The organism is Caloramator sp. Dgby_cultured_2 (assembly GCF_028872215.1).
Taxonomy (GTDB): Bacteria; Bacillota; Clostridia; order Clostridiales; family Caloramatoraceae; genus Caloramator; species Caloramator australicus.
Window position 1 is genome coordinate 2387430 of the sequence record NZ_CP118396.1, and the last position, 56483, is coordinate 2443912.

At 35.6% G+C, this 56483-nt stretch carries 58 protein-coding genes, 3 tRNA genes, 1 other RNA gene, 23 pseudogenes, 1 CRISPR repeat array and 2 riboswitches (1 of these 88 only partly in view); of the genes and pseudogenes, 68 read left to right on the plus strand and 17 right to left on the minus strand.

All coding sequences use genetic code 11. From position 1 onward, the window contains the following. The 8 genes and pseudogenes from PWK10_RS16715 to PWK10_RS16750 form a co-directional block, all read left to right on the plus strand. Positions 1–451, plus strand: the final stretch of a protein-coding gene (locus tag PWK10_RS16715) for an ABC transporter permease (RefSeq protein WP_274766828.1). It extends 455 nt beyond the left edge of the window; 451 of the gene's 906 nt are visible here — the last part of the coding sequence; the start codon falls outside the window, past its left edge; it ends in the stop codon at positions 449–451. A gap of 141 nt (positions 452–592) precedes the next feature. Beyond that, a complete protein-coding gene (gene trmB / locus PWK10_RS16720; RefSeq protein ID WP_274766829.1) occupies positions 593–1243 on the plus strand; it encodes a tRNA (guanosine(46)-N7)-methyltransferase TrmB in 651 nt (216 codons plus the stop codon). Between the two features lie 137 nt (positions 1244–1380). Further along, positions 1381–2369, plus strand: a pseudogene (locus tag PWK10_RS16725) (2-hydroxyacyl-CoA dehydratase family protein). A gap of 1 nt (position 2370) precedes the next feature. Then, entirely contained in the window at positions 2371–3129 is a 759-nt protein-coding gene (locus PWK10_RS16730) for an acyl-CoA dehydratase activase (RefSeq protein WP_274766830.1), read from the plus strand. Between the two features lie 12 nt (positions 3130–3141). Continuing rightward, positions 3142–3833, plus strand: a pseudogene (gene queC / locus PWK10_RS16735) (7-cyano-7-deazaguanine synthase QueC). A gap of 5 nt (positions 3834–3838) precedes the next feature. Next, complete coding sequence (queD, locus tag PWK10_RS16740) at positions 3839–4285, plus strand: 6-carboxytetrahydropterin synthase QueD (protein ID WP_274766831.1); 447 nt, start codon at positions 3839–3841, stop codon at positions 4283–4285. Further along, a complete protein-coding gene (locus PWK10_RS16745) occupies positions 4278–4571 on the plus strand; it encodes a 7-carboxy-7-deazaguanine synthase QueE (RefSeq protein ID WP_274766832.1) in 294 nt (97 codons plus the stop codon). The genes queD and PWK10_RS16745 overlap by 8 nt, the downstream gene beginning before the upstream one ends. Beyond that, the gene (locus PWK10_RS16750; RefSeq protein WP_274766833.1) at positions 4537–4857 is read left to right on the plus strand and encodes a hypothetical protein; all 321 of its coding nucleotides are present in this window, start codon (positions 4537–4539) and stop codon (positions 4855–4857) included. The genes PWK10_RS16745 and PWK10_RS16750 overlap by 35 nt, the downstream gene beginning before the upstream one ends. Before the next feature lie 6 nt (positions 4858–4863). Here the strand turns inward: PWK10_RS16750 and PWK10_RS16755 are convergent, their stop codons facing one another. Together PWK10_RS16755 and PWK10_RS16760 are read right to left on the minus strand one after the other, a co-directional pair. Further along, the gene (locus PWK10_RS16755) at positions 4864–5898 is read right to left on the minus strand and encodes an ATP-binding protein (protein ID WP_274766834.1); all 1035 of its coding nucleotides are present in this window, start codon (positions 5896–5898) and stop codon (positions 4864–4866) included. A 124-nt stretch (positions 5899–6022) separates the two neighbouring features. Further along, positions 6023–6253 (minus strand): ATP-binding protein, encoded by a 231-nt coding sequence (locus PWK10_RS16760; RefSeq protein ID WP_274766835.1) that lies wholly within the window; start codon positions 6251–6253, stop codon positions 6023–6025. Positions 6254–6425: 172 nt separating this feature from the next. Here PWK10_RS16760 and sigZ point away from each other — a divergent pair, with 172 nt between their 5' ends. Together sigZ and PWK10_RS16770 are read left to right on the plus strand one after the other, a co-directional pair. Continuing rightward, the gene (gene sigZ, locus PWK10_RS16765) at positions 6426–6956 is read left to right on the plus strand and encodes an RNA polymerase sigma factor SigZ (protein WP_274768345.1); all 531 of its coding nucleotides are present in this window, start codon (positions 6426–6428) and stop codon (positions 6954–6956) included. 77 nt (positions 6957–7033) lie between these two features. Then, complete coding sequence (locus PWK10_RS16770) at positions 7034–7549, plus strand: DUF2703 domain-containing protein (protein WP_274766837.1); 516 nt, start codon at positions 7034–7036, stop codon at positions 7547–7549. Between the two features lie 103 nt (positions 7550–7652). On the opposite strand, the gene PWK10_RS16775 is transcribed toward PWK10_RS16770, so the two are convergent. The 8 genes from PWK10_RS16775 to PWK10_RS16805 are packed head-to-tail and all read right to left on the minus strand — an operon-like array spanning position 7653 to position 11262. Further along, complete coding sequence (locus tag PWK10_RS16775) at positions 7653–8297, minus strand: ABC transporter ATP-binding protein (RefSeq protein ID WP_342455820.1); 645 nt, start codon at positions 8295–8297, stop codon at positions 7653–7655. After that, positions 8294–8860 carry an ABC transporter transmembrane domain-containing protein gene (locus PWK10_RS16780; protein WP_342455821.1) on the minus strand — a complete coding sequence of 189 codons (567 nt, stop codon included), beginning with the start codon at positions 8858–8860 and terminating at the stop codon, positions 8294–8296. Before PWK10_RS16780 ends, PWK10_RS16775 begins: the two co-directional genes overlap by 4 nt. Further along, positions 8839–9036: an ABC transporter transmembrane domain-containing protein gene (locus tag PWK10_RS19050; protein ID WP_446715268.1), complete on the minus strand. Its 198-nt coding sequence runs from the start codon at positions 9034–9036 to the stop codon at positions 8839–8841. Before PWK10_RS19050 ends, PWK10_RS16780 begins: the two co-directional genes overlap by 22 nt. Positions 9037–9055: 19 nt before the next feature. Continuing rightward, the gene (locus PWK10_RS16785) at positions 9056–9424 is read right to left on the minus strand and encodes an ABC transporter transmembrane domain-containing protein (RefSeq protein WP_274766838.1); all 369 of its coding nucleotides are present in this window, start codon (positions 9422–9424) and stop codon (positions 9056–9058) included. A gap of 12 nt (positions 9425–9436) precedes the next feature. Then, positions 9437–9976, minus strand: a complete 540-nt coding sequence (locus tag PWK10_RS16790) for an ATP-binding cassette domain-containing protein (RefSeq protein WP_342455822.1) — start codon at positions 9974–9976, stop codon at positions 9437–9439. Positions 9977–10004: 28 nt separating this feature from the next. Then, complete coding sequence (locus PWK10_RS16795; RefSeq protein ID WP_274766839.1) at positions 10005–10652, minus strand: ABC transporter transmembrane domain-containing protein; 648 nt, start codon at positions 10650–10652, stop codon at positions 10005–10007. Then, positions 10583–10858 (minus strand): ABC transporter transmembrane domain-containing protein, encoded by a 276-nt coding sequence (locus PWK10_RS16800; protein ID WP_342455823.1) that lies wholly within the window; start codon positions 10856–10858, stop codon positions 10583–10585. The genes PWK10_RS16795 and PWK10_RS16800 overlap by 70 nt, the downstream gene beginning before the upstream one ends. Then, complete coding sequence (locus PWK10_RS16805; RefSeq protein ID WP_274766840.1) at positions 10828–11262, minus strand: ABC transporter transmembrane domain-containing protein; 435 nt, start codon at positions 11260–11262, stop codon at positions 10828–10830. The genes PWK10_RS16800 and PWK10_RS16805 overlap by 31 nt, the downstream gene beginning before the upstream one ends. Before the next feature lie 326 nt (positions 11263–11588). Next, a riboswitch (TPP riboswitch) is annotated at positions 11589–11702 on the plus strand. A 76-nt stretch (positions 11703–11778) separates the two neighbouring features. On the opposite strand from PWK10_RS16805, the gene thiS reads away from it, so the two are divergent. The 29 genes and pseudogenes from thiS to PWK10_RS16925 all read left to right on the plus strand — a co-directional run bounded on the left by thiS (position 11779) and on the right by PWK10_RS16925 (position 32008). Further along, complete coding sequence (gene thiS, locus PWK10_RS16810; RefSeq protein WP_274766841.1) at positions 11779–11970, plus strand: sulfur carrier protein ThiS; 192 nt, start codon at positions 11779–11781, stop codon at positions 11968–11970. 1 nt (position 11971) lies between these two features. Continuing rightward, positions 11972–12739: a HisA/HisF-related TIM barrel protein gene (locus PWK10_RS16815; RefSeq protein ID WP_446715269.1), complete on the plus strand. Its 768-nt coding sequence runs from the start codon at positions 11972–11974 to the stop codon at positions 12737–12739. Between the two features lies 1 nt (position 12740). Beyond that, positions 12741–13238 carry a radical SAM protein gene (locus tag PWK10_RS16820; protein ID WP_274766842.1) on the plus strand — a complete coding sequence of 166 codons (498 nt, stop codon included), beginning with the start codon at positions 12741–12743 and terminating at the stop codon, positions 13236–13238. A 268-nt stretch (positions 13239–13506) separates the two neighbouring features. Then, positions 13507–13833 (plus strand): hypothetical protein, encoded by a 327-nt coding sequence (locus tag PWK10_RS16825; protein WP_274768351.1) that lies wholly within the window; start codon positions 13507–13509, stop codon positions 13831–13833. Positions 13834–13933: 100 nt separating this feature from the next. Further along, on the plus strand, positions 13934–14431 hold the full coding sequence (gene thiF / locus PWK10_RS16830) for a sulfur carrier protein ThiS adenylyltransferase ThiF (protein ID WP_274768353.1): 498 nt from the start codon (positions 13934–13936) through the stop codon (positions 14429–14431). After that, positions 14421–15101, plus strand: coding sequence for a thiamine phosphate synthase (thiE, locus tag PWK10_RS16835; protein ID WP_274766843.1), 681 nt, complete (start codon positions 14421–14423; stop codon positions 15099–15101). Before thiF ends, thiE begins: the two co-directional genes overlap by 11 nt. Next, a pseudogene (gene thiC, locus PWK10_RS16840) lies at positions 15070–16319 on the plus strand (phosphomethylpyrimidine synthase ThiC). Before thiE ends, thiC begins: the two are co-directional and overlap by 32 nt. A gap of 110 nt (positions 16320–16429) precedes the next feature. Beyond that, positions 16430–16531: riboswitch (purine riboswitch) on the plus strand. A 74-nt stretch (positions 16532–16605) separates the two neighbouring features. After that, positions 16606–17316: pseudogene (gene purC / locus PWK10_RS16845) on the plus strand (phosphoribosylaminoimidazolesuccinocarboxamide synthase). Next, positions 17313–17552, plus strand: coding sequence for a phosphoribosylformylglycinamidine synthase subunit PurS (purS, locus tag PWK10_RS16850; RefSeq protein WP_274766844.1), 240 nt, complete (start codon positions 17313–17315; stop codon positions 17550–17552). The pseudogene purC and the gene purS overlap by 4 nt, the downstream one beginning before the upstream one ends. 2 nt (positions 17553–17554) lie before the next feature. Beyond that, the gene (locus PWK10_RS19055) at positions 17555–17719 is read left to right on the plus strand and encodes a hypothetical protein (RefSeq protein ID WP_342455563.1); all 165 of its coding nucleotides are present in this window, start codon (positions 17555–17557) and stop codon (positions 17717–17719) included. Then, the gene (locus PWK10_RS19060; protein WP_342455564.1) at positions 17680–18018 is read left to right on the plus strand and encodes a phosphoribosylformylglycinamidine synthase subunit PurQ; all 339 of its coding nucleotides are present in this window, start codon (positions 17680–17682) and stop codon (positions 18016–18018) included. Before PWK10_RS19055 ends, PWK10_RS19060 begins: the two co-directional genes overlap by 40 nt. A gap of 59 nt (positions 18019–18077) precedes the next feature. Further along, positions 18078–18212 (plus strand): hypothetical protein, encoded by a 135-nt coding sequence (locus tag PWK10_RS19065; RefSeq protein ID WP_342455824.1) that lies wholly within the window; start codon positions 18078–18080, stop codon positions 18210–18212. 73 nt (positions 18213–18285) lie between these two features. Continuing rightward, complete coding sequence (locus tag PWK10_RS16860; RefSeq protein WP_274766845.1) at positions 18286–18624, plus strand: hypothetical protein; 339 nt, start codon at positions 18286–18288, stop codon at positions 18622–18624. Next, a complete protein-coding gene (locus PWK10_RS16865; RefSeq protein ID WP_274768354.1) occupies positions 18561–19385 on the plus strand; it encodes a 5-(carboxyamino)imidazole ribonucleotide synthase in 825 nt (274 codons plus the stop codon). Before PWK10_RS16860 ends, PWK10_RS16865 begins: the two co-directional genes overlap by 64 nt. Next, on the plus strand, positions 19378–19872 hold the full coding sequence (gene purE, locus PWK10_RS16870; protein WP_274766846.1) for a 5-(carboxyamino)imidazole ribonucleotide mutase: 495 nt from the start codon (positions 19378–19380) through the stop codon (positions 19870–19872). The genes PWK10_RS16865 and purE overlap by 8 nt, the downstream gene beginning before the upstream one ends. Before the next feature lie 14 nt (positions 19873–19886). Beyond that, a complete protein-coding gene (locus PWK10_RS19070) occupies positions 19887–20504 on the plus strand; it encodes an AIR synthase related protein (protein ID WP_342455565.1) in 618 nt (205 codons plus the stop codon). Further along, positions 20476–21165, plus strand: a complete 690-nt coding sequence (locus PWK10_RS19075) for an AIR synthase-related protein (RefSeq protein ID WP_342455566.1) — start codon at positions 20476–20478, stop codon at positions 21163–21165. The genes PWK10_RS19070 and PWK10_RS19075 overlap by 29 nt, the downstream gene beginning before the upstream one ends. 61 nt (positions 21166–21226) lie before the next feature. After that, a complete protein-coding gene (locus PWK10_RS19080) occupies positions 21227–21556 on the plus strand; it encodes an AIR synthase related protein (protein WP_342455567.1) in 330 nt (109 codons plus the stop codon). A 53-nt stretch (positions 21557–21609) separates the two neighbouring features. Next, the gene (locus PWK10_RS19085; protein WP_342455825.1) at positions 21610–22074 is read left to right on the plus strand and encodes an AIR synthase-related protein; all 465 of its coding nucleotides are present in this window, start codon (positions 21610–21612) and stop codon (positions 22072–22074) included. Further along, positions 22059–23461, plus strand: a pseudogene (gene purF / locus PWK10_RS16880) (amidophosphoribosyltransferase). Before PWK10_RS19085 ends, purF begins: the two are co-directional and overlap by 16 nt. Position 23462: 1 nt before the next feature. Further along, positions 23463–24453: pseudogene (gene purM, locus PWK10_RS16885) on the plus strand (phosphoribosylformylglycinamidine cyclo-ligase). Continuing rightward, a pseudogene (gene purN / locus PWK10_RS16890) lies at positions 24441–25008 on the plus strand (phosphoribosylglycinamide formyltransferase). Before purM ends, purN begins: the two co-directional pseudogenes overlap by 13 nt. Position 25009: 1 nt before the next feature. Beyond that, positions 25010–26502 (plus strand): annotated as a pseudogene (purH, locus tag PWK10_RS16895) (bifunctional phosphoribosylaminoimidazolecarboxamide formyltransferase/IMP cyclohydrolase). Positions 26503–26544: 42 nt separating this feature from the next. Continuing rightward, positions 26545–27774 (plus strand): annotated as a pseudogene (gene purD, locus PWK10_RS16900) (phosphoribosylamine--glycine ligase). A gap of 212 nt (positions 27775–27986) precedes the next feature. Beyond that, positions 27987–29373, plus strand: a pseudogene (locus PWK10_RS16905) (ISLre2 family transposase). 143 nt (positions 29374–29516) lie between these two features. Further along, positions 29517–29887: direct repeats of the CRISPR family, unit length 30 nt; unit sequence GTTTTTAGCCTACCTATAAGGGATCGAGAC. Positions 29888–30284: 397 nt separating this feature from the next. Then, positions 30285–31343, plus strand: a complete 1059-nt coding sequence (locus tag PWK10_RS16910) for an ADP-ribosylglycohydrolase family protein (protein WP_274766847.1) — start codon at positions 30285–30287, stop codon at positions 31341–31343. Between the two features lie 16 nt (positions 31344–31359). Continuing rightward, positions 31360–31596, plus strand: a complete 237-nt coding sequence (locus tag PWK10_RS16915; RefSeq protein ID WP_008908738.1) for a Sir2 family NAD-dependent protein deacetylase — start codon at positions 31360–31362, stop codon at positions 31594–31596. Then, the gene (locus tag PWK10_RS16920; RefSeq protein WP_274766848.1) at positions 31581–31805 is read left to right on the plus strand and encodes a hypothetical protein; all 225 of its coding nucleotides are present in this window, start codon (positions 31581–31583) and stop codon (positions 31803–31805) included. The genes PWK10_RS16915 and PWK10_RS16920 overlap by 16 nt, the downstream gene beginning before the upstream one ends. Before the next feature lie 26 nt (positions 31806–31831). Beyond that, the gene (locus PWK10_RS16925) at positions 31832–32008 is read left to right on the plus strand and encodes a hypothetical protein (protein WP_274766849.1); all 177 of its coding nucleotides are present in this window, start codon (positions 31832–31834) and stop codon (positions 32006–32008) included. Positions 32009–32389: 381 nt separating this feature from the next. Here the strand turns inward: PWK10_RS16925 and PWK10_RS16930 are convergent, their stop codons facing one another. The 3 genes from PWK10_RS16930 to PWK10_RS16940 form a co-directional block, all read right to left on the minus strand. Continuing rightward, positions 32390–32746, minus strand: a complete 357-nt coding sequence (locus PWK10_RS16930; protein ID WP_274766850.1) for an MFS transporter — start codon at positions 32744–32746, stop codon at positions 32390–32392. Then, a complete protein-coding gene (locus PWK10_RS16935; protein WP_274766851.1) occupies positions 32734–33594 on the minus strand; it encodes an MFS transporter in 861 nt (286 codons plus the stop codon). Before PWK10_RS16935 ends, PWK10_RS16930 begins: the two co-directional genes overlap by 13 nt. Before the next feature lie 112 nt (positions 33595–33706). Continuing rightward, positions 33707–34057, minus strand: a complete 351-nt coding sequence (locus PWK10_RS16940) for a Chromate resistance protein ChrB (protein ID WP_274766852.1) — start codon at positions 34055–34057, stop codon at positions 33707–33709. A gap of 361 nt (positions 34058–34418) precedes the next feature. Between PWK10_RS16940 and pyrB the strand changes: the two are divergent. The 16 genes and pseudogenes from pyrB (at position 34419) to PWK10_RS17020 (ending at position 46099) form a co-directional block, all read left to right on the plus strand. Then, positions 34419–35346: pseudogene (gene pyrB, locus PWK10_RS16945) on the plus strand (aspartate carbamoyltransferase). Continuing rightward, complete coding sequence (locus PWK10_RS16950) at positions 35340–35771, plus strand: aspartate carbamoyltransferase regulatory subunit (RefSeq protein WP_008908745.1); 432 nt, start codon at positions 35340–35342, stop codon at positions 35769–35771. The pseudogene pyrB and the gene PWK10_RS16950 overlap by 7 nt, the downstream one beginning before the upstream one ends. Before the next feature lie 2 nt (positions 35772–35773). Then, positions 35774–36913: a dihydroorotase gene (locus PWK10_RS16955; RefSeq protein WP_274766853.1), complete on the plus strand. Its 1140-nt coding sequence runs from the start codon at positions 35774–35776 to the stop codon at positions 36911–36913. A 45-nt stretch (positions 36914–36958) separates the two neighbouring features. Then, a pseudogene (pyrF, locus tag PWK10_RS16960) lies at positions 36959–37810 on the plus strand (orotidine-5'-phosphate decarboxylase). After that, positions 37791–38513, plus strand: a pseudogene (locus PWK10_RS16965) (dihydroorotate dehydrogenase electron transfer subunit). Before pyrF ends, PWK10_RS16965 begins: the two co-directional pseudogenes overlap by 20 nt. 9 nt (positions 38514–38522) lie before the next feature. Then, positions 38523–39398: pseudogene (locus PWK10_RS16970) on the plus strand (dihydroorotate dehydrogenase). A 13-nt stretch (positions 39399–39411) separates the two neighbouring features. Beyond that, a pseudogene (gene pyrE / locus PWK10_RS16975) lies at positions 39412–39967 on the plus strand (orotate phosphoribosyltransferase). A 41-nt stretch (positions 39968–40008) separates the two neighbouring features. Next, a pseudogene (locus PWK10_RS16980) lies at positions 40009–40486 on the plus strand (MarR family winged helix-turn-helix transcriptional regulator). 215 nt (positions 40487–40701) lie between these two features. After that, positions 40702–41226, plus strand: a pseudogene (locus PWK10_RS16985) (FMN-dependent NADH-azoreductase); the annotation flags it as partial. 109 nt (positions 41227–41335) lie between these two features. Then, positions 41336–41551, plus strand: coding sequence for a hypothetical protein (locus tag PWK10_RS16990; RefSeq protein ID WP_274766855.1), 216 nt, complete (start codon positions 41336–41338; stop codon positions 41549–41551). Positions 41552–41568: 17 nt separating this feature from the next. Next, positions 41569–42609 (plus strand): TIGR04013 family B12-binding domain/radical SAM domain-containing protein, encoded by a 1041-nt coding sequence (locus PWK10_RS16995; protein WP_274768355.1) that lies wholly within the window; start codon positions 41569–41571, stop codon positions 42607–42609. 61 nt (positions 42610–42670) lie between these two features. Beyond that, positions 42671–42862: a PspC domain-containing protein gene (locus PWK10_RS17000; RefSeq protein ID WP_008909394.1), complete on the plus strand. Its 192-nt coding sequence runs from the start codon at positions 42671–42673 to the stop codon at positions 42860–42862. 176 nt (positions 42863–43038) lie between these two features. Next, entirely contained in the window at positions 43039–43233 is a 195-nt protein-coding gene (locus PWK10_RS17005; protein WP_274768356.1) for a hypothetical protein, read from the plus strand. 8 nt (positions 43234–43241) lie between these two features. Continuing rightward, the gene (locus PWK10_RS17010) at positions 43242–44063 is read left to right on the plus strand and encodes an amidohydrolase family protein (RefSeq protein WP_274766857.1); all 822 of its coding nucleotides are present in this window, start codon (positions 43242–43244) and stop codon (positions 44061–44063) included. Between the two features lie 45 nt (positions 44064–44108). Continuing rightward, positions 44109–45359 (plus strand): annotated as a pseudogene (locus PWK10_RS17015) (D-serine ammonia-lyase). A gap of 56 nt (positions 45360–45415) precedes the next feature. After that, positions 45416–46099, plus strand: coding sequence for a hypothetical protein (locus PWK10_RS17020; RefSeq protein WP_274766858.1), 684 nt, complete (start codon positions 45416–45418; stop codon positions 46097–46099). Here the strand turns inward: PWK10_RS17020 and PWK10_RS17025 are convergent. Further along, positions 46078–47210: pseudogene (locus tag PWK10_RS17025) on the minus strand (aldo/keto reductase). The gene PWK10_RS17020 and the pseudogene PWK10_RS17025 sit on opposite strands and share 22 nt — an antisense overlap. Before the next feature lie 10 nt (positions 47211–47220). Then, a pseudogene (locus PWK10_RS17030) lies at positions 47221–47765 on the minus strand (pyruvate kinase alpha/beta domain-containing protein). A 123-nt stretch (positions 47766–47888) separates the two neighbouring features. Between PWK10_RS17030 and PWK10_RS17035 the strand changes: the two are divergent. From PWK10_RS17035 to PWK10_RS17045, 3 genes and pseudogenes are all read left to right on the plus strand, one after another. After that, positions 47889–48077 carry a hypothetical protein gene (locus tag PWK10_RS17035; RefSeq protein ID WP_274766859.1) on the plus strand — a complete coding sequence of 63 codons (189 nt, stop codon included), beginning with the start codon at positions 47889–47891 and terminating at the stop codon, positions 48075–48077. A 47-nt stretch (positions 48078–48124) separates the two neighbouring features. Next, the gene (locus tag PWK10_RS17040; protein WP_274766860.1) at positions 48125–48301 is read left to right on the plus strand and encodes a hypothetical protein; all 177 of its coding nucleotides are present in this window, start codon (positions 48125–48127) and stop codon (positions 48299–48301) included. Positions 48302–48313: 12 nt separating this feature from the next. After that, positions 48314–49065 (plus strand): annotated as a pseudogene (locus PWK10_RS17045) (sulfite exporter TauE/SafE family protein). Positions 49066–49088: 23 nt separating this feature from the next. Here the strand turns inward: PWK10_RS17045 and PWK10_RS17050 are convergent. Continuing rightward, the gene (locus tag PWK10_RS17050; RefSeq protein ID WP_274768357.1) at positions 49089–50186 is read right to left on the minus strand and encodes a 6-phosphofructokinase; all 1098 of its coding nucleotides are present in this window, start codon (positions 50184–50186) and stop codon (positions 49089–49091) included. A 334-nt stretch (positions 50187–50520) separates the two neighbouring features. Here PWK10_RS17050 and PWK10_RS20205 point away from each other — a divergent pair, with 334 nt between their 5' ends. From PWK10_RS20205 to PWK10_RS17070, 5 genes and pseudogenes are all read left to right on the plus strand, one after another. Next, entirely contained in the window at positions 50521–50598 is a 78-nt protein-coding gene (locus PWK10_RS20205; RefSeq protein WP_446715398.1) for a hypothetical protein, read from the plus strand. A gap of 79 nt (positions 50599–50677) precedes the next feature. Next, positions 50678–50754, plus strand: a tRNA-Arg gene (locus tag PWK10_RS17055). A 44-nt stretch (positions 50755–50798) separates the two neighbouring features. After that, a pseudogene (gene tadA / locus PWK10_RS17060) lies at positions 50799–51264 on the plus strand (tRNA adenosine(34) deaminase TadA). Positions 51265–51287: 23 nt separating this feature from the next. Then, a tRNA-Ser gene (locus PWK10_RS17065) sits at positions 51288–51376 on the plus strand. Positions 51377–51423: 47 nt separating this feature from the next. After that, complete coding sequence (locus PWK10_RS17070) at positions 51424–52371, plus strand: 2-hydroxyacid dehydrogenase (protein ID WP_008909405.1); 948 nt, start codon at positions 51424–51426, stop codon at positions 52369–52371. Position 52372: 1 nt separating this feature from the next. On the opposite strand, the gene PWK10_RS17075 is transcribed toward PWK10_RS17070, so the two are convergent. Beyond that, positions 52373–53023, minus strand: coding sequence for an Mpv17/PMP22 family protein (locus PWK10_RS17075; RefSeq protein ID WP_008909406.1), 651 nt, complete (start codon positions 53021–53023; stop codon positions 52373–52375). Positions 53024–53123: 100 nt separating this feature from the next. Here PWK10_RS17075 and PWK10_RS17080 point away from each other — a divergent pair, with 100 nt between their 5' ends. The 5 genes and pseudogenes from PWK10_RS17080 (at position 53124) to PWK10_RS17110 (ending at position 56479) form a co-directional block, all read left to right on the plus strand. Beyond that, positions 53124–53930 carry a response regulator gene (locus tag PWK10_RS17080; RefSeq protein WP_274766861.1) on the plus strand — a complete coding sequence of 269 codons (807 nt, stop codon included), beginning with the start codon at positions 53124–53126 and terminating at the stop codon, positions 53928–53930. Between the two features lie 61 nt (positions 53931–53991). Beyond that, positions 53992–54084: transfer RNA gene (locus tag PWK10_RS17085), tRNA-Ser, on the plus strand. Between the two features lie 3 nt (positions 54085–54087). Then, positions 54088–54352: signal recognition particle sRNA large type (gene ffs, locus PWK10_RS17090), an RNA gene on the plus strand. 90 nt (positions 54353–54442) lie between these two features. Next, positions 54443–56039: pseudogene (gene dnaX / locus PWK10_RS20210) on the plus strand (DNA polymerase III subunit gamma/tau). A gap of 101 nt (positions 56040–56140) precedes the next feature. Next, positions 56141–56479: a YbaB/EbfC family nucleoid-associated protein gene (locus PWK10_RS17110; RefSeq protein WP_274766865.1), complete on the plus strand. Its 339-nt coding sequence runs from the start codon at positions 56141–56143 to the stop codon at positions 56477–56479. The last annotated feature ends 4 nt before the right edge of the window (positions 56480–56483 follow it).

Here is a 56483-nt window from a genome sequence, read left to right on the forward strand (position 1 = left end):
CGTTCCAGGAATAATTGGCCTTATACTTCAAAACATAACCGTTATTTTAACTGCCTTTGCGATGGTTCGTGAAAAGGAAAGGGGAACAATAGAACAGCTTATAATGACTCCGGTAACTTCCCTTGAGCTTATTTTAGGAAAGCTTATTCCGTATGTTTTAATAGGATTTTTGGACTTTTTATTTGTATTAGCTTTAGGCTATTTGATTTTTGATGTTGCAGTAAGGGGAAGCCTAATTCTTCTCATATTCTTTGGATTGGTATTTTTAATTAGTGCCCTTGCGATGGGAATGTTAATTTCAACTATAGCAAAAACTCAGCTTCAAGCTATGCAGGCAGCTTTTGCAATACTTTTGCCTTCGATATTGCTTTCGGGATTTATTTTTCCAAGGGAGTCCATGCCTAAAATAATTTATTATATTGGGAATTTGTTCCCAATAACATACTTTTAGAGATACTAAGGGGAATAATATTAAAAGGAATTGGCATTGACCTGCTTTATAAAAATATGTTATCATTATTTGCATTGACGTTTATAATAGTATTAATTACAATGCACAAGTTTAAAAAGACGCTGGATTAGGAGGAAGGCTATGAGGCTAAGACATAAGCCGTGGGCAAGGCCGGAGCTTGAAGCATGCCCCTTTGTAGTGACTCAGCCTAAGGAATATAGGGGAAAATGGAAGGACGTTTTTGGGAACGAAAATGACATTTACCTTGAGCTTGGCTGCGGAAGGGGTAGATTTATATCAGAAAATGCAGCCCATTATCAAGACAAAAATTTTATAGGCATAGACATTAAGGATGAAGTTTTAGTTTATGCCAAAAGGAAGGTTGAGGAAAAATTTAAGGAAATAAATAAAGAAGTTTCAAATGTTCGCCTTATAATAGGTGATATAATCTATGTTGATGAGATGTTTGGCAGGGATGAGATTTCAAGGATTTACTTAAACTTTAGCACCCCTTGGCCAAAGAAAAGGCACAACAAAAGAAGGCTAACCCATCCAAGGTTTTTGGAAAAATATAAAAACTTTTTAAGAAGGGATTCTGAGATTTGGTTTAAAACGGATCATGAGGAATTTTTTAACGACTCTATTGCCTATTTTCAAGAGATGGGTTTTGAGTTAAAATATATAACATATGACCTTCATAACAGCGATTTTAAAGAAAATATAATGACGGAATACGAGATGAAGTTTTCCTCCTTTGGGCAAAGGATAATGTTTTTGATTGCAAAGTATTAAAACTTAATAAGACAGTTCGAAACCATCCTGTCTCTAAACAAAACTATGGGCCTGGTGCTGGCATAAGCACTAAAGGGCCATTTTGGCCCTTTTAATTCATAGGGGCAGGTCTGCCCCTTTTTTATTGGAGGTGCAAAATGAGAATAGGAATAACAACTACAGCTCCAATTGAAGTTTTATATGCAGCAGGTTATAAGGTTATTGATCTTAACAATGCATTTATATCTTCTAAGGACTATTCAAAATATATTGAACTTGCTGAAAGGGACGGCTTCCCTAAAAGCCTTTGTGCCTGGATTAAAGGAATATATGGTGCATGTATTGAAAATGATATTAAAGAAGTTGTAGGCGTTGTTGAAGGGGACTGTTCAAATACTAAGTCATTGGTTGAAGTTTTTAAATCAAGAGGAATTAAAATTTATCCCTTTTCATACCCTACCCTTCATACAAAGGAGGAGGTTAAAAGAAGCATAGATGAATTTTTAAGGCAGTTTAACGTAACCCTTGAGGAAGCTGAGAATGTAAGACAAAAACTAAATAAGGGAAGATTTCTTGCAAGGGAGATAGACAAGCTAACTTTAGAGTTTAAAGCAACTGGCTTTGAAAACCACCTTTATCAGGTATCCTTATCAGACTTTGATGGGGATGTGGAAAAGTTTATTAAAATACTTGAAGGCAAGGTGGAGGATATAAAAAGAGAAATCCAAATCCTAAAAAACTAAGGCTTGCCTATATAGGGGTTCCGCCTATGACGGGGGATTTATACGACTTTGTTGAAAATTTAGATGCCCAAATCATCTACAACGAGGTTCAAAGGGAATTTGCCTTTCCAAGGTTTGATGAGGTTAAGGATATTTATGAGCAGTATTACGACTATACCTATCCTTATAGCTTAAGCTTCCGATTAAAGGAGATAAAAAGGCAGATAAAGGAAAGAAAAATAGATGGGGTAATCCACTATACCCAAGCCTTTTGTTATAGGGCAATTGATGATATCGTCATTAAAAAGGAGCTTGATGTTCCTGTTTTAAACATAGAAGGGGATAAGCTAAACGCCCTTGATGCAAGGACAAAGATACGAATTGAAGCATTTTTGGATATGCTGAAGGATTTAAAGGAGGATTAAATTGAGGATATTAGGAATTGATTTGGGATCAAGATTTGTAAAGGTTGCACTTATGGAGGAGGGTATTATAAAGGAAAAGTTTAAAATAAGCACCGTAAAGTTTTATAAGGAATACTGTAGGTTCGACGGAAGGCTTAAAGTAGACTTTGAAAGGCTTGGAGTTTCTAATTTTGATATAGGTGTTTCAACGGGATACGGAAGAAACAATGTCGATATAGAAAGCTTTAGGATAATAAACGAACTTAAGGCCCATGCCTATGGTGCTATATATCAAACAAACCTTAAGGATTTTATTCTTCTAGATGTTGGAGGACAGGACGTTAAGGTTATAAAGGTTGAAAAGGGAGTTTTAACTGACCTTGAGCTTAACGATAAGTGTGCGGCTTCCTGCGGAAGATATCTTGAAAATATGGCAAAGATACTTGAAACCGACCTTGATGATTTATCCAGATTTTTCAAAGACCCCGTTGAATTAAATTCTACATGTGCAGTTTTTTCTGAATCTGAGCTTATCGGAAAAATTGCAGAGGGACATTCCTTTGAAAGTCTTTGCGCAGGGGTAAACTTTTCTTTATACAACAGGCTAAGGCCCCTTCTTTCAAAGTTTAAAGGAAGGCTTTTACTTCTTTCCGGTGGAGTTGCTAAAAATAGAGCCCTTATAGAATACCTAAAGCAGGATTATGATGAGATAAAGGTGTTGGAGGATCCAGACTTTAACGGAGCCATAGGCTGCTGCTATTTTGGAAGTTTAAAAGGATAAGGAGGAGTTATTATGACAAAGGCATTGGTGTTGGCAAGCGGAGGGCTTGATAGCACAGTTTTACTTTCAAAGGTTGTAAAGGAATATGGATGTGAAAACGTAACTGCCCTTAACATATTTTATGGGCAAAAACACAAAAAGAAGCTGAATTTGCAAAGTATCAGGCTGAAAAATATGGAGTAAATTATATTACAGCAGATTTATCAAGCGTATTCAAGTTTTCAAAGGATTGTCCCCTTCTTGAAGGCAGCGAAAATGAAATCCCCGAAAAATCTTATGCAGAGCAGCTAAAGGAGATGGGAGGACAAGGAACGGTTTCAACCTATGTTCCCTTTAGAAATGGACTATTTTTATCCTATGCTGCAGCCATTGCAATTCAATTTGGAGCATCTAAAATTTTTTACGGTGCCCATTCTGACGATGCGGCAGGGAGTGCATACCCCGATTGTTCAGGAAGTTTTATAGAAAACATGGCAAGGGCTATATATGAAGGAACCGGCGGTGAGGTTTCCCTTGAGGCACCCTTTTGGAATTTAACTAAGAAGGATATCGTAAAGATTGGACTTGATTTAGGTGTTGATTTTGCTCATACATGGAGCTGTTATAAGGGAAAGGAGGAGCCCTGCAGAAGGTGTGCTACATGCATAGACAGGGAAAGGGCCTTTGAACTTAATGGAATTCAAGATCCACTTATTAGGAGGTAATAAAGTTGAAAATAACTGTAACAAAGGAATTTACCTTTGATTGTGCCCACATGCTCTCTAATCATGAGGGGATATGTTCTAATCTTCATGGTCACACATATAAACTTGAAGTTACGGCCGCAGCAGGGCTTATAAAGGAAGGCTCATCCCAAGGGATGGTTGTGGATTTTGGGGATTTAAAAAGCATCGTAAAGGAGCTTATTGTGGATAAATTTGATCACTCGTTTATATTTTGGGAAGGTGGCTCTGAGGCAGAAAAGGAAATTGCAAGGGTAGTAGAAGGCTATGGAATGAGGATAGTAAAATTTAATGAAAGGCCAACGGCAGAGAATATGGCAATCTTTATAATAAAAACTTTAAATGAACATCTAAAAGATAGCCCTGTCAAGATAGTTAAAGTTAGGCTCTATGAAACTCCAACTTCCTTTGCGGAGGTGAAGGATGATGTATAGGGTTAATGAGATTTTTCATTCTGTTCAAGGGGAGGGTTCCTATTTAGGCTGCCCTGCAACTTTTGTAAGGTTGTCAGGCTGCAACTTAAACTGCCCCTGGTGCGATACCGACCATTCTGAAAAGGAATTTTTAACTGCAAAGGAGATAGCCGATAGGGTAGAATATGAAAAGGTCATTATAACAGGTGGGGAGCCTACTATTTATGATTTAGAGCCCCTTTTGTTGGAGCTTAAAAAAGAGGAAAAAGACGATGCTGGAGACAAACGGGACAAATTCGACGGATAATATAAGGCATTTGCTTGATTGGATAGTATGTTCCCCAAAACCAGAGACTAATTGGATTATAAACGAAAGATGCCTATTTGATGAGTTAAAATACGTAGTTGATGGCAATTTTGATCCTGAAATTCACATTCCAAAGGGGATAAAGGAAAAGTATAAGGATAGAATTTGGCTGCAGCCGGAGAGTAGTAATTTTAACCTTCGTTCAAAGGAGGCCTTCTACTTTGCAATGAAGGATCCTTCTTTAAGGGTTGGTCTTCAGCTTCATAAGATAATAAACGTAAGATAGAGGTCGCTATGATGCAACCTCTATCTTTTGAATAAGAAGTATGTTGGAATTGGTTTTTGCATATTCGACTAGCTCATCCGTAAATCCGGATTTTGAAAATAGAATATAATATTTATTAGGATGATTAAATAATGTTGATTTTTCCATCAAATCCCTTAACGTTTCCATGCCTACCAGTTGATTTTTCCATTTGCATTCACCAAATATTATATTATCTTTATTTAAGGCCACTATGTCGATTTCTTCTTCTCGTTTTTTATATGGATTGTTTCCCCACCATTTACCTATTTTTTCTGCGATAAAGGGAAGCTTTTTATCCCTATTTAAAAGTTTGATGTAATCAAGACATATATCTTCATAGACTAAACCTAAGAAATCATTCATAAAGGGTTTGATTTTTTCTTCTATAACAAAATCAATTAAACCTTGTTCTATCAATGATTTATTATAAAATACAAATCTATACCAAAATCTAAAAAAGTTGTCTTTTATTCTATATATGCTTTTTCTACTGTTTTCTTTTATATCTATAGGGGTTATTTTTTCAATTATTTGCAGGTCTATAAGGGTAGAAATATATTTTGCACATTTATCGTTTTCTATTCCAACTTTTGTTGAGATTTCGTTAAGTTTGCTGGCCCCATCTGCTATAGCCTCAATAATGGAATTATAAAGAGCTGGCTCTCTAACTTCTTGCTTTAAAAGTAATTTTGGTTCTTCAAACAGGTATGAGGTTTTATCTAAAATTTTATTTTTTATATTCTCAAATATATTTAAACTATCATCGAAGTTTCTAAGATATTGAGGGACACCACCCAATATTCCATATGCAGCAACATTTTCTTCGAATGTATATCTTGGGAAAAATTCTGTGCTTGTGAAAAAATTAAAAGGTTCGATAAAAAATTGTGCTGTTCTTCTTCCATATAAGGGACTTTTGTAGCTTAAAACTTCTTTTTCTATAAAACTCATAGATGAGCCGCAAACTACAATGAATAGTTTCGTATCTTTAAGATGATGATCGATTAAATTTTGTAACATGTGAAGGCAAACTTTTGTTGGCATTTACAAGGTAAGGGAATTCATCGATCACAAGAACTAATCTTCTATCCTTTGAATTTTTGCTAAAAAAGAAATGCCTTTTCCCACGTTTCAAATCGGCTTACTAATCCGTCAAGGCCAAAATATGATAGTATCTTATCTGAAAAATTTTCCAGAGCCATTTTATCATTATATTCTTCAGCAACAAAAATATTGATGGTTTATCTTTACAAAATTCAGCAAGTAATGTGGTTTTACCAACACGCCTTCTTCCATACATAACAATAAATTGAAACTTATCTTCGATGTATAATTTATTCAATGAATCTAATTCGCTTTTTCTTCCAATAAACATAAAATCACTCCTTTTTATTAACTCGTGATTTACTAACTCTAAAGTTAGTTACTTTAGAGTTAGTAAAATTGTAGCATATTTCATTGATTTTTTCTACTATGTTGTAATTATATTTAATGTTCATAAGCACAAAATTTGAGTATAATATCTGTGGGGTGATATTTTGAATAACATGTGGGAAGAGTTCATTGATAGACTACGAAAATATATAGATAAGCATGTATCCGACAAGGATGATGCGGAGGATTTACTTCAAGAGGTTCTTATAAAGATATATAAGAATTTAGACAACTTAGAGCAGGAGGAAAAGGTATACCCTTGGATATATCAAATAGCAAGAAATTCCATAATAGATTATTATAGAAGGAAAAACAAAATGACTTCAAACTTAGAATTGGAAGATATAGCAGTATATGACGGTGAAGAATCCTCTAATGAGGATATTGCAATTTGCATAAAGAACATGATAAATAGCCTTCCGGAAAAATATAAACAGGTTATCATTCTTTCAGAATACGAAAATCTAACATACAAGGAAATAAGCCAAAGACTTGGAATATCAATATCAGGGGTAAAGTCAAGAATTCAAAGGGCTAGGAAACTTCTAAAAAATATGCTTTATGATTGCTGCAATTTAGAGCTGGACAGCTTAGGGAATGTAATCGATTTTCAGCATAAAACAAAGGACTGCAAATTTTGCTAAGAATAGGGCTAAATTTGAGTCCTTTTTTATTTTTGCGTCTTTATATATGCCAATATGAGTTAAAGGGAGGTTTTTATATGGAAAACAAAAATAAAAGTTGCTGCTCTTGTGGCTCAGCATGCTGCGGTGAGGTTAATACAAAAGTTAATAAAAGAAAATTAGTTATCGACTTTCTTTATCTAGATCTAACTTCTTGTGACCGCTGCATGAAAACCGATGATACCCTTGACGAAGCATTAAATGAAGTTAAAAGGGTATTAGAAGCTACAGGAATAGAAGTTGTTGTAAATAAGATAAACATTACGAATGAAGATTTGGCTAAAAAATACAAATTTGTAAGCTCACCAACAATAAGAATCAATGGCAGGGACATTCAAATGGATATAAAGGAGAGTCCATGCAAGGCATGTGGGGACCTTTGCGGTGATGATGTTGACTGCCGCGTATGGGTTTATCAAGGGAAGGAATATGATTTTCCACCTAAGGAAATGATAATAGAATCAATTTTAAAGGCTGTATATGGTGGAAGTGAAACTGTTAAAGAAGAGGAATACGTAATGCCAGAGAACCTCAAAAGATTTTTGATGGAATGAAAAAAGATAAAGTGGCTTTACAGATAGTCTAGTTAACGTAGCAAAGGAGAATAAAAATTTGATATTAAAAAAGTTGCCGTAAAGGGGCAACTTTTTTAATATTCTATCCTTTGGCTTTCTTCTGTAAGCATATTTTTATAAAGAGTATAATAGTAACCCTTCTTTTAAGAAGCGTCTCATGGTTTCCATCTTCGATTATTTTACCGCCCTCTATTACAAGTATTCTATCTGCATTTCTTACTGTTGAAAGTCTATGGGCGATTACAAAGCTTGTTCTTCCCTTTAAAACCCTTTGAATAGCATCTTGAATTATATGTTCTGTATGGGCGTCAACGGAAGAAGTTGCTTCATCAAGTATAAATATAGAAGGGTTTGAAATTACTGCCCTTGCAAGGGAAATAAGCTGCCTTTGCCCTATGGAAAGCTTACTTCCACCCTCGCCAACTTCAGTGTTGTAACCCTTTTCAAGCCCCATAATAAAGTCATGGGCATTTACAAGCTTTGCAGCTTCAATTATCTCATCCATTGTAGCGTCAAGCTTACCATATCTTATATTGTCGGCAACAGTTCCGCTGAAAAGATGGGGCGTTTGAAGGACATAGCCTAGGCTAGAGTGGAGGACTTTAAGGGGAATGTCCCTATAATCCACCCCATCTATAAATATCCTGCCTTCTGTTGGCTCATAGAAGCGGCAGATAAGATTAACTATGGTTGTTTTTCCAGAGCCGGTTTCACCAACAAGGGCTATTGTTTGTCCCTTTTAACCTGTAAATTAAAGTTTTCTAAAACCCTTTCACCCTCTTTGTATTTAAAGCTTACATTTTCAAATACTATATCCCCTTGTATTTTAAAATCCTCTAATTTCCCTTCATCCTTTATTTCAGGTTCTGTGTTTATAAGGTCTATTACCCTTTCTGCTGCTGCTTGGGCTGAGATTAGCTCTGCCGTAACCCTTGCAAGTTCCCTTACAGGCTCGAAAAATTGAATTGAGTAGGATATAAAGGCTGCAAGGGTTCCAAAGCTTATCAAATTCATATAGGTATATTTTCCACCTACAACAAGTATTACTGCTGTTGATATGCTTCCAAGGCTTATTACAATAGGCATATAAATAGAGGAAAGAATAGCAGCCTTTATTGCAGCGTTTTTCATTTCGGATGTTTCAAGCCTAAATTCGCTAATATGCATATTCTCTGTTGAGAGTATCTTCGACGTTTTAGCTCCCATTATTGCCTCATTAAAAGAGCCTGTTATTTGGGAGTTTAGTTTTCTTACTATCCTATATTGCTTTAATATTCTTTTTGAAAGTATATGCTAATTACAAACAACACAGGTATTGCAAGTATTATAAAAAGGGCAAGTTTAATATTTAAGGTTAAAAGATAAATTAATATAAACGTCATTATGGATACTCCCCAAACCATGTCGACTATTCCCCAGGCAAGGGTATCACCAAGCTTTGAAACGTCGGAGGTCAACCTTGACATTAGATATCCCGTCTGGGTGTTATCGAAAAAGGAAAAAGACAAGTGTTTGCAGCTTTTCAAAGGCAGATTTTCTAATGTCGTGGCAAAGGCCCATATCTACCTTTCCTGCAATTGCTATTAAAAGATATACGTTAATGGTTTGGAAAATAATTAAGATTGAATAAAAAAGTATGAATTTATAAAAACCTTTATAGGTTCCCTTTATTACGAAGTTATCTATTGCGTATTTAGAAAGATAAGGGAATGTGGCATCGATTGCCCCTACAAATACCATTATCATGATAAGAGAAAATATTTCTTTTTTATATGGTTTTAAAAAGGATAAATATTTTTTCCAAAGCTTAAGGTCAAAATTGTTTTTATATTCCTTTTCTTTTATTTGAGCCATAATATCACCGCCTTATATTGTCTTTTCAAAGTCCCTTTCTATTAAGGATTGGATTTCCCAAACCCTTTTATAGAGTCCCTCCTCCTTTATAAGCTTTTCGTGGTTTCCTATGTTTGTAACTTTACCCTTATCTAAAACTATTATAATATCAGCATCCTTAACGCTGGTTATTCTGTGGGAGATTATAATCGTCGTTGTATTTTTGCTCCTTTCTTTAAGGGCGTTTCTTATCTTAGCTTCAGTTTCCGTATCAACGGCACTTAAGGAATCATCAAAGACAAGGATTGGATAATCTTTCAAAACCGCCCTTGCAATAGTAATTCTTTGCCTTTGACCGCCTGATAAGGTTATTCCCTTTTCACCAACTAAGGTGTCATATCCATCCTCAAATTCCATTATTGTATCGTGGATGGATGCGATTTGTGATGCTCTATATATTTCTTCAAGCTCTGCATCGGGATTTGTTATTGCTATGTTTTCTTTGATTGTTTTGGAGTATAAAAAGGCATCCTGAGGAACTACTCCGATTTTTGTCTTATAAATGACTTTGATATATCTTTAAGTTCTATCCCATCTATTTTTATTGAACCTTTTTGTAGTCGTAAAGCCTCAATAAAAGGGATATTATTGTTGATTTTCCTGAACCTGTGGAGCCAAAGAAGGCTACCGCTTGTCCTGCTTCAATTTTAAAAGAAATATCCTTTAAAACATAATTTTTATCATCAAATCCAAAGGTTACGCTGCTAAATTCGATATTCCCCTTGATTTCAATATCTTTAATTCCTTCATCAAGGTTTTCCCTATCCTGAGTTAGTATTTCGTGTATTCTTGAAAGGGATATGGTCATTTTGCCCATGTCGGAAAGAATTCTTCCCATCTGCCTTACAGGCCAAAGGAGCATTCCTTCATAGCTGACAAAAACGAGCAAGGTTCCTATGGTGATTTTGCCATTTGCAGCAAAGTATGAGCCAATAAGAACCACAAGGGCAGTTTGAATCATACAAAGGCAGTCTGAAAAGGACCAATAGTTTGCAAAAAGCTTTATAAGATTATAGGTAAGGTCCCTGTAGGTTTTGTTTTTTTCTGCAAATTTTTTAATTTCAAACTCTTCCCTTGCAAAGGCCTTTACAACTCTAATTCCTGTAATGTTTTCTTGAATTACCGTTGAAAGTTCAGCCTCTGCCTCATCGCTTCTTTTAAATTGCCTTTGAACCCTTGTAAAAACCAAAGGGCAAAGGCGAAGATAATAGGAACTATCAATGTTGCAACAAGGGCAAATTTTACATCCAAAGAAAACATTATGATGAGTATAAGGCTAAGAAGTATAACTGTCCTTCCTATTTCAACAAACTGGTTTGCTAAAAAATTTCTTATGGTTTCAACGTCGGAGGTGCATCTTTGTATTATTTCCCCGATGGATATTTTGAGTAAAATTCATATTTTGCCCTAAGTATTGTTTCGTATAGACTGTCCTTAAACCTCTTTGCTATGTTTTCTGAGGCTTGGCTTGACCATTTTCCTTTAAGATAAAGAAATAATGCGTTAAGTAGGGTAAGTAGTATTACCAAAAGCCCCATAATCCATAGATTTTTTAGAATGTAATCTCTACCGCCTAAAGAATCTACTAAGTTTATCATTAGTTTAGATGTTATAGGCTTTGTCCCGATTATCGAGTCAACGGTTAGTTTTATAATAAGGGGAATAAGGACGGAGAATAAAGCCGAAAGACCCGTTGCAATTATTGAGGCAATGTATTTTAGCCTAAAGCCCTTTGAAAAATCAATTAAAAGTCGATATTTCCTCATGTCATCACCTTCCTTTAAACATAAAAAGGCCATGGGATAGCACACCCATGGCCTAGATTACTTAATATTTTTTAAGGCAATATACGCGAAGGCATAGGTTGCACTATCTTTTTATTTTTAGTATTAAATTTAATTTTTAAACTTCCTATAAACATTAACATCTGTGCAACCTCCCTTCATAAATATTTCTTTTTATAGTATAAAATAATTTTTAAAAAATTTCAACAATTTTTGATATAATGCCATAAGTTGCTATGTGTTATAAGAAAATTATGGAAATGTCAAAAAGTCAAAATGTCAAGAGGCAGGCACTTTACATTTTATAATTTTTGAATTATAATAATTTTAGAAAACTAAATAAAGGACACTGGGGGAGATGGACGAGGCCATCTGAGAGTAAGGTCCGATGAAACCTTAGACCCTTTGAACCTGATCTGGATTATACCAGCGTAGGGAAGTGGGAAAATATGCACTACTCTATTTTGCTGGGTAGTGCTTTTTGCACTACCTTTACGCTGGGGTAGTGCAATTTTTTTAAGGAGGGAGATAATGGCATTTTTAAACGATGAAAGGATTAGCTTTAATGGGACGGTTTTAGAACTTTTAAAAAGGGAGGGATATGATGTAGAAAAGGTTGTTGTTTTACTCAATGGTGAGATCTTAAAAAGAGACCTTTGGGATGAGGTTTTCTTGAAGGAAGAGGATTATTTAGAAGTTGTAAGTTTTGTTGGAGGTGGTTAATGTGTCTTTTGTAATTGGTGGAAAAACTATTAATTCAAGGCTTTTTGTAGGGACAGGAAAGCTTCCAAGTTATGAAATGATAAAAGATATAATTAGGGAAGCCCAAATAGATGTTGTTACAGTTGCTGTAAGAAGGGCCCATAGAGGTGGAGAAAGAGAAAACATTTTGGATTATATTCCAAAGGAAACCATAATAATGGTAAATACATCCGGAGCAAGGGATTATAAGGAGGCTGTAAAGATAGCTTTAATCGGTAGGGAACTTACAAATTCTAATTGGATAAAGGTAGAAATAGAGGCTGATACTAAATATCTTTTGCCTGATAATGAAGAAACCATTAAGGCCTGTGAAATATTAGTTAAGGAGGGGTTTAACGTTTTCCCTTATATTTCCCCGGATCTTATAGTTGCTAAAAAACTTGAGGATATTGGAGTTAGTGCAGTAATGCCTCTTGGTTCACCTATTGGAACCAACAAAGGATTGGTGGCAAAGGAGCTTTTAAAGGCTATAATAAACGAAGTAAAAATTCCAGTCATAGTAGATGCAGGAATAGGAAGGCCCTCCCATGCGGCAGAGGCTATGGAACTTGGAGCCGAAGCTTGCCTTATAAACACCGCTATTGCAACAGCAAAGGATCCTATTAAAATGGCAAAGGCCTTTAAGATGGCGATAGATGCAGGAAGGCTAGCTTGTGAAGTAGGAGTTTTAAAGGAAAGGGAATATGCCGATGCATCATCACCTTTAACGGGATTTTTAAGGGGTGTTTAATATGTTTAATTTTGAAGAAATAGCCCGTCTTTATGAAGAAAATAAAAGCAAACCTTCAAGGGAGGAAGCTATTGAAATTTTAAATAAGGAGGATTTATCCGATAAGGACTATATTAAACTTTTAAACTGCGATGCTTTAGATATATTAGAGGTGGCAGCGAGGAAGGCAAAAAGGCTTACAGAAGCTTATTTTGGTAAAAACATATTTTTATATATTCCTCTTTATATCTCAAATTATTGTTCATCTGGTTGTATTTATTGTGGGTATTCATGTTTTAACAAAATAGAGAGAAGAAGGCTCAGCTTAGATGAAGTTGAAGATGAGATGCTGGCTATAAAGAGAAAAGGATTTAACAGCATATTACTTTTAACGGGGGAGGATGATACAAAGGAGGGGTTTGAATATTTAAAATCGGCTATAAAAATTGCAAAAAACATTTTCCTGAAATTTTCATTGAAACAGGTCCTTTATCCTTTGAAGGATATAAGGAACTTGTAGATGAGGGACTAGTTGGGGTTACTTTATACCAAGAAACCTATGACTTAAATACCTATGAAGCTGTCCATTTAATAGGAAGGAAAAGGAATTTTGTTAAAAGGTTAAATGCCATTGAGGAGGCAATAAGGGCTGGAGTCAAGGAGGTAAATATAGGTTGTCTTTTGGGACTTTCAAATGATTTTAAAAAGGATGTATTTTTAACTGCTATGCATGGCAAGTATCTTTTAAAAAATATCCTAAAATAGAGCTTTCTATATCCTTCCCTAGGATAAGGCCCTTTGAAGGAATGAATTTTATCTATACAAAGGTTGATGACTTGCAATTTGTAAAATTTATAGTTTATACAAGGCTACTATTAAAGCATGCAGGTATCAATATTTCAACAAGGGAAAGTAAAGAACTGAGGGATAACCTAATAGGCCTTGGTGTTACAAAGATGTCGGCGGAGTCTAAAACCGGCGTTGGTGGATATGTAAAGGATAATCCCTCACCAAAGCAGTTTGAGGTATCTGATGATAGAAAGGTTGAAGAAATCATTATGTCTATAAAATCCAAGGGATATAATGCAGAATTTACAAATTGGGTGATGTTATGACCTTTAGAGAAATTTTATTAAATTATCTTTCTGAAAAAGAGCTTAAAAAATAGAAAAGACGAAGGTAATTGTTATAGGCTGTGGAGGTTTAGGTTCTAATATTGCTAAGTTATTGATTAGGACAGGCTTTTTAAACTTAACCCTTATCGACTTTGATGAAGTGGAGCTTAAAAACTTAAATAGGCAGGACTTTTATTTAGAACAGGTAGGCAATAAAAAGGTGTATGCATTAAAGGAAAACCTATTAAAGATTAATAAGGATGCTTTAATAGAAACACTATGCCTAAAAATAACAGAAGATAACCTAAATTTATTGAAGCAGGCAGACATAGTCGTAGAGGCCGTTGATAGGGTAGAGTATAAAAGGATGATTTTTGAATATTGTCTTTCAGAAAAAATAAGGGTTGTATGTGCTTCAGGTATTGCAGGGTTTGGGGACGGAGAAGGAATAAAAATAAAAAGGGGTAAAAATTATTCAATAATTGGGGATTTTAGAAAATCTATAAGTGAGTTTAGTCCCCTTTCTCCTAAGGTAACTGCTGTTGCCAGCTTGCAGGCCGATGAGGTTTTAAGGATGGTGATAGGAGATGAAAGCTGAAAAATTAAGGCTTTTAAAGGAATACAATCTTTACTGCATTACAGCAGAGAATTTATCTAGGGGAAGAAGCAACATAGAGGTAGTAGAAAAAATGCTAAAGTCGGGTGTGAAGATAATTCAATATAGAGAAAAGAAAAAGACCCTAAGAGAAAAACTCTTAGAGTGTGAAAAAATAAGGCAAATGACATTAGATTATGGTTGCATATTTATAATAAACGATAATATAGAAATTGCAAAGATGGTTTTAGCCGATGGAGTTCATATAGGTCAGGATGATTATCCATTAGAGAGGGTAAGAGACTTTTTAGGAGAGGAATATATAATTGGCCTTTCCACCCATTCGAGGACTCAGCTTTATGATGCCCACAAAATAGGAGCGGATTATATTGGTGTTGGCCCTATATTTAAAACCTTTACCAAGGAGGATGTGTGCGATCCTGTTGGATTTGAATATTTAGATATAGCAGTAAAAGAGAGCAAAATCCCCTTTGTTACAATTGGAGGGATAAAGGAAAACAATATGGAGGATGTTTTAAAAAGGGGAGCAAAGTGTATAGCAATGGTAAGTAAAATAGTTGGGGCAGAGGATATCGAAGGAAAGGTTAGAGCTATTTTAGATAAGCTAAATAACTGGAGGGATAAGAATGAAAACTCAAATGGATTATGCTAAGGAAGGGATACTAACGGAGGAGATGAGAATTGCCATAGAAGTTGAGGAGATGGATGAAAAAATTTTTTAGAGTTGATAGCAAATGGTAAGATAGTAATTCCTGCAAATAAAAACAGAAGAAGGTCAAAATATTTTGCAATTGGAGATGGGACAAAAGTTAAGATAAATGTTAATATTGGTGTATCCAGCGAATGCGGAGATTTTAAAGAGGAGATTGAAAAGTTGGAGCTCTGTAAAAAATACGAAGTCGAGTCGGTTATGGATCTTTCAAGTGGGAAAAATTCAAAGGAGTTTAGAAAATATCTTTTAAAAAACTATGATTTCATAGTGGGGACGGTTCCGATATATGATATTGCCATATTACATGAGGATTTTACAAAGGTTGAAGCAAGGGAGATGCTTGAGCTTATAGAGATGCAGGCGGAGGAGGGTGTGGACTTTTTACCCTTCATGCGGGAATTACAAGAAAAACTCTAGAGAGGTTTGAAAAAATAGTAGAATAATGAAAATAGTATCCCGTGGAGGCGGAATGATTTATAACTGGATGATTAAAAACAACAGGGAAAATCCCTATATGAATACTTCGATAATATTTTAGATATTTGTAAAAAACATGACGTAACCTTAAGCCTAGGGGACTCCCTAAGGCCTGGATGCATATTCGACGCTACAGATGCCCTTCAAATCGAGGAGCTTATAAATTTAGGTGAGCTAACAAAAAGGGCGTGGGAAAAGGGAGTTCAGGTCATGATAGAGGGTCCTGGCCACATGAGGGCAAATGAAATTGCAGCAAATATGCTCCTTGAGAAAAAACTATGCCATGGAGCACCCTTTTATGTTTTAGGACCTTTAACAACAGATATAGGTGCAGGATATGACCATATTACAGGAGCTATGGGAGGGCTGATTGCAGCCCTTAATGGTGCAAACTTTTTGTGTTATGTAACTCCTGCTGAACATTTAAGGCTTCCGAGCATAGAGGATGTTAAAGAAGGAATAATTGCCTTCAAACTTGCTGCCCATTCTGCTAATCTTTCAAAGGCTTTTAAGAAAGCCCTTGAAAGGGATTATAAAATGAGCTTGGCAAGATCAGAGATGAATTGGCAGGAGATGTATAGATGGGGAATAGATGAGGAAAAGATGAGGATGTATAAGAAGGATGAAAATAAATACTGCACAATGTGTGGAAAGCTGTGTCCAGTAAATAATGTAAGATAGCCATGGAAGAAAACAAAATATATAAATAATATCAAGATATATATTCGTATATTTTCGAAATATAACAAAAAATATTTGACATATTTAAGGATATATTCTAATATGAAATTAGAAAAGAATACAGGATCATCCATATAATCTGGGGAATATGGCCCTAGAGTCTCTACCGGGCAGCCGTAAACTGCCCGACTATGGATGAGTCAATAGGTTATTCCCTTTTAGGAATAGGTATCCCCTTTTGACTCTTCCATGGTCAAAAAGGGATTATTTTTTAGGGGAGTGTTTTATGGAAAGGTTAGAAAAACTCTATGAAGGTAAGGCAAAGATAATTTATAGGACAAGCGATGAGGATAAAATAATAGCCTACTTTAAGGACGATGCCACAGCCTTTAACGGACAAAAAGAGCACAAATATTTGAAAAGGGAGTTCTTAACAATACCATATCTTCAATTCTATTTGAACTTTTAGAAGGCAAAGGAGTAAAAACCCATTTCTTAAAACAAATCGATAAAAGGCAGCAGCTTCTTAAAAGGTTAATATAATTCCCTTGAGGTAATAGTAAGAAATATCGCAGCAGGAAGCATGGCAAAAAGGCTTGGAATTGAGGAAGGGACAAAACTTAATACAACCGTCTTTGAAATTTGCTACAAAAACGATGAACTTGGGGATCCTTTAATAAACGACTATCATGCAGTAGCTCTAGGAATTACAACCTTTGAGGAGCTTCAAAATATTTATGATTGTGCTGGCAAAGTTAATGAGTTCCTTAAAGAGTTTTTCGATGAACTAGGCATAGACCTTGTTGACTTTAAGCTGGAATTTGGAAGGTTTAGGGATGAGATTTTACTTGCCGATGAGATATCCCCGGACACCTGCAGATTTTGGGACAAAAATACTAAAGAAAAGCTTGACAAGGACAGATTCAGAAGGGACCTTGGAAACGTCATTGAAGGCTATAAAGAGATTTTAAAAAGGATGAAGGGAGAGGTAAAATGAAGGCTTTAATTGATGTTACCTTAAAGGAGAGCATTTTAGATCCACAGGGGGCAGCGGTTAAGGAGGGACTTTTAAAGCTAGGATACCATGTTGAGGGAGTTAGAATTGGAAAGCATATTGAGGTTGAATTAAAGGATATGGATATTAAGGAAGCTGAAGGGATAATCAAGGACATGTGTGAAAAGCTTCTTATTAATCCAGTTATAGAAACCTACACATTTAGATTTGAGGTGTGATTATGAAGGCAGGGGTTGTAGTTTTTCCAGGTTCCAATTGTGATAAGGATGTATTCGATGTTTTAAAGTCTTTAGATGTTGATGTTAAATATATTTGGCATGATGAGGGTAAAATCGATGTTGACCTTTGGTTTTACCCGGAGGATTTTCCTATGGTGATTATTTAAGATGTGGTGCCATCGCAAGGTTTGCGAAGATTTTAGAGGGAATATATGAGTTTTCTGAAAGGGGCAATCTAATCCTTGGTATTTGTAACGGGTTTCAGATACTGACTGAATTAAAGCTCTTACCCGGCGCCCTTTTAAGGAATAAAAATTTAAAGTTTATATGTGGCGACTGTCAGCTTATAGTTGAAAATAACAATACTCCCTTTACAAGGTTTTATGAAAAGGGAGAGGTTGTAAATTTTCCAATAGCCCATGGAGAAGGAAACTATTTTATAGATGATGAGGGCTTAAAAGATTAAATGAAAAGGGACAAATAGTTTTTAAATATAAAAATAATCCCAACGGTTCTATAGAGGATATTGCAGGAATCGTAAACGAAGGGGCAAATGTATTAGGCCTTATGCCCCACCCAGAAAGGTCATCGTCAAAGCTTTTAGGATGTGATGATGGGATAAGATTATTTAAAGGGGCTATAGAATTTTTAAAAGGCTAAGGAGTGTTTCTATGAATAAAGTGTATCTACCACCTTCAAGGATAGGGGTTATAGGGGAGGACAGCTTGGTAGGATGCTTGCCTTTGAGGCCAAAAGGATGGGGTATGAAGTTTTTGTCCTTGATCCTAAGGAAAACTCACCAGCAGGGCAGGTATCAGACTTTCAGTTTGTTGCAAGCTTTGATGATTTTGAAGCCCTTTTAAGTTTAGCCCAAAAGACAGATATTTTAACCTATGAATTTGAACACATTAATGTAGAGCATCTTTTGAGATTAAAGGAAATGGGATATAAAATATACCCTTCACCAGAAACATTAAAAATAATTCAAAATAAGTATCTTCAAAGGGAATATTTAAAAGGCTTGGTCTTCCTGTTCCTAAATTTAAAAGGGTTGAATCCTTTGAGGACTTAATTATAAAGGCAGGACAGTTTTCTTTCCCCCTTATGTTAAAACATGCAAGGGGAGGATATGATGGTAAGGGAAACATCCTTATAAAAGATCAAAAGGATTTAGAGGAGTTTAAGAACTTTGATTTTAAAAGGGAAATTTTTATAGAGGAATATATTCACTTTAAAAAGGAAATATCAATAATACTCTGCAGGAATTTAGATGGCGATTTAAAGTTTTATCTACCCTTTGAAAACTATCATGAGGACAGCATTTTAAAGATTACTAAATGCCCAGCGGATATAAAAGAGGATGTAAAGAAGGAGGCTATAAATATCGCAAAGGCGGTATTAGAAGGCTTTGATGATGTTGGAGTATTCTGCATCGAAATGTTTTTAGACTATGATGATAGGATCTATATAAACGAAATAGCACCAAGGGTTCATAATTCAGGGCATCTTACCATCGAGGCCTGTGTCAGCAGTCAGTTTGAAAACCACTTAAGAAGCATAGCAAATTTACCATTAGGTTCGACGGAGCTTTTAAAAAGGGCGGCCATGATTAATATCCTTGGGGATAGAAAATTAACGGGAAAATATACAATAGAAGGATTTAAGGAGCTACTAAAGATGAATGGAATATATGTTCATCTTTATGGAAAAGACTTTGTAGACAATAAAAAGAAGATAGGTCATGTAACGGTCATCGGTGAGACTGATGAGGAGATAAATGAAAAAATAGAATTTGTTAAAAACAATTTAAAGATAGGTGAGTTTAATGGGTAAGGTAGCAATTATAATGGGAAGCATTTCTGATTATGAGGTTATGAAGGATGCTGAAAATATCTTAAAAAAGTTTAATGTAGATTATGAGATTGATGTAGTATCAGCCCATAGGACCCCTGAAAAGATGTTTTGCTTTGCAAAGGAGGCAGAAGTCAGGGGAACTAAGGTTATAATTGCAGCAGCCGGAGGGGCTGCCCATCTTCCCGGAATGGTAGCCTCAATATCCAACCTTCCGGTTATTGGAGTTCCTATAAAGGGCAAATCCTTAGAAGGGCTCGATTCCCTTTTATCAATAGTTCAAATGCCAAAGGGAATTCCCGTTGCAACAGTTGCCATAAACGGTGCAGCAAATGCTGCAATATTGGCTGTTAAAATACTTGCAACCTTTGATGAGGATTTAATGAATAAATTAAAGGACTACAAGAGGGAACTTGAAGAGGACGTATTTAATATGTCTAAAAGGTTAATTGACGGTCAATTAACTTAACAAGGAGGATTGCTATGCTAACATATAAGGATGTTGGTTTAAATAAAGAGGAATACGATTTGATAGTTGAAAAATTAGGAAGAATTCCAAACGATTTAGAGCTTTCGATGTTTGGAGTTATGTGGTCGGAACACTGTAGCTACAAAAATTCAAGGGCCCTTTTAAAGCTTTTCAACACTAAAAGCGAAAGGGTGTTACAGGGCCCTGGGGAAAATGCAGGGGTTGTGGATATCGGAGATGGACTTGCAATTGCAATGAAAATAGAAAGCCACAATCATCCGTCAGCCGTTGAACCATATCAAGGAGCTGCGACGGGAGTTGGAGGTATTTTAAGGGACGTATTTACAATGGGAGCAAGACCTATTGCAAATCTTAATTCTATAAGGTTTGGGAGGCTTGAGCTTGAAAAAACAAAGCATCTTTTAAAGGGAGTTGTAAAGGGAATAGGAGACTATGGAAATTCCGTTGGTATTCCAACGGTAGGTGGTGAGACGGTTTTTAATGAATGCTATAACGATAATCCCCTTGTAAATGCCATGAGCGTAGGACTTCTTAAAAGGGAAGACTTAAAAAGGCGGCAGCAAAGGGGTTGGAAACCCCGTCATGCTGGTTGGACATACAACAGGACGTGATGGAATGGGTGGGGCAAGCTTTGCCTCTTGTGATTTAACTAAGGAATCGGAGGAAAAGCGTTCAGCTGTTCAGGTGGGGGACCCATTTATGGAAAAGCTTCTTTTGGAGGCCTGCCTTGAGCTAATTAAAGAGGGATGCGTCGTTGGGATACAGGACCTTGGTGCGGCAGGGCTCACATCTGCAAGCTGTGAGACTGCCTTTAGGGGAGAAAGCGGAATAAAAATAGATGTTACAAAGGTTATTACAAGGGAAAAGGGAATGAACCCCATTGAGATTATGATTTCCGAATCCCAGGAGAGGATGCTCGTTATAGTTGAAAAGGGTAAGGAAGATAGGGTTTTTAAAATCTTTAACAAGTGGGGACTTCATGCATCGGTAATAGGAGAGGTTACTGACGATGGATTCGTTTCAGTTTATGAGGGAGAAAGGTTAGTTGGACAAGTGCCAGCAAAGCTTCTTGCCGATGGCGCACCAATTAATTTAAGACCCTTTAAAAGGCCAAAATATATGGATGAGCTCATGAATTTTGATACCTCAAAGGTTGAAAAGCCAAAAGATTTAAAGGAGACTATTTTGAAGCTTTTAAAATCCCCTAATATTGCATTAAAAAGTGGGTTTACAGCCAGTATGACCATCAGGTTAGAAACAGCACGTTATTAAACCCGGTGGGGATGCAGCCCTAGTTCTTGTAGATGGGACAGATAAGGGAATTGCCCTTACGGTGGATTGCAATGAAAGATATTGTTATCTAAACCCTTACGAAGGGGCAAAAATAGCGGTTTTAGAGGCTGCAAGAAATATAGCAGCAACTGGAGCAAGACCGATTGCTATAACCGGCTGTTTAAACTTTGCAAATCCAGAAAAGGAAGAAATATATTATCAATTTAGGAATTCCATATTAGGAATAACAGAGGCATCAAGGATTTTAAATACACCTGTCATAAGCGGAAACGTGAGCTTTTATAATCAGTCGGAAAAAATGGCAATTCATCCTACACCTGTTATTGGAATGCTTGGACTTTTAGAGGATGCAAAAAGCACACGACTATAGACTTTAAGGATGAGGGTGATGTAATAATTCTTGTCGGTGAAACAAGGGATGAAATAGGCGGAAGTGAATATTTAAAGGTTATATTTGGCATCGAGGCAGGAAGGGTGCCGGAGGCTCAAGTTGAGATTGAGAAAAACACAATTGAAGCGGTTTTAAAGTGCACAGATGAGAATCTTTTAAAGAGCTGCCATGATATATCCAATGGAGGCTTTATAGTGGCCCTTTTAGAGTGCTGTTTTAAAAATGAAATGGGTGCAAAACTTAGCATAAATACAGACCTTAGGGAGGATAGATTCTTATTCTCTGAAAGCCAGGGAAGGTTTATTTTATCCTGCAGAAAAGATGCTGCTGATAAGGTAATATTAAACTTTAGAAGATATGGGGTTATGGCAGAGGTTATTGGTGAAACACAAAGGGACAAAGTGGAGATAGAGCTTAACGGAAATAAAGTTTTAGACATAGAAGTAAAAGAGGCTAAGAAGGAATGGGAAGGTGGCCTTGTATGTTTTGTGGAGTAGATAAATTTAAGGAAGAGTGTGGAGTTTTTGGAGTTTATTTAACTGAAGAAAAGGAAATAGCAAGAACTGTATATTACGGCCTTTTTGCCCTTCAGCATAGGGGACAGGAAAGTGCAGGGATGGCTATATCAAGTGGGACAGACTTTATAGTCCATAAGGATATAGGGCTTGTATCGGAGGTTTTTACAGAAGAATTTTTAAATACTAAAGGATTTGCCGCAATAGGCCATGTAAGGTATTCAACAACAGGCGGGACAAGGAAGGAAAACGCCCAGCCCCTTTATAGTAAATACAAACTTGGTAACATTGCAATTGCCCATAACGGCAACCTTGTCAATGCAGATATCATAAGGGAACTTTTAGAAGAGGCGGGGGTTATATTTCAAACAACAATAGATACAGAGGTTGTATTAAACCTTATAGCAAGGGCAGCAAAGAAGGGAATAGAAAGGGCAGTATTTGACGCCATGCAGGCGATAAAGGGTTCCTACGCCATGCTTATACTAACCGATGATAAATTGATTGCCGTAAGGGACCCCACGGTATAAGACCTTTATGTCTTGGGAAAATAGATGGAGGATATGTTTTGGCATCTGAAAGCTGTGCCCTAGATGCTGTCGGTGCTGAGTTTTTAAGGGATGTTGAACCTGGTGAGATAGTGATAATAGATAAAGAAGGAATAAGGAGTCTTAATTTAATAGAAAAAACAAAGCTTGAAACCTGTGCCTTTGAATATATTTATTTTGCAAGACCCGACAGCATTATAGATGGAATTAGCGTTTATGAGTCGAGGCTAAGGGCAGGAGAGGAGCTTTATAATGAAGCACCTGTTGAAGCGGACATTGTTATCGGCGTTCCAGACTCAGGAACCTTTGCTGCAGTAGGTTTTTCAAATGCTTCAAAGATACCCTACGGCATAGGCTTTGTAAAAAACAAATATATTGGAAGAACCTTTATTCAGCCTAAAAGCGAAGAAAGGGAAAGGGCGGTTGCCATTAAACTAAATCCTTTGAAGTCAAATATAGAAGGGAAAAGGGTTGTTTTGATTGACGACTCGATTGTAAGAGGAACTACCATGAGAAGGCTTGTAGATTTATTGAAAAAATCGGGGGCAAAGGAGGTTCATGTAAGGATTGCATCCCCTGTTGTTGCATACCCTTGTTACTTTGGAATAGATACCCCCTATAGAAGTCAGCTTATAGGAGCTAATAAAGATATTGAGGATATTTCCAGGGAAATAGGCGCAGATTCTTTGGACTTTTTAAGCATAGATGGTCTTTTAAAGGCATTAAATAGGGATGGTTTTTGTTTAGGATGTTTTAACGGAACATATCCGGTTTCTGCACCCCTTGAGGCGGATAAATTCCAGTTTGAAAGGAAGGAATAGTATGAAATATAAAGATTCAGGAGTTAACATCGAGGAGGGCTATAGAGCTGTTAATCTTATTAAGGACATGGCAAGGAAAACCTACAGTAGTAGGGTTTTAAACGGAATTGGAAGCTTTGCGGCCCTTTACGATATAGGAGGGTATAAAAATCCTGTCCTTGTTTCTGGAACAGATGGGGTTGGAACAAAGCTTGAGATTGCCTTTAAGATGAAAAAATACGATACAGTAGGCATAGACTGCGTTGCAATGTGCGTAAATGATATATTATGCCGCGTGCAAGGCCCCTTTTTTCCTTGATTATTTAGCCTGCGGGAAATTAGATGCTGAAGTTGCAGCACAAATAGTTTCAGGTGTTGCAAAGGGATGTGAAATTGCAGGTTGTAGCCTTATAGGCGGTGAAACTGCCGAGATGCCGGGGTTTTATAAGGAAGGGGACTATGACATAGCAGGCTTTGCAGTTGGAGTCGTTGAAAGGGACAGAATAATAGATGGAAGCAAAATAACAGAAGGGGACGTTTTAATAGGAATTGAATCCTCCGGCCCCCACAGCAACGGCTACTCTTTGATTAGAAGGATTATAAAGAATTTAGATGCAGAATTCGAAGGAAATAAAATAGGAGAGGTTTTACTAACACCAACCACTATATATGTCCCTTATGTTCTTCCCCTTATAGAAAAATACGAAATAAAGGGAATGGCCCACATAACAGGCGGAGGATTTTATGAAAATATTCCAAGGATGTTTAAGGAGGATTTTACGGCGGTTATCCATAAAAATTCCTTTAAGATTCCCAAAATATTTGAATATATAATGGATAACGGGGTTGAGGAAAGGGAGATGTTTAACACCTTCAACATGGGAATTGGATTTGTTTTGTGTGTGGATAAAGGTTTAGCTAAAAATATAGTTGAGGATTTAGAAGGGATGGGTAAAGGAGCGTATATAATCGGCCATGTTGAAAGGGGCGGTGATGGCGTTTGCATAAAATAGCAGTTTTAGTGTCTGGAAGCGGTTCTAATCTTGAGGCTATTATGGATGCAATAGATTATGGTAAATTAAACTGCAGCATTGAATTTGTAGTTGCCGACAGAAGCTGTTTGGCCATAGAAAGGGCAAAAAAAGGGGGATAAGAACTGCAGTTTTAGATAGAAGGGGATTTGGTAAAGAGCTCTCTCAAAGGATATTGGAGGTAATAGGAAAGGATTTAGACCTTTTAGTCCTTGTAGGCTTTTTATCCATTTTAGAGGGAGAGATATTAAAGGTTTACAAGGATAAAATAATAAACATCCACCCCTCCCTTTTGCCTAAATTCTCAGGAAAAGGGATGTATGGGTTAAGGGTGCATGAGGCTGTTTTAAAGGCAGGAGAAAAGGAGAGCGGCTGCACCGTCCATTTTGTGGATGAGGGTGTGGATACCGGAAGGATAATCCTTCAAAAAGGGTTCCTGTTTTAGAAGAAGATAGTCCTTTCGATTTGTCAAAGAGGGTTTTAGAGGAGGAACACAAACTAATTGTTGAAGCTATAAAAAAGGTATTGGAGGGATAGTATGAGGGCACTTATCAGCACTTATTATAAGGATGGGATAGAAAACCTCTGTAGATTCCTAGCTGATAGAGGCGTTGAAATAATTTCAACAGGTGGAACCTATAAATTCTTAAAGGATAAGGGAATACCAGTTATAGAAACAAAGGAGATTACAGGCTTTGAGGAGATACTCGATGGAAGGGTGAAAACCTTACATCCTAACATTCATGGGGGAATCCTTGCAATTAGGGATAATAAAGAACATATGGAGACGATAAAACAAAAGGGGATAGGGACCATTGATTTTGTTATAGTTAACCTTTATCCATTTTTGAAAAGGTTCAGGAGGATTTATCCTTTGAGGAGAAGGTTGAGTTTATAGATATCGGAGGCCCTTCAATGCTAAGGGCTGCAGCTAAAAACTTTAAGGATGTTGTTGTCCTCTGCGACTATAGGGATTATGATAAGGTTATGGAGGAGATTGAAAGGGATGGAAATGTAAGCTATAACACAAGAAAATATCTTGCAGGTAAAGTCTTTAATTTAACATCAGCCTATGATGCGGCGATTTCTAATTTTCTTCTTGATAATCCTTATCCGGAATACTTATCCATATCATACAAAAAGGAAGCAGAATTAAGATACGGAGAAAACCCCCATCAGACGGCTGCCTTTTATGTTAAAACTGAAGGCTCTGGTGCTATGAAGGATTTTGAAAAGCTAGGAGGCAAGGAACTTTCCTACAACAACATAAAGGATATGGATGTTGCGTGGAAGGTTGTTTGTGAATTTGATGAGGTTGCCTGCTGTGCAGTAAAGCACAATACACCCTGTGGAGTTGCAGTAGGTAAAGACTCCTATGAAGCCTTTTTAAAAACCTTTGAATGCGACCCTGTTTCAATTTTTGGAGGAATAGTTGCATTAAACAGCAGGGTTGACAAGAGGACAGCAGAAAAGATGGTTGAGATATTCCTCGAGGTTATAATAGCTCCTGAATATGATGATGATGCCCTTGAGGTTTTAAAGGGAAAGAAGAATTTAAGAATAATAAAGGCAAAGGTTAAGCCTCAGGATAAATATGAAATGGTAAGCGTAGATGGAGGAATTTTAGTTCAAAGTGTAGATAATAAGCTAGTAGATGAAATAAAGGTTGTTACAGAAAGACAGCCAACAGAGGAAGAAATAGAGGAAATGCTCTTTGGAATGAAGGTTGTAAAGTATGTTAAATCCAATGCCATAGTTGTGGTAAAGGATAAAAGGGCAGTTGGAATTGCAGGAGGGCAGGTAAATAGAATATGGGCAGCCTGCCAAGCCCTTGAAAGAGGGAAAGGTGCTGCTGTTTTAGTTTCTGATGCCTTTTTCCCCTTTAGCGATGTCGTTGAGGAGGCTGCAAAGCACAATATTAGAGCAATAATGCAGCCGGGAGGTTCCCTAAGGGATCAGGATTCAATTGATGCCTGCAACAAATACGGCATTTCAATGGTTTTTACAGGAGTTAGACACTTTAAACATTAAAAACTTAAATCTTAAGTGCCTGGCACTTTAGGAGGTGATCGGATGAAGGTTTTAGTCATAGGTTCAGGTGGAAGGGAGCATGCAATAGCATGGAAGATAGCTAAAAGCCCCCTTGTAGAAAGGGTATTTGTTGCCCCAGGAAACGGCGGAACCTATATGGAGGCAAGATGTGAGAATGTTCATTTAAAAGGCATAGATGATTATGTTAAATTTGCCAAGGAAAAGCTTGTAGATGTTACTGTTGTAGGGCCTGAGGCACCTTTAGTTGAGGGAATAGTTGATGAGTTTAGAAGGCAGGGCTTAAAAATATTTGGTCCCTCAAAGGAGGCTGCAAGGCTTGAGGGAAGCAAAATATATGCAAAGGAGTTTATGAAAAGGCACGGCGTAAGGACGGCGGAGTATGAGGTTTTTATGATCTAGAAGGGGCAGTGGAGTATATTAAAAAATGCCGATATCCCTGTGTAATAAAGGCTGACGGTCTTGCCCAGGGAAAGGGCGTTGTTATATGCAGTTCCTTGGGGAGGCAGAGGATACCTTAAAAAATTTATGGTAGAGGATGTTTTTAAAGGTTCTGGAAAGAAAATAGTCATTGAGGAATTTTTAGAAGGAGTTGAGGCATCAATCCTTTCAATAACCGATGGAAAAACTATTATTCCCTTTATATCTGCAAAGGATCATAAAAGGATATTCGACTGCGACAAGGGACCTAACACAGGCGGAATGGGTGTTATCGCACCTAATCCCTATGTTACTGATGAAGTTTTAGAGGATTTTAAGAAAAATATTATGCTACCTACATTAAATGGGATAAAGGAAGAAGGACTTGATTATCATGGCATAATATTTTTGGAATTATGATAACAAAAAGGGAGTTTATCTTTTAGAATACAACGTAAGGATGGGGGACCCTGAAACTCAGGCCCTTCTTCCCCTTATGAAAAGCGACTTTTTGAGCTGATTTTAAGGGCTATTGACGGAAAATTAGAGGGATGCAAAATAGAGTGGGAGGAAGGATTTTCCTGCAATGTAGTTGCTGCCTCAAAGGGATATCCAGGCGATATTGAGAAGGGATTTAAGGTTAATATAGGCGATGTTGAAAACAAAATATTCATCGCCGGTGCAGAATTTAAGGATGGCAATTTAATCACAACAGGTGGAAGAGTTTTATCGGTAACAGCAGTAGCTGACACCCTTGATAAGGCAAGGCAAAAGGCCTATGGGGATTTGAAAAGGATTTACTTTGAGGGTATGCAGTATAGAAAAGATATATAGGGTTAGCAAGCAAACATTTTTGTTGTCGACCCCTAAAATGCAAAACTATGGGGGTCGACAGCAGGCTTTAACCCTTGAAAAATCTAGAAAGTTGATCGAATGTTACAAAATGGCATAGTGTAAAATTATTGTAGGACGAAAAAAGACAAAAATTTAAAAGAGACAACCCCTGTGATAAAATAAAAGTGAAAAAACACACAAACCAATAAGGGGTGTCTCTTTTGAATAATATTATACAACAACATTTAATAAATTTCACTACTAAATTAATAAAAAATGTTGAAGAAACTATATCAAAAGAATGGGATCTAACAAAACTTGTTGATGTAGTTAAAAAAATGACTGATGAATTAGGAGCAAACATAATAAAGGACTTTTTAGAAGAATTAGATAAAACGATTAAAGAAGATGAAAAAAGGAAAAAGGGATGGGTAGTAGAAAGGAAAGACAAGAAAAAGATTGTAACAATGCTAGGCGAAATAGAATATGCAAGAACGTATTACAAATCTAAGAAGAATGGGGAATATAGATATTTACTTGATGAAATTATAGGGATAAGCAAACATGAGAAGGTAGATAAAGAAGTAAAGATAAAGCTGGTGGAGAACGCAATTAATATGTCCTATGAGGAGAGTAGTAAAATAACATGTCCGGAGAAACTAAGTAGACAGACAGTATTTAATGCAATAAGACAGGTAGGAGAAGTAGAAGTAAAAGGGAAGTAAAAGAAAAGAGGAAAGTAAGGGTGCTATACATAGAAGCAGATGAGGATCATGTGGCATTGCAGGATGGGAAGAAGGAGATGCCAAGGCTTGTATATATACATGAAGGAAGGCAAAGCAAAAATGGGAGAAACGAATTAAAGAATGTATATTACAAAGCATACGTTGGTGTAGAAGCTGAAGAAATATGGATAGATGTAGCGAATTATGTGTATGACAATTATGAAATAGAGAGCATAGAAAAGATATACATAGCAGGAGATGGAGCAAGATGGATAAAGGAAGGAATGGAATGGATTCCGAAAGCGAAATTTGTATTAGATAGATATCATTTGAACAAATACATAATAAGAGGGACAGCAAAGCGAGAAGAATATAGGCAAAAGATATGGGGAGCGATAAATGAAGGGGATAAGAAGGTTTTAAGGGAGATATTTAAGGAGTTAATAAATATAGCAGAAACTAAGACAGAAAAGGAGAGAGCAAAAGAAGCAAGGAGATATATATTAAATAACTGGGAAGGGATAGTAATATATAAAGAGGACGAGGATGTAATAGGATGCAGTGCAGAAGGGCATATAAGCCATGTATTATCAGCGAGATTAAGCAGTAGGCCATTAGGATGGAGTAAAGAGGGATTAAAGATAATGGCAAAGCTAAGGGTATTTAGCAGGAATGGAGGTAATTTAAGGGAAATAAGTATATACAAGGAAGATGTTGAAACATTTAGATTAAATAAAAGAAGATAAAAGAAACAATTAAAAGAATAAATAATTCTTCACGAGAAGGAATAAATAATATAACAATATTAAACATTGGAAAAGTAACACCGATGTATAAGATATTAAAATCAATTAAATATGAAAATATAATTTAAAGTTTAAAAGTTTACGAAAGTCTTGATTTTAAACATTTTAGGGGGTTGTCTATAAAAAATTAACCTACAATATCTTGACACTATCCAAAATGGAAACAATTTGACTTTATAATAGAATTCAGATATAATAAGGCTTAATGAGAGTTTTTAGCCTACCTATAAGGGATCGAGACTGAAATGGACATAAAGAATAGTAATTGTTACCTTTTTTGTTTTTAGCCTACCTATAAGGGATCGAGACATTTTTAAATATTATGTTTAAATAGTTATATTTAACGTTTTTAGCCTACCTATAAGGGATCGAGACTTAAGTTTTGTAAAATCAGAAAAAATTCTGCCTAAATGCGTTTTTAGCCTACCTATAAGGGATCGAGACTGAATCATAATTCCCGTCTTTTATAACAGCGTAGAAGGAGTTTTTAGCCTACCTATAAGGGATCGAGACTTTCCCGCATATCTGTGAACTGCAATGATAATTTTAGCAGTTTTTAGCCTACCTATAAGGGATCTAATCAAGATTGGTGGGTAGAGGATTGAGCCTGAAAAATTATATTTATATCTATGGGTGGCTTTATGTATGAGGTTTTTAATTAAATAGATTAGGCAGTATTATTAAAAATAAAAAAGCCCTTAGCTTTAGAAACTAAGGGCTTTATTGAGACACACGGCATAGTCAAAAGATGGAAGTGAATACTCCTGCACTTTTCTATTTTATTACTTTATACCTATTCCTGCCTTCTTTTTTAGCAAGAAGCATAGCGTCCTTTATTTTATTTATTATCTCATCATCATAACATGACTTTTTGTAAAATATTATAAAATCTTAATCTTAAGTGCCAGGCACTTCGTAGAAGTATTAATTAATCATTATTTGGAAATTACGTTTTTAAATTAGGTGGTGAATAATAAAAATGAATAGCAAGAGGGATTCTGAACATTTTCGAGGATGCCTTTTAGGTGGGGCAATTGGTGATGCATTAGGATGGCCGGTTGAGTTTTTAAAAAGAGATGAGATTATTAGAAGATTTGGCAAAGAAGGAATTGTTGACCTTATATTGGGTAAAAATGGTAAAGGCGAAATAACTGACGATACCCAAATGACGCTTTTTACAATCGAGGGCATATTACGTGCAAAAACAAGATTTGCCTTAAAAGGTATATGCCATCTTCCATCCGTCGTTTATAATGCCTATAGGCGTTGGCTTATAACTCAAGGATATACAAATCTAAAGGACTATGATTTTATAAATAGTGGATGGTTAATAAAAGTAAAGGAACTTCATGTGAAAAGAGCACCGGGAATGAGCTGCCTGTCTGCACTTTTAAATGGCAAAATCGGAACAACAAAAGAGCCGATAAATAATAGCAAGGGCTGTGGTGGAGTTATGCGTATCGCACCAGTAGGACTATTTTATGCCAAAGAATATGCCTTTGACGTAGCAGTAGATATAGCAGCACTAACCCACGGACACCCAACAGGTTATTTATCTGCAGGTGCCCTTGCATACTTAATCGCTTTAATAATTGAAGGTGAGGAATTAGAAAACGCTGCTAATAAAACAATGAACAAACTAAAAGAATATGACAATTGTGAAGAGTGCTTTAACAGCTTATCAAAGGCGATAGAACTTACATATAGCGATGTAGAAGATATTGATGCAATTTCTCAGCTTGGTGAAGGGTGGGTTGCAGAAGAGGCTCTTGGAATATCGGTATACTGTGCATTAAGATATAAAAACGATTTTAAGAAGGCTATAATTACTTCCGTTAATCATGATGGAGATAGCGATAGCACAGGTGCAATAACAGGCAACATTTTAGGTGCATATTTAGGTGTAAATAGTATACCAAAAGAGTGGATTGATAAAGTAGAACTAAAGGATGTTATAATAAAGATAGCTGACGATTTACTAATAGCAAATAAAGAAGATATAAATGAAAATTGGTGGGAGTGTTATCCTGGGTATTAAATAAAGGGAGCTTTTTATGAACCTTGTAGCCTTAACAGGTGCTGGAATATCAAAAGCAAGTGGCATTCCAACATTTAATGAGATGGGAAACTTAAGAGAGAAGCTGAGCAGATCATTTTTCCAAAATAACCCTGAAGAGTTTTATAAAATATTAATTGAAATGAAAGAAAAAATAGAAAGAGCAGAGCCTAACCCTGCTCATATTGCACTTGCAAAATATAATGTTCCAATTGTTACTTGGAATCAATTATAATTGAATATGCTAAAAAGCAAATTAATTTTGAATATTATGTAGATTATGTCACAAAATATTCTAAAATTAAACTACCAGAGGCGTTATTTAATAATATTGAAAATGACGTAAACAAACAGATCATGCTTGCAAGATTTTTGATAAATTATTTAAGGAGCATAGCTATGAATAAAAATAGGCCGTTAATTATAACATTTTTGGATATATAAGCTTATTAGCTGCTTTGCTAGGGATAGTGGCACTAATTCCAGGATTTTTGGAACGTTTTAATTTTACTGTTATACAACTACCTATTTTTATAAATAGTATAACAAGGGCGTTATTATCTTTAATTCTTTTAATTGCATCCTATGGTTTTTTAAAGCTTAAAAGATGGGGCTATTGGTTGATGATAATTTATGATTTTTTCTAGTAGCATATATTGCTTTTTATAATAAGCATCTTATTGCATCTACAAATGTTATTATAACTATTATACAATTGATATTTATTTTGCCGACAAAAAATATTTTTACGAGTCAAATTAAGAAAGATTATGATTTTTGAAGAATTTTAAAGGTTTGGTGAAGTTAATGAAAAAAGTAGATTTCTATTTTTTTAGGAATTTTTATTGTTTGTGTAATTGTTTATAATATGAATAGTTTTTATTTTTCAATTTGGGAAACAGGTCTAAACTTACAAAGTATAAAAATTTTAAAATCAGGAGTTAATGCTAACCGTAGTGAATTTAAGATTATTGCAGCAGAAACCAAAAATAAAAATATTAAATAGTAAAACCCCATGATGTTAGGCTTTACGCCTTAACATCATGGGGATTGTTTTTCTTCCAAAGAATAAATACAATTGCTGCAAGTATTTCGATTGTTACGACATAAATGAATATATAAAGCTTTGAAAAGTCATATAAATAGCCAATGATTGTGCTTCCTAAAAGCATTGAAACTCCATATACAGTGTTGAATATTCCGTAGGCTTTACCTCTGTTTTTGATGGGGATTATATCTGCAATAACTGCTTTAATCAATGTTTCATGGATGCTCATAACACATCCCCATAGGGCAATGGCGATTATAGCTAAAAGGGAACTTTGGGAAAAACCTAAAAAGACGATGGGGATGCTTAATATAGGTATTAAAATTAATGTTCCCAAGCCTTTTTATCGTAATATTTACCTACTAATACAGCAAAGGCGCCATCTAGTGCCATTGCAAGGGCATATAAAGTAGGAATTATGGCCTCTGATAATACTTTTTGCTTCATCAAATGATAGGATAAAACAGGGAAGTTTGCAAATCCTAAAATGCTTAAAAAGATAAATAAAAGATAATGCCAAAAGCTTTTAGATAAACTATCATTTGATATGTTTTTACTGTTGACCTTTGAAGCCTTTTCAAAATCCTCCTCCAAATCCTGGGGGCTTGGGAATTTATATCTTGTATATAACACAACGGCTACTGTCAAAATTGCAGGAATCCACATCAAATGAAAGCCTATTTTGTAGCTTCCATAAAAGGAAAGGGCCAAAGTAAATATCATAGGACCTATTATTGCACCTAATTGATCAAGAGCTTCGCTTATTCCAAAACCAACCCCAGTTCCTACGTGTTTTGTGGCGTGGGATAGCATGGTATCCTTTCCGGGATTTCTTATTGCCTTACCAAGGCGTTCAAGGATTATAAACAAAGCTGCTATTTTCCAGTTACCGGCAATGGCAAGGAGGGGAACGGAGATTAAAAGGCCATAACCTAATATTGCTGCAGCCCAGTTTTTTCCTGTCCTATCCACAAAATAACCTGATAAAATTCTAAAGGCATATCCTAAAAATTCGCCAAAACCGGTTATAACTCCTATATAAAGGGCACTTGCACCGAGAAAACCTAGATAATTTCCATATACGCTTCTTGCACCTTCATAGGTTATATCCCCTAAAGCGCTAATAAGTCCAAACAAGAATATAAATTTTAAGGCTTCCTTTTTCTTATTTGAATCTAAACCCATTTTCCTCATCCCTTTCATATACAATATTTCTAAAATCATTTAATAAAACTTTGCATTTTTCTAAGGCTTCAACAGCCTCATCTTTAAGGGGCAATTAAAATAATCCTTTTTTCTATTTTTTAAACCATTTAAAAAGCTTTTCAACTTCCTCTTCATTTTCATCAAGTTCTGCAAAGGTAAAGTTTTGCCTTTTTGTTTCTTTTTCTATTTCCTTCTCAAAATCTTTGCATTTTTCAAGGATTTCAATATAGTCTATTTCTCTTTCCTTGTTAAAGCCTTCTATTAATGCTTTGTTTTGTTCTTCGTCGTCTATAGTTATGATGCAGGTAAATGCCTTGCCTGAAGCTTCTTTTATCTGCTCTACAAGCTTTAAAAACTCATCCCTGCTTTCGTCGTTATCTGGAAGGATCCATATAGATTGAAGGACATTTAAGGAACCAATGGATTTTAATCTTCTCCACACGGCAACCCTGTTTTTTGAGGTTCCCTTGGAATCTGATAAATAAGTGCCCGCCAGTTCAATTAATCACCCTCCTTAATGTAACACTGGTTACATGTAATACTGGTTACTTTTATTATAGTATAGGAGAGCAATTATGTAAATATTGTTAAATTAAAATTTTGGGGGTTTTCTAATAAATTATTGACACAACCTTATATATGTGCTATCATTACAAAAAGAACCTTTAACTCTGGTCCTGTGAGGCCGGGAAGGTGGGCAAAGGAATACTTATATGTTTATAGGATTGCTATGCCTTCCCGCAAGGGAAGGCTTTTTATATAACCTTTAATTTAGCCCAGCGAGGCTAGAAAGGAGAGATAATATGTTAAAAGGAAGACATCTTTTAGACCCAATGGACTTTACAACTTCAGAAATCGACGAGATTTTAGAGCTTGGAGGAGAAATCTCAAAAATCCAGAAAAATTCTCAAAGGCATGTCAAGGAAAGATTCTTGCAACTCTTTTCTATGAACCCAGCACAAGAACAAGATTTAGCTTTGAGGCAGCGATGTTAAGACTTGGAGGGCAGGTAATAGGTTTTTCAGAACCAAATTCATCATCAGTAGCAAAGGGTGAGAGCATAGCAGATACCATAAGAACTATCGCTTGCTATGCAGATATTGCCGTTATGAGGCATCCTAAGGAAGGAGCTCCAAGGGTTGCAGCGATGTATTCTTCAATTCCAGTTATAAACGCAGGCGATGGAGGGCATCAACATCCAACTCAAACATTAACGGATCTTCTAACTATAAAATCTTTAAAGGGCACTCTCTCAAATCTTACCATAGGTCTTTGTGGCGACTTAAAGTTTGGAAGAACTGTCCACTCCCTAATTAAAGCCATGTCAAGATACGAAAATAACAAATTTATCTTAATTTCCCCAAAGGAGCTTAAGGTTCCCGATTATATAAAAAGGGAAGTATTAGAAAAAACAATATAGAATTTTTAGAAGTTGAAAGGATGGAGGATGTTATAGGGAAATTAGACATCCTTTATATGACCAGGGTTCAAAGGGAAAGATTTTTTAACGAAGAGGAATATTTAAGGCTAAAGGATAGCTATATCCTCGACAAGGCAAAATTAAAGGGAGCCAAAGAGGATATGATAATACTGCATCCTCTTCCAAGGGTTAATGAAATTGCAGTTGAGGTTGATGAGGATAAAAGGGCAAAATACTTTGAACAGGAAAAATATGGCATGTTCGTAAGAATGGCTCTTATAATGAAACTTTTGGGGGTGGAAGTATGCTAACAGTAAACAGCATAAAAAATGGAATAGTAATAGATCATATTAAGGCCGGCCTTGGGATAAAAATATTTAAAATGCTTGGGCTTGACAAGATAGATAGCGCAGTTTGTCTTCTAATGAACGTTCCAAGCGAAAAGCTTGGTAAAAAGGATATTATAAAGATAGAAAATGTAGTTGACATAGATCTTACAATCCTTGGGATACTTGATCCCAACATAACAATAAATGTTATAAAGGATGAGGTTATAGTTGAAAAGAAGAAGTTTGAGCTTCCAGAGAGGGTGGAAAATGTTTTAAACTGCAAAAATCCAAGATGCGTAACCTCTATTGAAAAATATATAGATCATGTCTTTTACCTTGTTGATAAGGAAAAGGGAGAATATAGGTGTATGTATTGCGATGAGATATATACCCTTTCGGAGGTTTGATTATGGAACTTTTAATAAAGAATGTTAATATTGTGGATAGCTCAAAGGCCTTCTGTGGAGATGTTTATATAAATAATGGAAAAATAGAAGATATAGGAATATTAAATAGGGACTGTGAAGTTTTGGATGGAGAAGGTCTATACCTTCTCCCATCCTTTGTAGATCTTCACGCCCACTTTAGGGAACCAGGATATGAATACAAAGAGGATATATTGTCAGGTTCAATGGCGGCGGTAAAGGGAGGATATACTGCCGTTAATCTTATGGGCAATACAAATCCTACCTGCTCTTATATGGATATAGTTGATTATGTCCTTGATAGGGCAAGAAGAATTGGACTTGTTGACATTCACCAAACCGTTACAATAACAAAGGATATGTTAGGAAAGGATATAGATCATCTTAAATTGATAGATGAAAGGGTTAAATTTATATCCGACGACGGAAAGGGTATAGTAAACAACAAAGTGATGCTCCTTGCCATGCAAGTTGCAAAGGAAAAGGGAATTACAGTGATATCTCATGCGGAGGATGATGAAATTTCAAAGATAGATACAAGGCTTTCAGAAAACTTAATGACAAAAAGGGATATAGAGCTTGCAAAGTTTACAGGATGCAGCCTCCATATAGCCCATGTAAGCACCAAAGAGGCGATGGAGGAGATAGCGACTGCAAAAGATAAGGGAATTAAGATAACCTGTGAAGTTACGCCCCATCATATTTTCGGAACAAGTAGTCTTAATTATAAAGTAAATCCACCATTGAGGGAAAGAGAAGATATAGAAGCTTTGATAAGGGCGATTAAAAGGGGATATGTAGATGCCATAGCAACGGACCATGCACCCCATACTAAAGAGGATAAGGAAAAGGGAGCTATGGGGATTTCAGGCATTGAAGTCGCCTTCCCTATATGCTTTAGGAAGCTTGTTCTTGAGGGCCATATAACTTTAAATAGACTTATAAAGATTATGTCTGAAAACCCTGCAAGGATAATGGGGCTTAACAAAGGAAAAATAGAGGTAGGATACGATGGAGACTTGGTTTTGGTTGATTTAAAAAGAATTATAAAATTGATCCATCAAGCTTTTTATCAAAGGGGAAAAACAATCCCTTCGATGGATATGAAGTTTATGGAAGGGTAGTTTCAACTATAAAGGCAGGAAAAGTTCTTTTTAGGGGTGATTGATTTGATTATAGATAGGTTATATGAAGCAGTAGAAAAAAGGGACATGTATGTGTGGGGCTTGACACTTCATTAGATTATATTCCAAAGGATTTTTAAACAAGTTTGCATCCCCTATGATGCTCTATTTGAATTCAATAAAAGGATAATAGATACAACGGAGGATGTAGTAGCCTGCTTTAAGGTTCAAATCGCCTACTATGAAGCCTTAGGAATAGAGGGAATGAAGGTCTATAGCAAAACTGTAAAATATTTAAAAAGTAGAGGGAATATAGTTATCGGCGATATTAAAAGATCCGATATTTCTGATACTGCAAAGATGTATGCAAGGGCTCACTTTGAAGGAGATTTTGAGGTGGATTTAATAACAGTAAATCCGTATATGGGAATAGATAGTATAATACCTTTTTTAGAGTATGTGGATAAGGAGAAGGGAATATTTGTCTTAGTAAAGACATCAAACCCCTCCTGCAAAGATCTTCAAACTTTATATGCAGGGGGAAAAAGGGTTTTTGAAAGGGTTTATGATTTCCTAAAGCCATATATCGAAAAAAATTTAGGTAAATACGGGTATAGTCCGATTGGTGCAGTTGTCGGATGCACAAACTCCGATGAGGCTCTAGATATAAGAAAAAAGTTAAATGGTATGTTCTTTTTAATCCCTGGCTATGGTGCTCAGGGCGGAGGGGCAGAAGACGTTAAAAGGCTTTTAGTAGATGGAAACGGAGGAGTTGTAAACTCATCAAGGGGGATTCTTTTGGCCTATAAAAAATACGAGGATGATTTCGATATTGCAGCAAGAAAAGAAGTTTTAAGGATGAGGGAGGAGATAACAAATGCAATACAAATCCCTTGATGTTTTAGAAAATGTAATGGTGGCTGAAAATATATATAAACTTACATTAAAGGGCGAATACGAAGTAAAGCCAGGGCAATTTTCATGCTAAAGTCTTGGGAGGATGAGCCCATCCTTTCAAGACCCTTTAGCATATACGATAAAGGAGAGGATTATATTAGCTTTCTTTATGAGGTTAAAGGAAAGGGAACGGAGAAATTATCAAGATTAAAAAAGGAAGATAAGGTTAAAGCTTTAGGCCCCTTAGGAAATGGAATGGATATATCAAGGATAAAGGGTAAAGTTGCTCTAATAGGGGAGGAATTGGGATAGCACCTTTGGCTTACTTTGCAAAAAAGATAGAGGCAGATGTTGACATATACTTTGGATTTAGGGATGAAGTATATGGGATAGAAAATTTAAGGAACAAAGAATTGTTTATAACCACAGAAAGTGGAAGGGTAGGTTATAAGGGTTATGTAACCGATATATTTAATCCTTTTGATTATAACCTAGTAATAACCTGTGGCCCTTTAGTTATGATGGATAAAGTTAAAAGGATATGCGAAAAAACTGCAACTCCCTTTATCTTTTGATGGAGAGCAAAATGGCCTGTGGAATAGGAGCCTGCCTTGTATGCACGTGTAAAACAAAGGATGGGATGAGAAGGGTATGTAAAGACGGACCAATATTTAAAGGTGAGGAGGTTCTTTTAGATGCTTGAAGTTACTTTATGGGGGAAAAATTTAAAAACCCTGTTATTGCAGCTTCTGGAACCTTTGGATTTGGAAGAGAATACAATGAACTTTATGATGTATCTATTCTTGGAGGAATTGCAACAAAGGGATTAACCCTTAAAAAGGGAAGGAAATGAAGGGGAAAGGTGCTATGAAACGGCATGCGGAATGTTAAATAGCGTAGGCCTTCAAAATCCAGGAATAGATTATTTTATAGAAAATGAACTTCCCTTTATGAAAAGCTTAAACACGGTTGTAATTGCAAACCTTAGTGGAGGAAGCATAGAAGAATATGTAAAGGGTGCAGAAAAGCTTGATAAAAGCGATGTAGATATAATAGAACTTAATATATCCTGCCCAAATGTTAAGGAGGGTGGAATGAACTTTGGAATAAAGTCAAAGGTTGCAAGGGAGGTTGTAAGGGAGGTTCGAAAAGTAGTTAAAAAACCTCTTATAGTTAAGCTCTCACCTAATGCTGAGGATATCGTCGATATGGCGGTATCCTGTGTAGAAGAAGGTGCTGATGGAATATCCCTTGTAAATACCTTTAAAGCTATGGCAATAGATATTTATAAAAGAAAGCCTGTGTTTAAAAACGTATTTGCAGGTTTGTCAGGACCTTCAATAAAGCCGATAGCCCTAAGGATGGTCTATGAGGTTTCAAAGGCAGTTGATGTTCCTGTTATAGGTATTGGCGGTATAAAAGACTACAAGGATGCAATAGAGTTTATGATGGCAGGGGCAAGCCTTGTGCAGGTTGGAACAGCAAATTTTATAAACCTCTTTGCCTGCATAGAGATTATAAAGGGAATGGAAAACTTTTAAAGGAGCAGGGGACAAACAGCATAGAAGAAATTATAGGGATAGTTTAATGGAGGGATAGAGATGGATGTAATGAAAATTCTTCTTGAAACCGGTGCATTGTTAGAAGGGCATTTTCTTTTGACTTCAGGAAGGCACAGCGATAGATTTATAATGTGTTCTAAGCTTATGATGTTCCCGGATAAAGCTGAGGTTGTTTTAAAAAATGTGGTAGAAAAGCTAAGGGATGTTGAGTTTGATGTGGTTGTTGGTCCTGCGATGGGGGAGTTTTGGTATCCTATGAAATTGCAAGGCAGATGGGAAAGGTAGCTATGTTTACTGAAAAAGAGGGCGAAGGTTTTGTCTTAAGACGAGGATTTGAAATAAAAAGGGGCAAAAGGTGTTAATAGCAGAGGATGTTGTAACAACAGGGAAATCCTCGGGAGGCACCATAGAAGTTGTAAAAGCATTGGGAGGAGAAGTTGTTGGAATAGCCTGCATAGTGGATAGAAGCAGCAGGGAATTTGAATACCCAATATACAGTGCCATAAAGCTTGATATAGAAACCTATGAAGAAGCAGATTGCCCCTTATGCAAAAAAGGAATCCCTTTAATAAAGCCTAAAACACAAAAATCTTAATCTTAAGTGCCTGTCACTTAAGATTACTGCGTAAAATTTAATTGACATTATTACTAATTAGTAGTATATTAATTATATGAATAGGAAGTCTTATGGAGAAATAAATGATATTAATTTGAAGACCCTAATTGCAATCAGCAGAAGTTATCAAACAATATTAAAAAGATTGAACAAAGTATTTAAGGAAGGAGGTTTAACTCCGTCTCAATTTGGTGTTCTTGAGGCATTATACCACAAAGGCGATTTAAGAATCGGGGAGATAATTGAAAAGATTCTTTCTACAGGCGGTAATATGACAGCCGTTATCGATAATCTTGAGAAGAGTGGAATGGTTAAAAGATACCAGGATCCTAATGACAGAAGAGCATCCATTATAAGTATTACTGAAAAAGGCAGAAGAAAAATAGAAGAAATTTTTCCAATTCACCTCGAAGAGCTAAACAATGCTTTGATCAATCTTTCATTAGAGGAAAAAAAATTTTAATTAATCTACTTAAAAAGCTTAACAATAAACTCTAATTTTTTATCAATATGTTACTAATTAGTATATTTTGAATTAGTAGAAATAAGGTTTAAAAATAATATATTTAATAAAAAATATAATAAAAAATATAAAAGGAGGAAAAGTAAATGAGAAAGGTTTTATACATTACTGCAAATCCTAAAAAGTCGAAAATTCTTTTAGCCTTTGGGCAGGTGAAGAATTTTTAAAAAATTACAAACAAAATAACCCTGAAGACGAAATTAGGAAGATTGATGTCTATGCTGAAAACATCCCTTTAATTGATGCTGATGTTTTAAATGCATGGGGAAAGTTTCAAGGAGGTGCATCTTTTGACGATTTAACAGAAGATGAAAAGGAAAAAGTTGCAAGAATGAATGAAATTGTAGATGAATTTATTTCAGCTGACAAATATATATTTGTATCACCACTATGGAACTTTACAATTCCACCAATGTTAAAGGCCTATATAGACAATATTTGTATAGCAGGAAAGACTTTTAAATATACTGAAAACGGTCCTATTGGTTTATTAAATGGCAAGAAAGCCCTTCATATACAAGCTTCTGGCAGCATCTACACTGATAGTCCAATTAAGGAAATGGAACTTGGAGATAGATACTTAAAAACAGTGCTCGCATTCATAGGAGTTAACGATTTCGAATCAATTCTTCTTGAAGGGACAGCACTTTTGCATCCATATGAGGTAAAAAACAAGGTGGAAGAAAAAATTAAAGAAATATCAAGAAGGTTTTAATTAAAGATACAGGCACTTAAGATTTAAGTTTTTAAACCAGGTTATCCTGGTTTATTTTTATTTTTGGGGTGTTATAATTTAAGTAGCACGTTAATAAAGGGTGATAGAAATGAAAGTTGCCTTCGTAGTTTATTACAGTAAGCTTAACAGAAATAGCTTTAATGCGCTTTCAGCGGCTCTTGGGGTTGATGAGGTTACAAAGGACATTCCAATATATTTTGTTAAAAAAGAAGAGGACTTAATAAAAGGCCTTTGTGAAATAAAGCAAAACTACGATATGACAGTAGTTGGAACATCCTTTTTACAACCCAAATTTGGGAGGTAAACGATTTAGTAAAAAGGATTAAGAATGATCATAAGGAGGTCCTTCTTATTGCAGGAGGACCTCATCCAACAGGGGATATTGAAGGAACGTTGAAGTTAGGATTTGATGTAGTTTTTGTGGGTGAGGCTGAGGATTCTATAGTTGAGTTTTTCAGAAGGATTAAATTGGATGAAGATTATCTTAATATAAAGGGAATAGCCTTTTTAAAGGATGATAATGTTTGCTATACAGGAAAAAGGGACTACGTTGACCTTGATAAATATCCACCCTTCCCATATATGCTTGGCAAATTTGGACATATTGAGATAACAAGAGGTTGTCCCTTTGCCTGCAATTTCTGTCAAACATCCCATATTTTCGGAGGAAAGGTAAGACACAGAAGCATAGAAAAGGTCCTGGAGGCCGCAGAGAGGATGATAAAAAGAAATTTAACGGATTTTAGGGTTATAACCCCAAACGCCTTTTCTTATCTTTCTGAGGATGGGAGAGAAGTTAACATAAAGGGACTTGAAATATTTCTAAGGGAAGTGAATAGACTTTATAAGCCTAAAGGGACCATAAATATAGGTTCCTTTCCCTCAGAAGTAAGGCCGGAGCATGTAAGGGAGGATACGCTTGAGCTTTTAAAGACATATGCAGATAATAAGAATATTATAATAGGGGCACAAAGCGGTAGCCCTTGTATATTAAAAAATTCAAGAAGAGGACATACCCTTGAGGATGTTTATAGGGCGGTTAAACTATCAGTAAAATATGGCTATATCCCTGATGTTGATTTTATATTTGGTCTTCCAGGAGAAACAGAAAGGGACGTTTTAGATACCATTAAATTTATGAAGGAACTTGCAAATTTAGGTGCAAGGATACATGCTCATACCTTTATGCCCCTTCCCCAAACAGCCTATAGCAAGGAAAAACCAGGGAGGATAGATCCTAAGATAAAGGAAACTATAAGCAAAATGTTAAAGGAAGATAAAAACGTAGTATTTGGAAACTGGACGGTTCAAGAAAGACAAGCGGAGAAAATATATAAATATCTAAATTATGGAATTATTTAGTGGTAATATTTTATAAAAATACGATATAATAATTATCAAGGATAGTTTAGGGGGAATTTTTATGGAAAAAAGATTATACAGGTCAAGGACAGATAGGATGATAGCTGGGGTATGTGGAGGTATTGCAAAGTATTTTGACATGGACCCAACAATCGTAAGGCTTTTATGGGTGCTTATTGTAATGCTTGGAGGTTCTGGGATACTTGCCTATATTATTTGCTGGATTGTTATTCCTGAGGAGCCAATAGGCTAGCTATTTTGGATTAGCCTTATATAATAACTTATTACGATTTGGGGGATTAATTTGAAAAGGATTATTAAAGGGGGATTTATATACCCTGCTGTTGGACAACCCTTTAGGGGGATGTATTAATTGAGGACGGGAAAATTAAAAAACTTGCAGAGAACATTGAAGAGGACTGCGAAATTATCGATGCTTCTGGAAAATTCGTATTTCCAGGGTTTGTCGATGCCCACAGCCACCTTGGATTATTCGAAGAGGGGGTAGGATCTATTTATCAGGATGGAAACGAAGCAACGGATCCTGTAACTGCCCATGTAAGGGTAATAGATGCATTTAATCCCGATGACAGTGCAATTGAAAGGGCCTTAAGTGGGGAGTAACTACTGTTATGATTCTTCCTGGAAGTGCAAATCCAATCGGAGGTCAAGGGGCAATATTAAAATTAAGAAGCAAAATAGTTGATGAGATGATTATAAAGGAACCAGCAGGTTTAAAGATGGCCCTTGGAGAAAATCCTAAAAGGGTTTATGGAGGTAAAAATCAAACTCCTTCCACAAGGCTTGGGACAGCAGCAGTTATAAGAGGATATTTTATGAAGGTTCAGGATTATATAAAGAAAAAGGAAAACGCACAAAAAGAGGGAAAGGAATTTACAGAAAGGGATATAAAGCTTGAAATAGGAGAAAGGGTTTTAAAGGGTGAGATTCCAGCAAGGATCCACTGCCATAGGAAGGATGATATATTAACAGCTATAAGGATAGCTGAGGAATTTGGCTTTAAGTTTGTTTTAGAACATGGAACAGAAGGATATAAGATTGCTGATTATTTAAAGAAAGAAAACGTTCCTGTTGTCGTTGGACCGTTATTTGGATTTAACACAAAGCTTGAGCTGAAGGATAAAACCTATGAGGCTATTAAGATTTTAAACGAAAAGGGCGTTTTAATTTCAATAATGTGTGATCATCCTGTAATCCACTTAGAACATGCTAATATTCATGCAGGTGTTGCCTTAAGGTATGGTGCAAAGGAGGAGGATCTAATTAAAATGCTTACCATAAACGGAGCAAGGATCCTTGGCTTGGAGGATAGGATAGGTAGTATTGAAGAAGGAAAGGATGCTGATATAGTAATTTGGAGCCACCATCCCTTTGACTTAAGGGCAAGGGCGGAAAAGGTTTATATAGATGGGGAATGTGTATACAGTATATAGGGCCTGATAATTTATCAGGCCTTTATAAAAATTTGGGGGAGTATTATGGAAGTTTTAGATAAGATAAAGGGTTTGCAGCCAATCTTTTGGGAAAATCCAAAAAATTAAATGCCGATGATGCATTAAAGAAAATAGATTTAACTTATGAGGATATCCTTGAGGCTGAGGATAGGCTTAAAAGGTTTGCACCTTTAATAAAAAAATTATTTCCTGAAACGGAGGATGGGATTATTGAATCACCTTTGGTTGAGATAAAAAATATGAAATTGGAACTGGAAAATAAATACAAAAAGAAAATAAATGGAAAACTATTTTTAAAGTGCGATAATTATTTAAAGGTTGCAGGTTCCATAAAGGCAAGGGAGGAATTTATGAGGTTTTAAAACATGCCGAGGACCTAGCAATGGAAAATAGATTGTTATCAAAGGATGATGATTATTCAAAGTTATCTGAGGAATCCTTTAAAAAATTTTTCTCAAATTATAAAATTGCTGTAGGTTCTACCGGGAATTTAGGTTTATCTATAGGTATTATGGCTTCGGCTTTAGGTTTTAAAGTGGATATTCATATGTCCCATGATGCTAAGGAATGGAAGAAAAAGATCCTAAGGGATAGGGGATGCAATGTTATTGAATACAAGGAGGATTATACAAAGGCAGTTGAAGAGGGAAGAAGGCAGTGTGAAGGTGATAAAAATGCTTATTTTGTGGATGATGAAAATTCAAAGCACCTTTTTTGGGATATTCTGTAGCAGCCCTAAGGCTTAAAAGGCAGCTTGAAGAGTTAGGAATAAAAATAAATAAGGATAATCCTTTATTTGTATATTTGCCCTGTGGGGTTGGAGGAGCACCAGGTGGAATAACATTTGGGCTCAAACATGTATTTAAGGATGATGTTTTCTGCTACTTTGTAGAGCCAACCCATTCACCCTGCATGCTTTTAGGCCTTGTAACAGGGAAACATGAAAAGGTGCATGTTAATGATTATGGAATTGATAATAAGACGGAAGCAGATGGTCTTGCAGTTGGATCGCCCTCAAAGCTTGTATCAAAAATAGCAGAGATTTTAATTGATGGTATCTATACAATTGAAGATGATGAACTTTTTAAACTTCTTGCCCTTTTAAAGGATAGTGAAGATATTAAGATTGAGCCATCAGCGGCGGCTTCATTAAAGGGTCCACTACTTTTAGAAGCATCCCAAAATGCAATTCATATAGCCTGGGCTACAGGAGGAATATTTGTTCCTGACGATATTTATGAAAAAATGTATATTAGGGGTAAGAATATTATTTGAAAAATTGGATAAAATAAATCATATAATGTATTGAATTATGTTTTGGAAGGGTTGCTATGAAAAGAACTATTTTTCTTTCTTTAATTTTTCTTGTTCTTTTTACATCTGTTGTTTTTGCTCACAAGCCTATATTTGAAACAAGGGATACTACCTTTGAAAAACCAATTGTTGTAAAGGACCACACTATAAGTTATGCAATTTATGGAAGCCTTGATAAAATCGATGACGTAGATTTTGTAAAATTTGAGGCAAAAAATAAGGATCCTTTGTTTGTCCAAATGACAATTCCAATCATTAAAGGCAATGAGGATTTTAGCCCCTCCTTTGCTATTATCGGAAAGGGCATAAAGCAGAGGGATAAGCTACCCTTTGATATTCCTGAAGGGTATGGAAGTTTAGTAATAAAGCCTTCACCTAAGGAATACTTTTATGAAAAATTTACCCAGACTAAATACTATATAAGGCAAACTATAAGGGGAGAAATTCCTGAGGATGGAGAATATTATGTTGCAGTCTTTTCAGATGGCGAAAAGGGAAAATATTCCCTTGCAATTGGTGAAAAGGAAAAATTTACAGTTGTCGATTGGTTAAAGATGCCTTTTATTTATGTAGTGGTTAAGTATTTCTTTAACCCATTTGCAACGGTTGCAGTCATAGGTTTTATTATTATATTAATCTTCTATATAGTTAAAGAAGAAGGGCCTAAATTGGCCCTTGATTATTCTGCAAGTGTTTTATGAACATCCTTTAAAAGACTCCTTATAGGAAGCTTTTGTGGGCATACATCTTCACATTTTCCGCATTCTTTACAGTTTTCAGCTCTATTTTCTTTATTTATGTAGTTATTGTAAACTTTTCTGCTTCCCTCTAAATCGTTGTATATGAAGGCACATGTTGTAAACTGAAAAATTCCTTGGAATATCAACACCAAAGGGGCAAGGCATGCAGTATTTGCAACTTGTGCAGCCAATTTGGTTAAGGCTTTTATATGTTTCCTTCACCTTTTTAATTAATTTTATTTCCTCCTCATTTAGAGAATAAGGATAAGCATCATTGATAACCTTTAAGTTTTCCTCTACCTGTTCAATTGTGCTCATTCCGCTAAGTAACAAAGATACTTCTTCAAAGTTTAGGACATATCTTAATGCCCATTCGGCAGGTGTTCTTTTAACATTGTGTGAATTCCAAATATCCTTTACTTTTTCTGGAGGCTCCTTAGCAAGTTTCCCTCCTTTTAATGGTTCCATGACTATTATAGAAATTCCTTTAGAATGGGCATATTTTAGTCCTCTTAATCCTGCCTGTTCATCTTCATCAAGATAGTTGAATTGGATTTGTGAAAAGTCCCATTCAAAGGCATCTATTATATCTTTAAAAACATTGAATTCATCGTGAAAAGAAAAACCAATTTTTTTAATTTTACCTTCATTTTTTGCCTTTACTAAAAAATCTAAAACTCCAAGGTTATATACCTTTTCCCATGAATTTTTGAAAGGGCATGAAGAAGATAGCAGTCTATATGGTTAGTTTCTAATTTATTTAGCTGTTCATTTAATAATCTTTCAAAATCATCCTTTTCATTTACAAGCCAAACGGGCATTTTAGTGGCAAGTAAAACTTTTTTCTATAACCTCCCTTTAAAACTTCAGCAGTAAATATTTCACTATTTCCCTTATGATAAGGATATGCTGTATCTATGTAATTAACTCCATTATCAATTGCATATCTTACCATTTTAAATGCCTTTTCCTTATCTATTTGCCCCTCATCACCATTTAAAATTGGAAGTCTCATCATTCCAAAACCTAAAGCAGAAACTTCAAGGTCCTTTGCGAATTTTCTATATTGCATAACAACCCTCCTAAAATTCATATGGTTTACAAATTATCTCTTTGATTTTAGTTTCAAATATTGATGCTGCATGGGAAGGCCTTATCACAACGGCAGTATCAGCGCCTTCTCCTGTTCCTCCTATTGCTATTATATCTTCACCGTAGGGGATTAGCCCAGCATCAAGGGCCATAATTGAAATTTCTACAGCAACTTTAACACCTTGTCCGAGCATTCTAAGTGTATGGGCCATAATTTCAACAGGATATATGCCAGCAAATTTTTTGATATTCCCCTTTCTGCACCAGACAAAACATGGGTTCCCGTATAAACTTTAAATCCAAGCTTTTTAAGATCTTCTATTGTTTTTTCATCTATTTCCATAACTCCAGGTTCTTCAAAACCATTTACATGGGTTATAACTATAATATTTTTGCCACTACCAGCTAAAAACTTTGCAGTATATCCTGAACAGGATGCAACGACGATATAATCTATGCCCTTTTCTTCTGCAACCTTTAGGGCAAGTTCTATGGTTTTTGCTGTATTGTGCCTTCCTGCGGTTTCAAAATACATTTTAGCACCTCCTACTTTTATTTCTTAATAATAATTTTAATATATTTTTGCCAAAAAATGAAAATAGAATTTTGTTGTTTTCATTTATATAATAGTGTTATAATGTTTCATGGAGGGATTGTCATGGAAAACGATAAGGTTTTTGATCTTCTAACCAAATTGTATAGCGAAATGCAGAACGGTTTTAAAGAAGTTAATAATAGACTAGACAGGGTAGAAGAAAGACTAGACAGGGTAGAAGAAAGGCTAGACAGGGTAGAAGAAAGGCTAGACAGGGTAGAAGAAAGGCTAGATAGGGTAGAAAAAGACTAGACGGAGTAGAAGAAAGACTAAATAAGGTAGAAAACAATCAAGTGACTATGGAAAATGAACTAAAAGAGATGAAAAAGACTTTGTTTGATGGTTATGTGCAGAACACAGAAGCCATAAAAAGATTGGAAGCAAAGGTTGACGAGCTTTCTGAAAAAGTTGATAGGCATGATATTAAAATTCAAGTTATAGAGGGTGGAAAATCATCAAGAAGAAAGGCTAAATAACAGGGGGATAATATGAAACTTTTACTTTTATGCATAGTAGGGTTTGTTGCAGCCTTTGTGGATTCCATTGCAGGTGGTGGGGGACTTATTTCTGTTCCAGCCTTTATGCTCTATGGTTTACCAACACATATGGTTCTTGGAACAAACAAATTCTCTGCTACGACGGCATCTTTAACAAGTTCAATCAAATACATAAAATCAGGAACTACAAATAAAGAATTACTTAAATATTTATCGCCTATGACCTTTATTGGAGCTGTCATTGGCGTAAACTTAGTTTTAAAAATAAACCAAAGGTATCTTTATGCTATGGTTTTAATCCTTGTTCTTTTTGTTGGTATATATACGCTTTTTTCAAAAACGATTGGTCAAGAGGATAATTTTAATGGTTTAAATAGAAGAAACCTATTATTGGGTATGATCTTAGCATTATTTATAGGTGGGTATGATGGCTTCTTTGGACCTGGGACAGGCTCCTTTTTGATTTTTGGGCTTATAAATATTTATGGTTTTAATTTTTTAAATGCTGCAGGAAATGCGAGGTTTTTGAATTTTTGAGCAATATTGCTTCTTTAATAGTTTTTGCCTACAAAGGAATGGTGGATTATAAGATAGCAATTCCAGTTGCTCTATTTATGATTATAGGAGCGCGCCTTGGAACTAAAGCAGCACTTTTTAAGGGATCTAAATTTATAAAACCTATATTTGTAACGATGTCTATTTTAGTTGCTTTAAGGATGCTATATAATTTTATAAACATATAAAAAGCAGGCAGATGCCTGCTTTATTAGTCTCCAAAGGATATTCCAACGCTTCTTGCAACCTGAACAAGTTCTCCATTTGGATCAACGTATTTTTCTTTTCCTATAACGTCCTCAAGTGGAACATATGATATGTCGTCTCCCTTTAGACATACCATGTTGCCGAATTTTCCTTCTGCTATAAGGTCAACGGCTTTAACTCCATATCTTGTTGAGAGTATTCTGTCGTATGTTGAAGGTGAACCTCCTCTTTGAACATGGCCCAAAATAGTTGCTCTTATTTCATGAGTTTTTATTCTTTGTTCAAGTTCATTTGCAAGTTTATGGGCAATACCTCCAAGTCTTATTGGGTCTGGGCTGTCCTTTACTATCTTGCTGACTACAACTTCTCCTCCTTTTGGCTTTGCGCCTTCAGCCACAACAATTATGCTAAACAATCTTCCCATTTTTCTTCTTTCTTCTATTTTTTCAACTACTTTATCTAAATCAAATGGTATTTCAGGAATTAGTATAACATCAGCTGAACCTGCAATTCCTGCATGTAGAGCAATCCAACCTGCATTTCTTCCCATAACTTCAAGTATCATAATTCTATGATGGGATTCAGCTGTGGTATGTAGTCTATCTAGGGCTTCAGTAACAACTTCAATTGCAGTGTTAAAACCAAATGTGTAGTCAGTTCCACCAAGGTCGTTGTCGATTGTTTTAGGAACTCCAACAACCTTAACTCCCTTTCTTGAAAAATCCCTTGCACTTGTTAAAGTTCCATCCCCACCAACAACAACTAAGGCATCAACGCCTTCCTTTTTCATGTTTTCAATTGCAACGTCGGAAACGTCCTTTTTAACAATTTGACCATTTTCTTCAACTTGGTAGTCGAAAAGGTTATCTTTATTTGAGGTATAAAGTATTGTTCCTCCTTTGTGAATAAGCCCAGTTACACTATCTAAAGTAAGAGGAATAAAATCGTTTAGATAAAGCCCCCTATAACCGTATTTGTAGCCAATAACTTCATAGCCGTATTTTAAAATTGCAGTTCTTGTTACAGCTCTTATTACTGCATTCAAGCCAGGGCAATCTCCACCACCAGTTAAAATAGCAATTTTTTGATTTGCGACATTAATTACACCCCCGTTATTAAAATCTAACTTATATTATATATTGTTCAAATAATATATAAAATATTTATTATATTCAAAAAAGTTATTTATTATTAACAAAAAAGTCGATTAAGAAATAAGATGGATTTTTTGTCGATAAATAACCTTTTGAAATATTTATTATTTGTGTTATAATTAAAAAAGATTACTGAATTTAACAGGCAGACCTCTTTAACTTGGGAAACCAGGTTAAAAAAAAGAGGTGGAATGCCATGAGGATTTTGCGCGAAAAAATTGAATACTTAAGAAGGAAGATGGATAGAAGATTAGAAGAAAAAATTTTATTGTTGATGATGAGATAGTTAAGTTAAGCCAATTATTGGATAAGTTTATCGCAAAATATCAAAAAAGGCAAACGAAAATAAATAGGGGATAGCCCCTATTTTTGTTTGTCCTTCTATATAATGTAATTGACAAATTAAAATAATCAATTATAATAAAATTGTAAACATTATGCACCCGTAGCTCAGCAGGATAGAGCAACGGTTTCCTAAACCGTGTGCCGGAGGTTCGAATCCTCTCAGGTGCACCAGATCAAGCCTTCGGGCTTGATTTTTATTTTTAAGTGGTGATTTTATGAATCATGAATATTTTATGAAAATAGCCATCGAAGAAGCCAAAAAGTGCCTTTTTTAGATGAGGTTCCCGTTGGAGCTATAATAGTTAAGGATGGGAAAATAATAGCAAGGGCTCATAATTTAAGGGAAACCTTAAGGGATGCCACAGCTCATGCTGAAATCCTTGCAATCAATGAGGCATGCATGGCATTAGGGGATGGCGCCTTTTAGACTGCACTATGTATGTAACCCTAGAACCTTGTCCGATGTGTGCAGGAGCCCTTGTAAATTCTAGAATAAAAACTTTGATTTTTGGGACTAGGGATCCTAAGGGAGGGGCCTGTGGAAGTTTATATAACATTGTAGCAGATGAAAGGCTCAATCACAGAATAGAAATCATTGAGGGAGTTTTACAGGATGAGTGTAGTAAACTCTTAAAAGAGTTTTTTAAAAGCAAAAGAAAAAGGATTGATAATTTTATATAAAAATTGTAATATATATTTAGTATGGAGAGATGGCCGAGAGGTCTAAGGCACTTGACTCGAAATCAAGCGTGGGGCAACTCCACCGTGGGTTCGAATCCCACTCTCTCCGCCAATGTCCGGCTTTTGCCGGATTTTTTATATATTTAAAGGAGGAATAGTATGAAGGTATATATTACCTACCAGATCCCAGAAATTGCAGTAAGATTATTAAAGGAGCACTTTGAAGTTGAGGTAAATAGAGGAAAGCATTTAAGCAAGAAGGAACTTATAGAAAAAATAAAGGATGCAGATGGAGTATTATGTCTTTTAAATAATACTATCGATGCAGAAGTTATGGATAATGCTAAAAGGATAAAGATTTTTGCAAACTATGCGGTAGGCTTTAATAACATAGATGTTTTAGAGGCTAAAAAGAGGGGGATTATCGTTACAAATACGCCGGATGTTTTGACAGATGCAACTGCTGACCTTGCCTTTACTCTATTGCTTTCTGTTGCAAGGAGAATAGTTGAGGCGGATAAATTTACAAGGGAAGGTAAATTTACAGGGTGGGAACCTAATTTATTTTTAGGTTGTGATATAAAAGGTAAAACCTTAGGCATAATTGGCGCAGGAAGGATTGGTAAAGCCTTTGCTAAAAGAAGTATGGGATTTGACATGAAAATAATATACCATAACAGGAGAAGGGATTTAGAATTCGAAAGGGATTTTAACGCAGTTTATGTAGATAAAGAAACTTTAATAAAGGAATCTGATTTTATCTCACTACATGCACCTTTAACAGATGAAACCTATCATATTATATCTGAAAAAGATTTTGATATGATGAAAGAAACTGCAATTCTTATAAACACTGCAAGGGGACCTCTTGTTGATGAAAAGGCTCTTGTAAAGGCGTTAAAGAATAGAAGAATATTTGGCGCAGGTCTTGATGTTTATGAATTTGAACCTCAAATTGAAGAGGAACTTAAAAGTATGGATAATGTTATACTTTTACCTCATATAGGCAGTGCAACAATAAATACAAGAAATGAGATGGCTCGCCTTGCTGCAGAAAATATAATAAGGGTATTAAAGGGTCAGAAGCCTTTAACACCCGTTGTATAGATTACTTTTTACGTTTTGCTAAAGATAAAATAGCACCTAGGGCTATCGATAAAAAGGATGCCATTAATACTCTGTATTCAGATGGAAGTAAAAAGGTTATTGTATGAGCAGGAATCCAAAAGAACGGGATGGTTTTTAAAACTACAAAACTAATAAAGGTATTCCAATCTATTTTTGATATAACATCATTAAGTTTAACCTTTAATATTTTATTAAGTTTACCCTCTCCAAGGTCTATAAAGGTATCGGTTATTCTGTGGAGGGCCATAAAGGTTGGTGCAAAAATAAGGTTCATAAGTGCACTTGTATAAAATGCCGGCCAGAACCTTAAACTACTCTTAGGCAATAAGCTTTTTTCTATGCAAGCACTAACTCCGGAAGAAAATAGATCAAAAACAAGGGCAAAGACCATTCCTAAAAAGCCCCAGATTATAAACCTATAAATTAATCCATGGGGTTTTTTATAGTCCCCCGTTTGAAGTCTTATGGCTAAAAGTTCTCCCATTGTAGCAAGGATGGATACCTTTATAAATCCCATAATATAAGGGTGGGACTTTGTAAGAGTAACAAAAGCAACATGAGTTGGTTTGTAGATTAGAATAAAAATAACTAATAAAAGAGCGGTAAGCCATAGAAAATCCTTTTTCTTCATCTTTATCCCCCTAAATTTATTGAAATTTTTGTATTTTCCAATATTATATCATATGTGGGACAACTTAAACAATTTTTAAAAGGTTGAGGGGAAGACTATTATGATAATTGAAAAATCAAAAGCTAAGGATGTTTTATTGGTAGATGACTCAAACTTAATACAAGTTTCTTTAAAAGAAATTCTTCAAATGGAAGGATATTCCGTTGAGTTAGCTTCAAGTGTGGATGAAGCTATAGCTGCGATAAAAAGAAAAAATGGCGAGTTTCATCTTATTATTCTTGACGTTCATCTTCCCAATAAAGATGGATTTTATTTGGTAGAACTTTTAAGGAAAGATGAAGAGTTTAAAAATTATAAGAATGTTCCAATTATGATGTTAACTTCTGATGCTACAATGGTTACGGTTAAGAAGGCTATAGAAAAGGGAGTTAATGATTACCTTAATAAACCCTTTAAAACATCTGAAATTTTAAAGAGGGTGGAAAAATTAATATTAGATAAAAAAGAAACAAATTATAAAAAGTTAATTGATGCTCTACAAAATGAAATAGAAAGGGCTAAAAGAGGGAATTATAATTTAACTTTGATTATTGCTAGCTGCGAAAGCGAAAAGGATATAAAGATTAATGAAATCATAAATGATATATCAAACAGGTTAAGGAAAGTAGACACCGTTCTTGAACTTGGAACTTCAACTTTTTGTGCGATATTGCCCTTTACCGGGTTAAATGGAGCACAGGTGGTAATCGATAGGATAAAGGAATATCTTATTGGAAAGTGGTATATTGGAATATCCGAATATCCATCCGAGGCAAAAGATGCCCTTGAATTATATAAATTGGCTAAAGAAAAAATAACAAGGGAAATAAACCAAGAAATAAATAAGATAGAAGAAGAAAAGGCATAAGCTTACAAAAATTGTTATTGAATTATTTCGTTAAATATAGTATAATCTATAAGTGCCATATGGAGAGATGTCCGAGAGGTCGAAGGAGCACGACTGGAAATCGTGTGAACCCCTATAAAGGGTTCCGCGGGTTCGAATCCCGCTCTCTCCGCCATGGCCGTGCTAGACGGGGAGGTAGCGGTGCCCTGTAACCTGCAATCCGCTATAGCAGGGTTGAATTCCTTGCTGAGGTACCTGCCTGTGGGGACTGCCCCTGGCAAGTGGTGTTGATAACTGGGTCCTATGCAACAGAAACCTGTGAACCCCGCCAGGTCCGGGAGGAAGCAACGGTAAGCAGGCACTTCTGTGTGCCATGGGGAAGCCTGGTTGGAGCTAACTACCAGGGTAACGCCTGTAGGTTTATATCAAGGCAAGGTGCACGGCCTTAAAGATCTGGATTGCCAGGTCTTTTTTATATACAGACATCAAGCTGGTGCTAAGTCACCAGCTTAATTTTTAAAGGAGCTGATTTTATGAGAATTGCTCTTTATAGAAAATGGAGACCTCAAAACTTTGACGAAGTTGTCGGACAGGAGCCTATCGTTAAAACTTTAAAAAATCAAATAAAAGCTGGACATATATCGCATGCTTATCTTTTTCAGGAACTAGAGGAACAGGTAAAACATCGACAGCAAGAATATTTGCAAAGGCTATAAACTGTTTAAATCCAATAGATGGGAATCCATGTAATGAGTGCGAAATATGTTCAGGAATAAACAAAGGAACATTACTTGATTTTATTGAAATAGATGCTGCATCTAACAATAGAGTTGAGAATGCTAGGGATCTTATCGATACTGTTTCAATTCCTCCTTCAAAGGCAAAATACAAGGTATATATAATAGACGAAGTTCATATGCTGTCAACTCATGCCTTTAATGCTCTTTTAAAAACCTTAGAGGAACCCCTGAATATGCTGTATTTATATTAGCTACAACAGACCCTCAAAAGGTTCCGGTAACTATTTTATCAAGATGCCAGAGGTTTAATTTTAAGAGAATTAAAAAGGATGAGATTAAGGAAAGACTAAAGCTTATTGTAAACGAAATTGGAGTAGAGATTGAAGAAAATGTTTTGGATCTTATAGCTTCAAATTCTGATGGTGCATTAAGAGATGCCTTGTCTTTACTTGATCAATTGGTTTCTACAGTAAGCGGCAAAATAGATTATGAAAGCGTTATATCAATACTAGGTTTAACATCAAAGGAAAATATTTTTAAACTTGTTGATTTGATAATTGAAAAGGATATTCAAAATTCACTGAAACTTGTAGATAAAATTATATTAGAAGGTAAGGATATAAACAATTTTATAGAAGAAATTATTGCTCATCTTAGAAACCTTTTAATGGTTAAAGTCTCTAAAAACCCTTCAGAGATTATAGATGCAAGTATAGATTATATAAAGGAGCTTAAAAATCAAGCAGGCAGAATTTCAAGTGAAGAAATAATGAGGGGGATAAATATATTTATAGAGGCGGAAAACGATGCAAAAACATTTATGCAGCCAAGGATCGCCCTTGAGATGGCGGTGATTAAGTTTTGTAGAATAGAATATGACACTTCCTTAGAAGTTATTTTAAATAGATTAAATAGATTAGAGGAAGCTATAAAATCTGGAAATGTAACTATAAATGTAAATTTAAAGGAAGAACACAAAAAGAGACAAAACAAATATTAAAGGTAGAAGAACCATCAAAACAGGAGGCAAAGGAGGAGGCTGCATTAACTGTTGATGTTACTTTAGATGAAGCTAGAATAGCATGGCAGGATGTTTTAAATTATTTAAAAGTAAATAAAAGGATGAGCCTTGCTTCCCTACTTAATTTAGGGGATGTTACATCTGTAAAAAATGGGGAAATAACTATAACCTTTGAAGGTAAATATGCCTTTTCAAAAAGAAAATCGAAGAGGGAGACAATAAAAGTTTATTATAGAGGCCTTCTCTAAGGTTTTAAGAAAACCAGTTAAGATAAGACTTGAGGTTAAAGAGGAAAAGAATGATATAGAGGAAGCTATTAAAAAGACAAAGGAAATTTTTGGTGAGGATATAGTTGAAGTGGTTGAGTAAATTAATGGCTTGGAGAGATATAAAAAAAATGGTATAATTTTTAAAGACCCACATTCAAGTATTTGCATATAATAATATAAAGGCTACAAGGAGGTTTTAAAATGTTCAAGGGTGGAATGCCACCAATGGGAGGCGGATTTAATAATTTAATAAAGCAAGTTCAAAAGATGCAAAAACAAATAGAAGAATTTCAGGAAGAACTTCATAATAGAACTTTTGAAGCTTCAGTTGGCGGTGGTGCTGTAACTGCAGTGGTAAACGGTAAAAAGCAGCTTCTTGAAATAAAGATAAAGAAAGAAGTTGTTGATCCAGATGACGTTGAAATGCTTCAAGATTTAATACTTGCTGCAGTTAATGAGGCTACAAATAAAGCAGAGGAAACTGTGACAAGCGAAATGGCAAAGATAACTGGTGGGCTTCAAATGCCAGGTCTTTTCTAATGTG

Excerpts from the sequence above, each read along its gene's own strand:
- trmB (WP_274766829.1), top strand. The coding sequence starts at position 593 with ATGAGGCTAAGACATAAGCCGTGGGCAAGGCCGGAGCTTGAAGCATGC.
- PWK10_RS16745 (WP_274766832.1), top strand. The coding sequence starts at position 4,278 with ATGTATAGGGTTAATGAGATTTTTCATTCTGTTCAAGGGGAGGGTTCC.
- PWK10_RS16750 (WP_274766833.1), top strand. The coding sequence starts at position 4,537 with ATGCTGGAGACAAACGGGACAAATTCGACGGATAATATAAGGCATTTG.
- PWK10_RS16755 (WP_274766834.1), bottom strand. The coding sequence starts at position 5,898 with ATGTTACAAAATTTAATCGATCATCATCTTAAAGATACGAAACTATTC.
- PWK10_RS16760 (WP_274766835.1), bottom strand. The coding sequence starts at position 6,253 with ATGTTTATTGGAAGAAAAAGCGAATTAGATTCATTGAATAAATTATAC.
- sigZ (WP_274768345.1), top strand. The coding sequence starts at position 6,426 with ATGTGGGAAGAGTTCATTGATAGACTACGAAAATATATAGATAAGCAT.
- PWK10_RS16770 (WP_274766837.1), top strand. The coding sequence starts at position 7,034 with ATGGAAAACAAAAATAAAAGTTGCTGCTCTTGTGGCTCAGCATGCTGC.
- PWK10_RS19050 (WP_446715268.1), bottom strand. The coding sequence starts at position 9,036 with ATGTCAAGGTTGACCTCCGACGTTTCAAAGCTTGGTGATACCCTTGCC.
- PWK10_RS16785 (WP_274766838.1), bottom strand. The coding sequence starts at position 9,424 with ATGGCTCAAATAAAAGAAAAGGAATATAAAAACAATTTTGACCTTAAG.
- PWK10_RS16805 (WP_274766840.1), bottom strand. The coding sequence starts at position 11,262 with ATGGCCTTTTTATGTTTAAAGGAAGGTGATGACATGAGGAAATATCGA.
- thiS (WP_274766841.1), top strand. The coding sequence starts at position 11,779 with ATGGCATTTTTAAACGATGAAAGGATTAGCTTTAATGGGACGGTTTTA.
- PWK10_RS16820 (WP_274766842.1), top strand. The coding sequence starts at position 12,741 with ATGTTTAATTTTGAAGAAATAGCCCGTCTTTATGAAGAAAATAAAAGC.
- thiE (WP_274766843.1), top strand. The coding sequence starts at position 14,421 with ATGAAAGCTGAAAAATTAAGGCTTTTAAAGGAATACAATCTTTACTGC.
- purS (WP_274766844.1), top strand. The coding sequence starts at position 17,313 with ATGAAGGCTTTAATTGATGTTACCTTAAAGGAGAGCATTTTAGATCCA.
- PWK10_RS19055 (WP_342455563.1), top strand. The coding sequence starts at position 17,555 with ATGAAGGCAGGGGTTGTAGTTTTTCCAGGTTCCAATTGTGATAAGGAT.
- PWK10_RS16860 (WP_274766845.1), top strand. The coding sequence starts at position 18,286 with ATGCTTGCCTTTGAGGCCAAAAGGATGGGGTATGAAGTTTTTGTCCTT.
- purE (WP_274766846.1), top strand. The coding sequence starts at position 19,378 with ATGGGTAAGGTAGCAATTATAATGGGAAGCATTTCTGATTATGAGGTT.
- PWK10_RS19070 (WP_342455565.1), top strand. The coding sequence starts at position 19,887 with ATGCTAACATATAAGGATGTTGGTTTAAATAAAGAGGAATACGATTTG.
- PWK10_RS19075 (WP_342455566.1), top strand. The coding sequence starts at position 20,476 with ATGCTGGTTGGACATACAACAGGACGTGATGGAATGGGTGGGGCAAGC.
- PWK10_RS16910 (WP_274766847.1), top strand. The coding sequence starts at position 30,285 with ATGAATAGCAAGAGGGATTCTGAACATTTTCGAGGATGCCTTTTAGGT.
- PWK10_RS16915 (WP_008908738.1), top strand. The coding sequence starts at position 31,360 with ATGAACCTTGTAGCCTTAACAGGTGCTGGAATATCAAAAGCAAGTGGC.
- PWK10_RS16935 (WP_274766851.1), bottom strand. The coding sequence starts at position 33,594 with ATGGGTTTAGATTCAAATAAGAAAAAGGAAGCCTTAAAATTTATATTC.
- PWK10_RS16950 (WP_008908745.1), top strand. The coding sequence starts at position 35,340 with ATGCTAACAGTAAACAGCATAAAAAATGGAATAGTAATAGATCATATT.
- PWK10_RS16955 (WP_274766853.1), top strand. The coding sequence starts at position 35,774 with ATGGAACTTTTAATAAAGAATGTTAATATTGTGGATAGCTCAAAGGCC.
- PWK10_RS16990 (WP_274766855.1), top strand. The coding sequence starts at position 41,336 with ATGAAAGTTGCCTTCGTAGTTTATTACAGTAAGCTTAACAGAAATAGC.
- PWK10_RS17000 (WP_008909394.1), top strand. The coding sequence starts at position 42,671 with ATGGAAAAAAGATTATACAGGTCAAGGACAGATAGGATGATAGCTGGG.
- PWK10_RS17010 (WP_274766857.1), top strand. The coding sequence starts at position 43,242 with ATGATTCTTCCTGGAAGTGCAAATCCAATCGGAGGTCAAGGGGCAATA.
- PWK10_RS17020 (WP_274766858.1), top strand. The coding sequence starts at position 45,416 with ATGAAAAGAACTATTTTTCTTTCTTTAATTTTTCTTGTTCTTTTTACA.
- PWK10_RS17035 (WP_274766859.1), top strand. The coding sequence starts at position 47,889 with ATGGAAAACGATAAGGTTTTTGATCTTCTAACCAAATTGTATAGCGAA.
- PWK10_RS17040 (WP_274766860.1), top strand. The coding sequence starts at position 48,125 with ATGGAAAATGAACTAAAAGAGATGAAAAAGACTTTGTTTGATGGTTAT.
- PWK10_RS17070 (WP_008909405.1), top strand. The coding sequence starts at position 51,424 with ATGAAGGTATATATTACCTACCAGATCCCAGAAATTGCAGTAAGATTA.
- PWK10_RS17075 (WP_008909406.1), bottom strand. The coding sequence starts at position 53,023 with ATGAAGAAAAAGGATTTTCTATGGCTTACCGCTCTTTTATTAGTTATT.
- PWK10_RS17080 (WP_274766861.1), top strand. The coding sequence starts at position 53,124 with ATGATAATTGAAAAATCAAAAGCTAAGGATGTTTTATTGGTAGATGAC.
- PWK10_RS17110 (WP_274766865.1), top strand. The coding sequence starts at position 56,141 with ATGTTCAAGGGTGGAATGCCACCAATGGGAGGCGGATTTAATAATTTA.